The 44,318-nt window shown below is 41.3% G+C and carries 39 protein-coding genes and 1 pseudogene; 20 read left to right on the top strand and 20 right to left on the bottom strand.

Features of this window, described 5'->3' with window-relative positions:
* Positions 1 to 223, top strand: a pseudogene (locus J8L86_RS20415) (hypothetical protein); the annotation flags it as partial.
* A gap of 662 nt (positions 224 to 885) precedes the next feature.
* Here J8L86_RS20415 and fadJ read toward each other — a convergent pair.
* Positions 886 to 3,006 (bottom strand): fatty acid oxidation complex subunit alpha FadJ, encoded by a 2,121-nt coding sequence (gene fadJ / locus J8L86_RS20410; protein WP_211031410.1) that lies wholly within the window; start codon positions 3,004 to 3,006, stop codon positions 886 to 888.
* Positions 3,007 to 3,011: 5 nt separating this feature from the next.
* Positions 3,012 to 4,322: an acetyl-CoA C-acyltransferase FadI gene (gene fadI / locus J8L86_RS20405; RefSeq protein ID WP_065110659.1), complete on the bottom strand. Its 1,311-nt coding sequence runs from the start codon at positions 4,320 to 4,322 to the stop codon at positions 3,012 to 3,014.
* Between the two features lie 396 nt (positions 4,323 to 4,718).
* Here fadI and J8L86_RS20400 point away from each other — a divergent pair, with 396 nt between their 5' ends.
* The 14 genes from J8L86_RS20400 (at position 4,719) to J8L86_RS20335 (ending at position 21,556) form a co-directional block, all read left to right on the top strand.
* Positions 4,719 to 5,675 carry a MoxR family ATPase gene (locus J8L86_RS20400; RefSeq protein ID WP_055026198.1) on the top strand — a complete coding sequence of 319 codons (957 nt, stop codon included), beginning with the start codon at positions 4,719 to 4,721 and terminating at the stop codon, positions 5,673 to 5,675.
* 15 nt (positions 5,676 to 5,690) lie between these two features.
* On the top strand, positions 5,691 to 6,635 hold the full coding sequence (locus J8L86_RS20395; RefSeq protein ID WP_080916166.1) for a DUF58 domain-containing protein: 945 nt from the start codon (positions 5,691 to 5,693) through the stop codon (positions 6,633 to 6,635).
* Entirely contained in the window at positions 6,636 to 7,181 is a 546-nt protein-coding gene (locus J8L86_RS20390; RefSeq protein WP_211031409.1) for a DUF4381 domain-containing protein, read from the top strand.
* The gene (locus J8L86_RS20385) at positions 7,169 to 8,161 is read left to right on the top strand and encodes a VWA domain-containing protein (RefSeq protein WP_055026196.1); all 993 of its coding nucleotides are present in this window, start codon (positions 7,169 to 7,171) and stop codon (positions 8,159 to 8,161) included. Before J8L86_RS20390 ends, J8L86_RS20385 begins: the two co-directional genes overlap by 13 nt.
* On the top strand, positions 8,161 to 10,182 hold the full coding sequence (locus J8L86_RS20380) for a VWA domain-containing protein (protein WP_211031408.1): 2,022 nt from the start codon (positions 8,161 to 8,163) through the stop codon (positions 10,180 to 10,182). Before J8L86_RS20385 ends, J8L86_RS20380 begins: the two co-directional genes overlap by 1 nt.
* Positions 10,176 to 11,810: a BatD family protein gene (locus tag J8L86_RS20375; protein WP_348772665.1), complete on the top strand. Its 1,635-nt coding sequence runs from the start codon at positions 10,176 to 10,178 to the stop codon at positions 11,808 to 11,810. The genes J8L86_RS20380 and J8L86_RS20375 overlap by 7 nt, the downstream gene beginning before the upstream one ends.
* A gap of 72 nt (positions 11,811 to 11,882) precedes the next feature.
* Positions 11,883 to 12,446: a sigma-70 family RNA polymerase sigma factor gene (locus tag J8L86_RS20370; protein ID WP_055026193.1), complete on the top strand. Its 564-nt coding sequence runs from the start codon at positions 11,883 to 11,885 to the stop codon at positions 12,444 to 12,446.
* On the top strand, positions 12,439 to 13,143 hold the full coding sequence (locus J8L86_RS20365; RefSeq protein ID WP_065110663.1) for a DUF3379 domain-containing protein: 705 nt from the start codon (positions 12,439 to 12,441) through the stop codon (positions 13,141 to 13,143). Before J8L86_RS20370 ends, J8L86_RS20365 begins: the two co-directional genes overlap by 8 nt.
* Positions 13,144 to 13,284: 141 nt before the next feature.
* Positions 13,285 to 14,736, top strand: a complete 1,452-nt coding sequence (putP, locus tag J8L86_RS20360) for a sodium/proline symporter PutP (RefSeq protein WP_055026191.1) — start codon at positions 13,285 to 13,287, stop codon at positions 14,734 to 14,736.
* Positions 14,737 to 15,104: 368 nt separating this feature from the next.
* Positions 15,105 to 16,361 (top strand): outer membrane protein transport protein, encoded by a 1,257-nt coding sequence (locus tag J8L86_RS20355; RefSeq protein WP_065110690.1) that lies wholly within the window; start codon positions 15,105 to 15,107, stop codon positions 16,359 to 16,361.
* A 178-nt stretch (positions 16,362 to 16,539) separates the two neighbouring features.
* A complete protein-coding gene (locus tag J8L86_RS20350) occupies positions 16,540 to 17,616 on the top strand; it encodes an efflux RND transporter periplasmic adaptor subunit (protein WP_211031407.1) in 1,077 nt (358 codons plus the stop codon).
* Between the two features lie 14 nt (positions 17,617 to 17,630).
* The gene (locus J8L86_RS20345) at positions 17,631 to 20,936 is read left to right on the top strand and encodes an efflux RND transporter permease subunit (RefSeq protein WP_211031406.1); all 3,306 of its coding nucleotides are present in this window, start codon (positions 17,631 to 17,633) and stop codon (positions 20,934 to 20,936) included.
* A 10-nt stretch (positions 20,937 to 20,946) separates the two neighbouring features.
* Positions 20,947 to 21,165 (top strand): DUF2892 domain-containing protein, encoded by a 219-nt coding sequence (locus J8L86_RS20340; protein ID WP_119969679.1) that lies wholly within the window; start codon positions 20,947 to 20,949, stop codon positions 21,163 to 21,165.
* 10 nt (positions 21,166 to 21,175) lie between these two features.
* Entirely contained in the window at positions 21,176 to 21,556 is a 381-nt protein-coding gene (locus tag J8L86_RS20335; RefSeq protein ID WP_348772664.1) for a rhodanese-like domain-containing protein, read from the top strand.
* A 108-nt stretch (positions 21,557 to 21,664) separates the two neighbouring features.
* On the opposite strand, the gene J8L86_RS20330 is transcribed toward J8L86_RS20335, so the two are convergent.
* The 5 genes from J8L86_RS20330 to J8L86_RS20310 all read right to left on the bottom strand — a co-directional run bounded on the left by J8L86_RS20330 (position 21,665) and on the right by J8L86_RS20310 (position 25,113).
* The gene (locus J8L86_RS20330) at positions 21,665 to 22,129 is read right to left on the bottom strand and encodes a GNAT family N-acetyltransferase (protein ID WP_211031405.1); all 465 of its coding nucleotides are present in this window, start codon (positions 22,127 to 22,129) and stop codon (positions 21,665 to 21,667) included.
* Positions 22,130 to 22,197: 68 nt separating this feature from the next.
* On the bottom strand, positions 22,198 to 22,773 hold the full coding sequence (locus J8L86_RS20325; RefSeq protein WP_065110670.1) for a CBS domain-containing protein: 576 nt from the start codon (positions 22,771 to 22,773) through the stop codon (positions 22,198 to 22,200).
* A 300-nt stretch (positions 22,774 to 23,073) separates the two neighbouring features.
* Positions 23,074 to 23,610 carry a YaeQ family protein gene (locus tag J8L86_RS20320; RefSeq protein WP_065110671.1) on the bottom strand — a complete coding sequence of 179 codons (537 nt, stop codon included), beginning with the start codon at positions 23,608 to 23,610 and terminating at the stop codon, positions 23,074 to 23,076.
* Between the two features lie 142 nt (positions 23,611 to 23,752).
* Positions 23,753 to 24,673, bottom strand: coding sequence for a bifunctional precorrin-2 dehydrogenase/sirohydrochlorin ferrochelatase (locus tag J8L86_RS20315; RefSeq protein ID WP_211031404.1), 921 nt, complete (start codon positions 24,671 to 24,673; stop codon positions 23,753 to 23,755).
* A 122-nt stretch (positions 24,674 to 24,795) separates the two neighbouring features.
* On the bottom strand, positions 24,796 to 25,113 hold the full coding sequence (locus J8L86_RS20310; protein ID WP_055026183.1) for a DUF2007 domain-containing protein: 318 nt from the start codon (positions 25,111 to 25,113) through the stop codon (positions 24,796 to 24,798).
* A gap of 144 nt (positions 25,114 to 25,257) precedes the next feature.
* Here J8L86_RS20310 and J8L86_RS20305 point away from each other — a divergent pair, with 144 nt between their 5' ends.
* A complete protein-coding gene (locus tag J8L86_RS20305; protein WP_065110672.1) occupies positions 25,258 to 25,656 on the top strand; it encodes a DUF3224 domain-containing protein in 399 nt (132 codons plus the stop codon).
* The gene (locus J8L86_RS20300; protein ID WP_065110673.1) at positions 25,653 to 25,889 is read left to right on the top strand and encodes a hypothetical protein; all 237 of its coding nucleotides are present in this window, start codon (positions 25,653 to 25,655) and stop codon (positions 25,887 to 25,889) included. Before J8L86_RS20305 ends, J8L86_RS20300 begins: the two co-directional genes overlap by 4 nt.
* 117 nt (positions 25,890 to 26,006) lie before the next feature.
* Here J8L86_RS20300 and secF read toward each other — a convergent pair whose 3' ends face one another.
* From secF to J8L86_RS20270, 6 genes are all read right to left on the bottom strand, one after another.
* A complete protein-coding gene (gene secF / locus J8L86_RS20295; RefSeq protein ID WP_055026180.1) occupies positions 26,007 to 26,954 on the bottom strand; it encodes a protein translocase subunit SecF in 948 nt (315 codons plus the stop codon).
* A 14-nt stretch (positions 26,955 to 26,968) separates the two neighbouring features.
* Complete coding sequence (gene secD, locus J8L86_RS20290) at positions 26,969 to 28,819, bottom strand: protein translocase subunit SecD (protein WP_065110674.1); 1,851 nt, start codon at positions 28,817 to 28,819, stop codon at positions 26,969 to 26,971.
* Positions 28,820 to 28,836: 17 nt separating this feature from the next.
* Positions 28,837 to 29,169 carry a preprotein translocase subunit YajC gene (gene yajC / locus J8L86_RS20285; protein ID WP_055026178.1) on the bottom strand — a complete coding sequence of 111 codons (333 nt, stop codon included), beginning with the start codon at positions 29,167 to 29,169 and terminating at the stop codon, positions 28,837 to 28,839.
* A gap of 31 nt (positions 29,170 to 29,200) precedes the next feature.
* Positions 29,201 to 30,334 (bottom strand): tRNA guanosine(34) transglycosylase Tgt, encoded by a 1,134-nt coding sequence (gene tgt, locus J8L86_RS20280; protein WP_055026177.1) that lies wholly within the window; start codon positions 30,332 to 30,334, stop codon positions 29,201 to 29,203.
* Positions 30,335 to 30,478: 144 nt separating this feature from the next.
* Positions 30,479 to 31,519, bottom strand: a complete 1,041-nt coding sequence (queA, locus tag J8L86_RS20275) for a tRNA preQ1(34) S-adenosylmethionine ribosyltransferase-isomerase QueA (RefSeq protein ID WP_211031403.1) — start codon at positions 31,517 to 31,519, stop codon at positions 30,479 to 30,481.
* Positions 31,520 to 31,720: 201 nt separating this feature from the next.
* Complete coding sequence (locus J8L86_RS20270; RefSeq protein WP_144430226.1) at positions 31,721 to 31,924, bottom strand: hypothetical protein; 204 nt, start codon at positions 31,922 to 31,924, stop codon at positions 31,721 to 31,723.
* Between the two features lie 184 nt (positions 31,925 to 32,108).
* Here J8L86_RS20270 and J8L86_RS20265 point away from each other — a divergent pair, with 184 nt between their 5' ends.
* Both J8L86_RS20265 and J8L86_RS20260 read left to right on the top strand, forming a co-directional pair.
* A complete protein-coding gene (locus J8L86_RS20265; protein ID WP_065110676.1) occupies positions 32,109 to 32,705 on the top strand; it encodes an ACP phosphodiesterase in 597 nt (198 codons plus the stop codon).
* Between the two features lie 116 nt (positions 32,706 to 32,821).
* A complete protein-coding gene (locus J8L86_RS20260) occupies positions 32,822 to 33,481 on the top strand; it encodes an RluA family pseudouridine synthase (RefSeq protein ID WP_065110677.1) in 660 nt (219 codons plus the stop codon).
* Between the two features lie 99 nt (positions 33,482 to 33,580).
* On the opposite strand, the gene sstT is transcribed toward J8L86_RS20260, so the two are convergent.
* From sstT to J8L86_RS20225, 7 genes are all read right to left on the bottom strand, one after another.
* Positions 33,581 to 34,804 (bottom strand): serine/threonine transporter SstT, encoded by a 1,224-nt coding sequence (gene sstT / locus J8L86_RS20255; RefSeq protein ID WP_055026172.1) that lies wholly within the window; start codon positions 34,802 to 34,804, stop codon positions 33,581 to 33,583.
* A 215-nt stretch (positions 34,805 to 35,019) separates the two neighbouring features.
* A complete protein-coding gene (locus J8L86_RS20250; RefSeq protein WP_055026171.1) occupies positions 35,020 to 35,898 on the bottom strand; it encodes a chemotaxis protein CheV in 879 nt (292 codons plus the stop codon).
* A 192-nt stretch (positions 35,899 to 36,090) separates the two neighbouring features.
* The gene (locus tag J8L86_RS20245; RefSeq protein WP_082972505.1) at positions 36,091 to 37,608 is read right to left on the bottom strand and encodes a phospholipase D family protein; all 1,518 of its coding nucleotides are present in this window, start codon (positions 37,606 to 37,608) and stop codon (positions 36,091 to 36,093) included.
* Between the two features lie 103 nt (positions 37,609 to 37,711).
* On the bottom strand, positions 37,712 to 38,182 hold the full coding sequence (locus tag J8L86_RS20240; protein ID WP_065110680.1) for a dual specificity protein phosphatase family protein: 471 nt from the start codon (positions 38,180 to 38,182) through the stop codon (positions 37,712 to 37,714).
* 96 nt (positions 38,183 to 38,278) lie between these two features.
* Positions 38,279 to 39,598: a DEAD/DEAH box helicase gene (locus tag J8L86_RS20235; protein ID WP_211031402.1), complete on the bottom strand. Its 1,320-nt coding sequence runs from the start codon at positions 39,596 to 39,598 to the stop codon at positions 38,279 to 38,281.
* Between the two features lie 301 nt (positions 39,599 to 39,899).
* Complete coding sequence (locus J8L86_RS20230) at positions 39,900 to 40,424, bottom strand: methylated-DNA--[protein]-cysteine S-methyltransferase (RefSeq protein WP_082972506.1); 525 nt, start codon at positions 40,422 to 40,424, stop codon at positions 39,900 to 39,902.
* Positions 40,414 to 42,003, bottom strand: coding sequence for an Ada metal-binding domain-containing protein (locus J8L86_RS20225; protein WP_247663583.1), 1,590 nt, complete (start codon positions 42,001 to 42,003; stop codon positions 40,414 to 40,416). The genes J8L86_RS20230 and J8L86_RS20225 overlap by 11 nt, the downstream gene beginning before the upstream one ends.
* Before the next feature lie 179 nt (positions 42,004 to 42,182).
* Between J8L86_RS20225 and J8L86_RS20220 the strand changes: the two genes are divergently transcribed.
* A complete protein-coding gene (locus J8L86_RS20220; protein WP_055026168.1) occupies positions 42,183 to 44,012 on the top strand; it encodes an ABC transporter ATP-binding protein in 1,830 nt (609 codons plus the stop codon).
* Positions 44,013 to 44,318: the final 306 nt, after the last annotated feature.

Below are 44,318 nucleotides of genomic sequence, written 5' to 3'. Positions count from 1 at the left end.
TGGTAACCCTTACATTAAGTTCTCAGACACTAACGCACAAGTTGCAGGTAACCCTTATATCAAGTTCTCAGACACTAACGCACAAGTCGCTGGTAACCCTTACATTAAGTTCTCAAACACTAACGCACAGGTAGCTGGCAACCCTTATATCAAGTTCTCAGACACTAACGCACAGGTAGCTGGCAACCCTTACATTAAGTTCAGCAACTCAAGCATCGCTTAGGAGATTCATTATGTTTAATTCTTTAAAGAAAGTACTTGGCATTGCGAAACCACAACGTAAAAGAGTTAAGTTGCCAGAAGGGCTAGAGCACTTAGAAGTGATTCCAGCAAAAGCTTGGTGGAGCTAATACTGCATTTAGCCACTTCATACAGACAATAAAAAAGGGAGCTTACGCTCCCTTTTTTTAGATCTACATCTATTTAAAATGAACGTTTATGTTCATTTTGGTTAGATATCTTCTTGGTTAATAAATACTTATGACTATTGAATAATGGATAAGCAAGCGGCCCCATAAGCATTCCAGCTACAGACCATCTTTTAACAGCCATCCCATTGACAAAAGCTTGATTACCCAGAAAATATCCTGATAAACACGAAATCAACAAGAGTAGAAATATCACTGAAACCTCAATAATTTATTCAGTTAACAACATTCCATTTTTTAATTCTTTATCAGCTATCTCACCCTGCCAATAACGGCGATATTATAACCAAGAACTAAGCTGTTAGCTATAAGAGTAGCAAATAAGACTATTATACTGGAAAGTAAAAAATAGACATATAGACTATTTATTAGGCTAAAACATGCCACTTTAGAATGAAAAAGCGGCAACATGTTGCCGCTTTGTTAATTTTAATCAACCATAAAGTATGACTTACGGCTAATAGAAAGTGCTGCCTGACTCAGCCATGTTGACCAACCTTTCACAAGGTTCGAATCTATCGCCATGTTGTTGTTGATACTGACGTAATTTTGACACTAAGTTAGCGATTCCCATACTGTCCATGTATTTAAATGGACCGCCTAAGAAAGGTGGGAACCCAATCCCGAAGATTGCGCCAATATCACCATCACGAGCACTGGCAATAATACCCTCATCTAAACAGCGAACGGCCTCATTGAGCATTTGGACCACGCAGCGCATGGCAATATCACTACCCGAACCAGTAGATTGATTATTGACACCAAGTACCTGATAAACGGACTCATCAACCAATTTAGCTTTAGACTTCTTATTACCATATTGATAAAAGCCCTTGCCATTTTTACGACCTTTTCGATCGTCTGCTAACAACTTGTCAAACGCATCTGGGGCTTTGAACCTTTCACCTAACTCTTGGGTTAAGATCGGCGCAATTTTAGCTCCAACATCTATTCCGACTTCATCTAATAATGTAATGGGTCCCACAGGGAAACCAAATTTTACGAGGGCTTTATCTAAACTTTCTACTTTTTCGCCAGACAATAAAACTTGAGCGGCTTCATTCATGTATAAAGCAAGAATACGGTTCACATAAAAACCTGCACCGTCTTGAACAACAATCGGGGTTTTGCCTTGCTTACGCGCAAATGCAACCGTAGTTGCAATCGTCTCTGGTGATGTCGTTTTATGGGCAATCACCTCGACCAGCGGCATTTTTTCAACAGGTGAAAAATAATGAAGACCAATCACGTTTTCAGGACGGGAAGCTGCCTCTGCAATCTGTCCAATCGGTAACGAAGACGTATTTGAAGCGAAAATAGTATTTTCATGACATTCACGCTCAACATCTTTTACCATTTGATGCTTAAGAGCTAAATCTTCAAAGACGGCTTCAACGACAATATCGGCATCCTTAACACCTTTATATTCAGTCGTTGTCGTCATCAATGCCATTAAATTATCTCTAACAGCTGGAGTCATATGACGACGCTTAACGCCTTTAGCCAATAATTTATAAGCATAAGCTAACGCGTTACTTAACCCTTTTTCATTAATGTCTTTCACACGTGCAGGGATTTTAGCTTTAGTCGTTGTCACAGAAGCAATACCGCCTCCCATCAAACCACCACCGATAACTAAGGCTTTATTAACCTTACGCGGCTCAGCTCCATCGGCACCTGTTTCTTTTTTCATTTCTGTCGTAGCAAAGAAAATGCTGCGAAGTGCTTCTGACTCTGATGACATGACTAATTCGGCAAAATGACTGGCTTCAACTTCAAGCCCTTTAATCATGCCTTTATTCATGCCTTGTTTAACACAGTCAATAATTTTGGCTGGCGCTGGGTAATTACCTTGGGTCTTTTTAAGGACTTGTTTTGCAGCTTGATCAAAAATGATATCGCGAGTTGCGCTTGTTGATTCAAGCACCTTATTTAATGCGCTTTTCTTAGCGACTTTTGCTGCTGACTTACCTTTTTTGACCATTGCAATAGCAGTTTCTAATAAAATAGACTCAGGTACTACGTCATCAACCAATGCCATTTTAAGTGCTTGTTTAGGGCGAATTTGTTTGCCTGTTAGCATCATATCAAGTGCAGTGGTAATACCGACTTTTCTCGGTAAACGTTGTGTTCCCCCACCACCAGGCAGTAAACCAAGTTGCACTTCCGGCACACCCATGATGGTTTTTTTGTCATCAGTACAAACACGTAAATGACACGCTAACGCTAATTCTAAGCCGCCACCTAGACATGCACCATTGATAGCTGCTACGACAGGAATCGATAAATTTTCAAGCTCATTGAATACAACATGCCCTTGCTGAGACAGCTCTTTAGCAGCTGCAACGCTAGTGCATGCATCTAACATGCTGATATCTGCACCAGCAACAAATGAGTCAGCTTTACCCGAGATAACCACAAGCCCTTTCACACTGGCATCATGTTTGATTTCAGCTAGTATTTCACTGATTTCTGGACCAAATTCTGCTTTTAAGGTGTTCATGGTTTCACCAGGAACATCCATTGTTAACACTGCTATTCCGTCTTCGCGGCGAGATAAATTAAATGTCTTTTCCATCAGAATTACTCCACTTCTACAATCATTGCTGCGCCAAGACCACCAGCAGCACATGCTGTAGCCAAACCAGTACCACCGCCACGACGTTTAAGTTCACGACATACTTGGGTAATTAAACGTGTTCCAGTTGCTGCAAATGGATGTCCATAAGCAAGAGAACCACCTAATACATTAAACTTGCTCATATCAATCTCACCAATGGCGCGATTTCTACCTAGCTTTTCTTCCGCAAATTTCTTAGAACCAAACATTTGCATATTGGCTAATGTTTGTGCTGCAAATGCTTCATGCATTTCAATTAATGTTAAATCTTCTAACTCCATGCCAGCACGCTTTAGTGCTAATGGTGTTGCGTATGAAGGTCCCATCAACATGTCTTGCCACACATCAATTGCAGTAAATGCATAACTTTTAATATAACCGATAGGCTCGTAACCCAATGCTTTAGCACGGCCTTCGCTCATTAGAATAACGGCAGAAGCGCCGTCGGTTAATGGTGTACTGTTTGCAGCTGTTACAGAGCCGTGTTTACGGTCAAAGGCTGGACGTAATTTGGCATAAGACTCTAATACTGAGTTTTCACGAATATTATTATCACGATCAATAAACTGCTTGTAAGGAGGAACATGGGCTGTCATTACCTCATCAGCAAGATTACCTGAATTCCATGTTTCAGTTGCAAGCGTATGAGAACGGTGTGCTAGCGCATCTTGATCAGCTCGGCTAATACCGTATGTTTTTGCCATTTGTTCAGCTGTTTGGCCCATTGATAACCCAGTTGAGTACTCAGCAACCGCCGGAGGTACTGGCATTAAGTCTTTTAAACCGAGTCGACGTGCAATGGCAAACTTTTGTTTAAAGGTACGTGCTTTATTTAAATCAACTAAGGCATGTGCCAGTTTTTTTGAAACGCCAATAGGTAAAACTGACGAGGAGTCTGCACCACCAGCAATACCGATTTCAACATTACCAGTCATAATCGATTCAGCAACATTGACCGCTGATTGAAAACTTGTGGCACAAGCTCTAGTCACACTGTACGCATCTGTTGAGACATCCATACCCGTTCCCAGTACAATCTCACGTGCAATATTTGGCGCTGCAGGCATTTGAACAACCTGACCATATACCAGTTGCTCAATTGTTTTAGGGTCAAGTTCTGAGCGAGACAGCAATTCATTAACCACCATTTTGCCCATATCCAGTGCTGATACACCGTGAAAAGCAGTTGCTTGCTTTGCAAACGGGGTTCGAAGACCCGCCACAATAGCGATACGCTCCCCACGAGCGTTGGTTACTTGTTGTCTATCACTCATTGTTCACCCTCTTTTAATTGTTTAGCCTTATCTGGCTTGTCAGTGAATACTTAAATTATGTCAGACAGATCTGGTCTGACCATAAAAGTGTGATCTGATTCTAACTTTTAATTGCGAAGTTTTAAACATCCGTATGAAAAATAGCAGTAATTATCATCAAAAGCACTGACTGAACCAATAAATAATCATTAATAATCATACGATTAAAATATAGAGCATTAACTTTAAAATATTCCAAGGTTCGCTTTATTTGCTCTTTCCCAATGAATAAATTCACAAAATATCACTCAGAATTAATTAAAAATGAAAATCTGTTAATGCTACTAGCCAAAGGCTAATGAAATTCATTAACATAGGTTTAATTAGATAAATTTCTGAAATTAATTGAGTATCATCATGCCTTTGAGTCGATTTCATTCTTTACGTGCCTATTTAGACAACGTCATTTTGGGACAACCTGTATTAACTGAAAACCTACTGATTGCATTGATTGCAGATGGACACTTATTAGTTGAGGGCCCGCCAGGTCTTGCAAAAACACGAGCTGTGAAAGCGTTATGTGATGGCGTTGAAGGTGATTTCCACCGTATTCAGTTTACTCCGGACTTATTACCTGCAGATTTAACCGGTACCGATATTTACCGTGCGCAAACGGCCACATTTGAATTTGAAGCAGGGCCTATATTCCATAACCTCATTTTGGCTGACGAAATTAACCGTGCGCCAGCAAAAGTGCAATCGGCGTTACTTGAGGCAATGGCAGAAGGCCAAGTTACAGTGGGTAAAAACAGTTACCCCTTACCAAATTTGTTTTTAGTCATGGCAACGCAAAACCCACTTGAAAACGAAGGGACTTACCCACTTCCTGAAGCACAGCTTGATCGCTTCTTGATGCATTTAAATCTGGATTATCCAAGTGCCGATACTGAGCGTGAAATTTTAAGACAATCGCGCAAAGAAGCGATTACTCAAACATTACCGACTATTGAGCCTGTTGCCCAGTCAGATGTATTTGCCGCACGCGATCAAGCCATGGAGCTTTATCTAGCAGAGCCGCTAGAAAGTTACATTGTTGAGATAATTATGGCGACACGCCAACCTGAGCGCTACAGTCCAGAGCTAGCTAAATGGTTAGAATATGGCGTCAGCCCTCGTGCTTCAATATCATTAGAGCGATGTGCTCGAGCTAGAGCGTGGCTACAAGAACGTGATTATGTCTCACCAGAGGATATCCAAGCAGTTGCTCCGAATGTGCTAAGACACCGTTTATTATTAAGTTATCAAGCACAAGCTGAAGGAATTAATGCAGATCATGTCATTAGCCATATTTTAAGCCAAGTGGCTGTACCTTAAATCCGGACTGCAAAGATGCCATTTGAACAAGCACAAGTTTCCCCGTTACCGTTATTCAGTAATGGGGTCAATTTGACCGAGCAAGAGCTATTCAGCTGTCAAAGCACAGCTCGTGCAATGCCCGATAAACGCAGCCGTGCCAAAGCAAGTCAAGCAGGACACAGAAGTAGCTTGATAAAAGGTCGCGGAATGGAGTTTGCTGAAGTTCGTCATTATCAAAATGGCGATGACGTCAGAACCATTGACTGGCGAGTAACGGCAAGGACAGGAAAAGCGCACACAAAACTTTTTGTAGAAGAACGTGAACGCCCTATTATTCTCTTCATTGACCTTAGTCATAGCTTGTTTTTTGGTTCACGGCTATTAATGCAATCAGTACAAGCTGCACATGTCGCAGCAACACTAGGTTGGAATGCGATTAATCATGGCGATCGACTCGGTGCATTCATAGCCAGTGAAACTGAACATCTCGAGCTCAAGCCTCGAAGCCGTCGACAAGGTATATTGCAGTTAACATCAGCCTTAATGAAGGTACATGGTAATCAGTTAAATCATTTTGATGAGCTCCCCCATGATCCTCAACACATACTCCGTGCTTGCCAACGCTTGCAACGTATCGCTAAACCAGGCTCATTGGTATGGATTATTACCGATGGCCAACATTTTACTCAAGAATGTTTAGCCGCATTAACTGAACTCAAACGCCATTGCGATGTCGGAGCATTTGTCATTAGTGATCCATTAAGGCAAGGCACGTTAGCACTTCCAAAGCGCTTTTCATTGCCAGTACGTGATGGAAAGCAGCAACTAACATTAACTCGTCATAGTTATGATACTTGGCTTGAAAACCAACTTAAAAATCAACAACAATTTATTGATTTAATGAAGATGATTAAAGTACCCACACGATTTATTGACGCAGGGAAACGATTAAGTGACCAATTGGAAGTACTACGCTAAATGAATTCAGCTCAAGCAAATCCAGCTTTAATGCAATTAGAAGATATCGTGCTGCCTCAGCAAATTTCTCAATGGCCAATGGCGCCAGGTTATTGGATACTTGCCGCACTCGTCATCGGTATCACCATAGCAATGGTGGTTAAGCTTAAACGAGATAAAAAGTACCATGCTCCAAGAAAAGCGGCTTTAGATGTATTAAACCAATTAGATATTACCAGCCCACAGTATGCAACTGAAGTGAATAGCCTACTTAAACGAACAGCGATGAGTTATTTCCCGCGACAAGATTTTGCCAAACTTGACGGCAACCACTGGTTTGCTTGGCTAGAGCTACGCTTACCAAAACAGCATCACGGTCAAATTGGATTATTGCTCAATAAACGATACCAATCGCAAGGTTTATCCCAAGCAGAAACGAAGCAATTGCAACAGCTTGCTCATGTGTTTCTTGCCAAATCAGCCCGCTTAACAGCCTTTAACCCTAACGAATTAACGTCATCTATGATAGCAAAGCAAAATGACAAGGAGGACTCATGTTCTCAATAACATGGCCTTGGTTGTTATTGCTTTTACCATTACCATTTTTTATTAAATCTAAACAAGTTAGCAAGAATACTGGTGGTCATTTACAACTTCCAGGCATCAGTGAAGCTCAAATATCGGTATCTAGCACGCCTAAAAAACCTAATAGAAAAGCCTATTGGTTCATGTGGTTATGTTTAATTTGCGCATTAATTAGACCACAATGGCTCGGTGAACCAATCGAGCTGCCCTCTGAAGGGCGGGATGTCATGCTGGCAGTGGACTTATCTGGCAGTATGCAAATTGAAGATATGGTGATTAATGGTAAAACAGTCGATCGACTCACCTTAATAAAACATGTTATTGGTGACTTTATTGAACGCCGTAATGGCGATCGACTCGGCCTCATTTTGTTTGCCGATCATGCATACTTACAAGCGCCGCTGACTCAAGATAGACGCTCTGTTGCACAATTCCTCGCTGACAGCGAAATTGGCCTCGTGGGCAAACAAACTGCCATTGGCGAATCAATTGCTTTAGCTGTAAGACGTTTTGATATGGTCAACGATAGTAACCGTGTGTTAATTCTCCTCACCGATGGTTCAAATAATGCTGGCAACATCGAACCTGAAGTCGCAGCAAGAATAGCGGCAAAACGAAACGTTACCATCTATACCGTCGGTGTCGGTGCTGAAGTATTAGAGCGTCGCAGCATTTTTGGCACCGAACGAGTTAATCCTTCACTTGATTTAGATGAAGAACAACTACAAAACTTAGCTGACATGACCAACGGCCACTACTTCCGCGCAAGAAATAGTGAAGAGCTGGCTCAGATTTATCAAAAAATTGATGAACTAGAACCCGTAAGCCGCGATCAACTCACCTATCGCCCTAAAAGTGAATTATTTTATTGGCCATTACTATTCGCTATTTTAATGAGTGTCGTAATAAGTATTCGCAGCCAATTCTCATTTAGCAAAATATCATCACGAGGGGGCAAATAATGGAATTACACTTCATTCGTCCTGAGTGGTTACTATTACTTATCCCATTATTAGTGCTTGGGCTGCTCCTATGGCGTAGCCAAAAACAAAATCTAGCTTGGCAGCAATATATTGCGCCGCATTTGGCCAAAACACTGATTACAGAGGGTACTCAGGTTAAAAAGCAGCCTAAGTGGGGATTAATTATCTGCTGGATAATTGCAGTCGTGGCACTTTCGGGGCCAGCTGTGAACAAACAGAGTTTACCTGTTTATAGTAATGAACAAGGCCGAGTATTAATCATGGATATGTCTTTATCCATGTATGCCACAGATCAAAAACCTAACCGTTTATCTCAAGCCAAATACCGTGCAACGGACTTTATCGGTAGTTTAACTGAAGGTGAAACAGGCTTAATCGCATTTGCTGGCGACGCATTTACCATTAGCCCGTTAACTCGTGATAATGCAACTTTACTCAACCTGCTACCGACACTTTCGCCAGATATCATGCCAGTAAGAGGCTCAGATTTATCTTCTGCACTCGCGCTAGCACAGCAATTGCTAGCCCAGGGTGGGCATATCAGTGGCGATATTATTGTAATGACAGATGGGGTGAATCCTAGGCAATATGCCGATGCAGCTAATGCACTAGAAGGCAGTCGATATCGAGTTTCTGTGATGGCATTTGGTACTGCACAAGGTGCGGCTATTCAATTACCTGATGGTCAACTTTTACGAAATAATAGCGGTGACGTGGTTATCGACAAAACTGACTTTTCATTACTGGAAAAACTCGCTAAACCTACTGGTGGGATTATGATCCCGGCGACTGCAGATGGACGTTCGTTAACTCAGTTGCAAGATTGGTTAGCTAATGACGGCGATGCCAAAGCCACTGAGCTAGAAGGTGAAGCTTGGCAAGATTTAGGGCCTTATATTGCATTATTGTTGCTTATCCCTGTGTTATTAAGCTTTAGGTTTACCCTATTACCCATTATGTCGTTTTTCACATTAGGTATGATGCTGCAACCGGCGCCAGCACAAGCTAATACTTGGGATGATTTATGGAAAACCTCTGATCAACAAGCTAGCGAGCAATTTATGCAAGCGCAATCTGCAGAAGATTTTGCCCAAGCCGCTAAAAAGTTTAATCAGCCTCAATGGCAAGCCAGTGCCCAATATAAAGCTGGGGATTATGAAAACGCCCTCGCAGGGTTTGAGCAAGATAGCACAGCACAGGGGCTATATAATCAAGGCAATAGCCTGATGCAACTCAATCAACTAGATGAAGCTATTAGCCGTTATCAAAAAGCACTAGAACAGCAGGCTGATTTCCCGCAAGCTCAAAAAAACCTTGAGCTTGCTGAACAAATGAAACAGCAGCAAGAACAACAGTCTGGTGATGGCTCAGATCAAAACCAATCTGATCAAAATGATTCAGAGAATGGCGAATCTCAAAACGGTGACTCATCTTCTAGTGACGGCTCTAATCAAAATGAAAATGGTGACCAAAGCGAGAGCAATGACAGTCAATCGCAGGAGCAGTCACAAGATCAGTCTCAATCAGACAATTCAGAACAAGACTCTTCACAACAGGATTCTGAGCAACAAGACTCTTCGCAAAAAAGTTCTGAGCAAGAAAATGAGCAGCAAAGCAGTGAGCAGGCAAATGAACAAGATCAATCTCCTTCTTCACAAAGCCAGTCAACTGAAGAACAACAAACAGAAAACGAAGCCGAGATGCAGGCGGAAGCTGATGCTCAACCGGAAGCAACATCTGAAGAGTCTGCTGAAGGGAAGCAAGCCAACGCCAAAGCTCAGCCAGAACCTACACAAAGTGAAGAGTCTGAGCTGCAGCCTGAATCAACTCAAGCAGTTGCATCGTCAGAATTAGCGGAAGAGCCATTACCTGCAGATTTAGAACGCGCACTTCGCGCCGTGAGCGAAGACCCGCAAGTATTGATCAGAAATAAAATGCTATTAGAATATCAAAAGCGTCGCCAAAGCGGCCAATTGCCTAAGGATACACAACAGTGGTAAACAGAATCGTTTTCGCCCTTCTTACTATTCTTTTTACGGGGCAAGTTTTTGCAGTCAGTCAAATTCAAGCAACAGTTGATAGAAACCCTGTCATGCAGGGCGAATATTTTGTTTTAAATGTCACTGCTGATGCTGATTTAAACGCAGGCTCATTAGATACGTCTGTGTTACTAAAAGACTTTGTTGTCGGCCGAACAAGCGTTGGCCGTAGTACAAAAATGGTTAATTTTGACACAACAAAAGAAACCCGCTGGCAAGTGTTATTGTCGGCTAAAAATGCAGGCACTGTGACCATTCCGCCATTTACAATGGAAGGTGTAACATCTAACCCCATTACGTTAACCGTCGCCAAAGCGGGCAGCCAACCGCAACAAATGCGTAATTTGTTTATTGAAGGCGAATTAAGTACACAAGAAGCCTATGTTGGTCAACTTGTGACATACCAAGTAAAACTATTTTTAGCCGCTGAACTTCAACGAGGCGTCATCAGTTCACCTGAAATATCTGGCGCTGAAATAAAACAAATCGGTGAAGATAAAGATTCAGTTGAAATTGTTGATGGACGTCGATTTCGAGTTATCGAACGTACTTACTCAATCATTGCTGACACACCTGGTACTTTGGCTATAAAAGGAGCTGGGTTTTCAGGAGATATTTTAGTTGAAGCTCCAAGGCGTGGCGGAATGTTTGGTTTTAATGAAAGCCGCCCAATGCAAGCGAGTGCAGAAAACACTCAAATTGTCATTAACCCTATTCCTCAGCAATATCAAGGTGACTGGTTAGTCAGTGATTTATTAATTGCTAAAGAAGTATGGCCAGAAGAAAATGATAATAATGCGTTTGAAATTGGAACTCCAATCACCAGAACCATTAATATTGTCGCCTCTAATGCTGACAGTAACAGCTTACCAGATATAAAAATTACGATGCCTGAAGGCTTGAAAGCCTACCCAGAAAAACCAGTCAGACAAACCGTTGTACGTGAGAATCAAGTCATAGCTCAATACAGTTTAACCACTGCAATAGTGCCAACCCAACCTGGTACTTTTACCTTGCCTGAAATTTCAGTGCCGTGGTGGAATCCACACTTACGTCAGCAGCAGTATGCCACTATCCCCGCAAGAACTGTCACCATCACAGGTTCAGCCCCTATCAACCCAGTTCAACCTACAGTGGTAGAACAGCCACAAGCGACCTCCTCTACGGCAGGATTATGGCCTTGGTTAACCTTGCTATTTGCGACACTATGGCTAATAACCTTGGCACTTTGGTTAACAGCCAGACGTCAAAAGCCGTCCCAAATAGCCGATACCACCTCAGTACAAAGCGCTGTAAAAGCGGCAATTAGTTTACAAGATATAGAAGATGCTTGTGATAATAATGATGTATCGAAAGTGATTGCTTTACTACAGAAATGGTATGGAGCTCAGTTCAATAAACCGATAAATTTATCTGCTATAGCAAAATTATCGCCTGAGTTATCAGCGGCAATTGAACAATTGCAACAAGCCAAATATAGCCAAAATAGTGTCGTGATAGATAAACAGAAACTGATTAATGCGATAAAGCAAACTCAGTTAAATCAAACACAAAGCGATGTTTCACCTTTAAGTAGCTTGAACCCATAGCAGTAAATAAGCTTGCTATTCACAGCCAACCTTTTAAGCTATCGAACATAATATTTAACAATAAGTCATAAAATGTTCGATAGCTTGCGAAATAAAAAGTCCGAACCCACGGTCTTATCTGACATGCTAACTAAACAGCGACGATACGACAGCCTCGTCAGGGCACTTCATACTGATATCTACCGATATGCCTATTGGTTAATCGGCGATAAACATGTAGCTGAAGACGTCACTCAAGAAACGTTTCTACGCGCTTGGCGTGCTTTAGACTCTTTAAAGGATGATAAGGCGGCAAAAGCTTGGCTCATTACGATTTTACGCCGTGAAAATGCTCGCCGCTTTGAACGCAAGCAGTTTGATTACAGTGACGTAGAACAAGAGTTGCTAGAAGATGAAAAGTCTTCCACAACCGAAGAGCAGACCGAACAATATTGGTTACGCAAGCAAATAGGCCAATTAGAAGTCGAGTATCGAGAGCCACTATTACTGCAACTTATCGGTGGATTTAGTGGTGAAGAGATTGCTGATTTATTAGAGCTCAATAGAAACACAGTTATGACGCGATTATTTCGCGCCCGGAATCAATTAAAAGACGCCTTAGAGTCTCCTGAAGTTAGAGGTCAATCAAATGGATGATCTAAAATTTCGTCGCCATGCCTATGGTGACCCAAATAGCCAAGATGAAGAATTTTTGGCCCAGATTGAAGCGTCTGAGTCTGATGCCAAACTCGTCAACGACTTGAAAGCATTAGACAGTAAGCTTACCAGCGCACTGAATATCGATGTGCCTGATGATCTGGCAGAGAAACTGATTTTACGCCAACAATTAGGTAAACATCAGCAACAGAAAAAGCAAACACGTTATTTAATGGCGATGGCAGCATCCGTTGCGCTCGTCATAGGCTTAAGTGTTAGCATGCTTAGATTTACGCCTGTTGCCTTAGCGGAACATGCATTAGAGCATGTATATCATGAGCCTAAAGCATTATCAGTAGATCAAAATGTCGGCTTTGAAGACGTTAATTTTAAACTGGCAGGTATTAGCGGTTTAGAGAATGCGAAATTTATCCAACAACCAGGTAAAGTGTATTACACCTCTTACTGTGACTTCCAAGGCGTTAAAAGCTTACATTTAGTCATGGAAGGCGAACAAGGTAAGGTGACGCTCTTCATCGTCCCCGCTGAAAATCGTATGGTTACGGAAGAATCGTTCGCTGACAAAAACTATCAAGGTTTAGGTTTTCAAACTGCCGGCACCTTCATGTTACTCGTTGGTGAACAGGATGCTGATTTGCAATTTGTGAAAAATGAAATCGAGCAAACTTTCATTTAACATTCACTCTTTTAAGTAACAAAACGGCTAGTGAATTTTCACTAGCCGGTCAATAACTCTTCACACTTCCTTTCAAAATTGTGCACTAGGTCAAACATCTGTTAGCATGTCGCACAATAATCAGAACAATACGGAAGTAGCATGGCAATTGAAGCTCCAATCCTCATTACCTTTATTGGTTATCTCGCCCTTATGATGGGCATAGGCTATTGGGCCTACCGCAAAACAGACACCGTTGACGATTATATTCTGGGCGGCCGAAAAATGGGGCCAGCAGTGACAGCATTAAGTGTCGGTGCATCAGATATGTCAGGCTGGTTGTTATTAGGTTTACCTGGGGCTGTTTATTTAGGTGGCTTAGGTGAAGCCTGGATTGGCATTGGTTTAGTTTTCGGTGCTTGGTTAAATTGGCTATTTGTCGCTCGACGTCTTCGTATCTATACTCAAGCAGCTGATAATGCACTTACCCTACCCGACTTTTTTGAAAAACGCTTTGAAGATAAAAAAGGCATTTTAAAATTAGTCTCTGCGTTTACTATCTTAATATTTTTCACCTTCTATACTTCTTCAGGCATGGTCGGTGGTGCCATTTTATTTGAACAAATATTTGGCCTTGATTACACCATCGCCTTAATGATTGGTTCGATTATTATCGTGGCCTACACGTTTGTTGGTGGTTTTTTTGCTGTAAGTTGGACTGATTTTTTCCAGGGTTGTTTAATGTTACTTGCATTATTAATTGTCCCTGTCGCCATTTTCAGCAAACCAGATACCCAAGTCGCATTAGAAACCTTAGACCCTAAAATGCTGTCGCTGCTTCATAGCAACATGACCACTATAGGTTTAGTGTCATTGCTTGCGTGGGGCTTAGGTTACTTTGGTCAGCCACATATTCTATCACGCTTTATGGCCATTGGTAGCCCTGATGACATTCCTTTGTCACGTCGAATCGCCATGAGTTGGATGCTAGTAGCATTAGTTGGTGCGTTAGCGACTGGTATTGCTGGCACTATCTATTTTGCCGACGCTCCTTTAGCTAATTCAGAAACCGTATTTATCCATTTAGCACAAGTGGCATTCAACCCTTGGATTGGTGGTATTTTAATTGCGGCAATTCTGTCAGCCATTATGAGTACTATCGATTCTCAATTACTTGTATGCTCAAGTGTGATTACAGAAGACTTCTATCGCAAATGGTTACGCCCCGAAGCATCGGATAAGGAGCTCATGTTAGTTGGTCGTTTTGGTGTTCTTGCCATTGCAATAATTGCTATCGTCATCGCCTTAAATCCTGACAGTAAAGTTCTCGATTTAGTCAGTTATGCTTGGGCTGGTTTCGGTGCGGCATTTGGACCGGTCGTATTACTAGCATTATTCTGGAAAGGCTATAGCCGAAATGGCGCAATTGCGACAATCGTAGTCGGTGCGTTAACTGTTGTGATATGGAAGCAACTGTCAGGCGGATTGTTCGATTTATATGAAATTCTACCTGGATTCTTATTTGCTAGCATCGCTGGCTTTGTATTCAGTAAGTTGTCGCCTCCAACCGACAACATTAAGACTCAATTCGATAATTTCAAAGCTTCTCTTTAATCTTCAATAGACCCAATTATTGTGAGTTTTCAATAATTGGGTCTTTCAGCGTACATCTGTACCATTTTTTTAAAAATAATCTTGCTGCCCATTTGTTGCAAAACTTACCAGTTAGCAACATTTTAATTTATCAATAAAATCATAAAACCCATACAGTTCAGGCGTTATAGAGTATTTACTCAAATTCTATAAAATACTCGACCATGCACAATTAACCTAAAGTTAACAATAACTAGCAACTGGTCGGAGTTGCAGGGATGACAACTGTTACCTAATATGCCCGCATTATTAAAGTTGGTGTTAATTGGGGACTTAAACGACAGCGTTTAGGAAATTAATAAACTGACGTACAACGATGAGAAAAAATGATGACTAAATTCAACAAGACCTTGCTTGCGATGGCAGTGACATTAGCTAGCACACAAACCATGGCAGCTGGATTCCAACTTAATAGCCAATCAGCTACAGGTATTGGCCGTGCAATGGCTGGTGATGCAATCATTGCAGATAATGCATCAGTTTTAGCACGTAACCCGGCAGCAATGGCATTGTTTGATGAGAAGACACTTTCAATTGGAGCTTCGTACGCAGACGTTCAAGTTGAAGTGAGTGATGTTCAATATGGCGATAACCATATTGGAAGTATGGACAATGCTGCTGAGGCTAAGTTCATTCCTAACTTCTACTACATTAGCCCTATCAACGATAAATGGGCATACGGTGTTGCAGCCTTCTCAAACTACGGCACAGGTACTGATCTTTCATCACTAAATAGTGGTCACGACTTCAATACACCAATTGATTTATTGGGTAATACTGAAGTGACCACAATTAACTTTAACGCTAGCGTGTCATACCGTATTAATGATTCTTTAAGCTTAGGTTTAGGTCTTGATGCTGTATATGGTTCTGGAACATTAACGCGTAACGGTAATATTGATATCGGTCTTGGTGACATGCCGTTAAACCTTGTTGACGTTGAAGCTGACGGCTGGGCTGTTGGTGGTATTGTTGGATTAGCATATGAGTTTAACGAAAATAACAGAATTGGTTTGAGTTACCGCTATAGCCCACAAATGGATGCTAGTGGTGACATCATGTATAACCCTTCTGTTTTGTTCCCTCAAAACTTTGACAGTATTGAAATTCCAATTGCTGATATCGCACAGCTTGCTGGTTTTCATCAGCTAACTGAAAAGTTTGCTATTCACTACACTGCCCAGTGGACCCAGTGGAGTGCATTTGACAACATCAGTGTTGTAGACGGTGATCTTGGCACTGCGAATGATGTTATCAAGCATTATAACTGGAAAGACTCTTGGTTTTTAAGCCTTGGTGCCACTTACGATATCAATGAAACTTGGACTGTTCGTGCAGGTATTGCAAGTGACCAAGGTGTGGTAGGTGAAGTTTCTTCTTTATCAATACCTGACTCAGACCGCATGTGGTATTCAGCAGGTTTCACTTATAATTTGAGTAATAAATCTAGTATTGATTTCGGCTACACTTTAGTTGCAGGTGAAAAGGTTCATGTTTTAGAGGAGAGTGCACTAGTCGGACAAGTGAGTGCTTATACCGAATCAGGCGCAAACTACTTCTCACTGCAATATAACCACACTTTCTAAATTTAACGATTCAATCGTTAACATGAATGCGATGAAAACGCCTAAGTTTACTTAGGCGTTTTTTTTACGTTTAATTTGTACCATTGACACCTTCCATTAGGTTTTTCTCATAAAGTGATTGCCACAGCATAAAAAGTCCATTAGAATTTTCTTATGGATAATTATTAATGGTGTCATCATGCTTTTAAAATGGGTTTTCTTTATTGGGCTATTTATAGGTAACGCTTCACTGTCCCCAGCGCAAGCGAGCGACGATATCAGTACAAAACACCATCCTAGTCAATCCAGCATGCAGACATTAACAATAAGAACTGTTGAACAGGCTCAGCAGCTCTATTTTGATGGTCAAATTGAAGCGGTAAAAGCCGCAACAGTATCAGCTCAAACGGCAGGACGAATACTTGCGCTTCATTACGATATTAACGATTTAGTGCCTGCGGGTTCACCATTATTAGAAATCACCAGTAAAGAACAAGGCGCGAGTTTTGCTGCTGCTGAAGCTGAATTAGCAAGAGCGGAAGCTAAAAACATTGAAGCACAAGCCCAGTTCACTCGTTATCAGGCCCTTTTCCCCAAAGGAGCCATATCTAAAGGCGCAATGGATGAAGCCACCGCCAATGCTACTGCCAGCTTTCAAGCAGTTTCCGCAGCAAAAGCTCAATTAATTACCGCCAAAGAAACCTTAAATTACACCACTGTGAGCGCGCCATTTAGTGGACGAGTAACACAACGCTTTGTCGAGCAAGGCGAAACCGTTACTGTTGGTCAGCCACTTTATGCAGGTTACGCTATCGACGATATGCGCGCAGTATTTCAGCTTCCGCAGCAATATCAATCATATGTCACAACTGATACTAAGGTTACTATCGAGCTAGCTTCAGGCGTTATCATTCAATCAAGTGATATTATTCCATTCTCATTTTTGCAGTCGCCAAGTCAAACCTACCAGATCAGAGTAAATTTACCTGTTAGAGAAACAGAATACACAGCGGGTGAATGGGTAAAAATCGCGATTTCAGGCAAAAAGCAACCACACATTATCGTTCCAGAATCGGCCATCTTTAGACGCGGTGACTACACTGCAGTCTTTATGAAACAAGCTGACAACTTTGTGCAGACTCAAGTCAGGGTCAGAACGATGGCTAATAGTAGCGATAACCCAAGCGTAATTATTGATGCTGGATTGATGGATGGCGATATTATTCTTGCTCAAGCAAGCCAGTTCATACTCCAGTCTACCAACAACGATAAATAAGCCAGGATTTAGTTATGACCAAATCACAGACTCTTGGTATTTCTGGAAAAATCGCTCAGGCTTTTCAGTCAAGCGCGATGACCCCATTAATTGCATTACTGGCAATATTACTGGGCTTATTCGCTATTGTTGTCACACCAAAAGAAGAAGAACCGCAGATTGATGTGACCTTTGCTGATGTCTACATTCCTTACCAAGGTGCCACTCCAGATGAAGTAGCAAGGCAAGTCACCTTACCGGCTGAAAAAATCATCTCTGAATTAAAAGGCATCGATACCCTTTACTCTTTTTCAATGAATGATGGCGCATTAATTATCGCTGTATTTGATGTCGGAGTACCTAGAGATCACGCTATTGTCAATTTATACAACCAGCTCCAATCAAACCAAGATAAGTTCAATCAAGCGGCAGGAATTGGTTCACCATTGATTAAACCGCGTGGAATCGATGATGTTCCGATTGTCGGATTAACGTTATGGTCGAAAGATGAAAATGTAACACCAGAATCACTTACCATAGTGGCAACTGAGCTTGAAAATGAATTTAAGCGCATTAAAGGCACGCGCGAAATTTACTCAATGGGCCGCCAAGAGCTAGCAGTCAATGTCAGGCTTGATCCCATTAAAATGAATCATTATGGCATTAGCTTTTCCCAGTTAAGGCAAGTTATTACCAGCAATAATTATATTTCATCGCCAAGTGACTTAACCCAAAATAATCAACTTATTAAAGTACAAACGGGGCAGTTTTTACAAAGTGCTGACGATGTTAGAAATTTAGTCATTAAGGTGGCTAATCAAGAAGAGCATCAAAGCCCAGTGTATTTATCTGACATTGCTGAGGTTAACTTAGCAACTGATATTGCAACTCAACATGTCCTGCATCTAGATAAGTCAGGTGTTTACCCTGCTGTAACTATCGCTATCGGTAAACAAAGTGGCGAGAATGCCGTCGATATAACCGCTCAAGTTCTTGAACGTTTGAATAAAGTCGACAACCTGCTGATACCAAATAATGTCGAAGTCACGGTTTCAAGAAATTACGGAGAAACTGCAGGTAATAAAGCCAATACTCTGATACTGAAGTTAGTCTTTGCTACCTTAGCGGTTGTCATATTGGTGCTGATAACAATGGGAAGGCGTGAAGCAATGGTCGTCGGCATTGCTATTATTATCACCTTAGCCATGACCTTATTTGCTTCTTGGGCATGGGGGTTCACCCTCAATCGAATCTCGCTTTTTGCTTTAATTTTTTCTATCGGAATATTGGTCGATGACGCCATTGTCGTTGTTGAAAATATTCACCGTCATATGGCGTTAGGCAATAAAGACTTCAAAAACCTTATCCCTTTAGCTGTCGATGAGGTTGGCGGTCCGACGATTCTAGCAACGTTTACCGTAATAGCGGCACTTATGCCAATGGCGTTTGTTTCTGGCCTTATGGGGCCTTATATGAGCCCTATTCCGATAAATTCCAGTATGGGGATGCTTATTTCGTTAGTCGTTGCATTTGTTGTAACCCCTTGGCTGAGTTTAAAGCTATTAAGGCATGGAGCAAACCATCGCCAAAATCTAAGTGAAAACCTTAGCCCAAATAACAGTCATTCAGAGCCGAATAACCTTATTTCAGAACAGCCTGTGGCGAACAAGTTTGCAGACCAACAGCCGTTATCCACTAAAGGTAGTCAATTACAGCGTCTATTTACCTGGCTGATGACACCGTTTTTAATCGGCGAAAAAGCAAGGTTAGCCCGCTTAGGACTCACTGGTGCCATCATCTTTTTAATTGCTATAGCGGTTGCATTACCTGTTGGACAAGCAGTTATTTTGAAAATGCTACCATTTGATAATAAATCAGAGTTTCAAGTCTTAGTCGATATGCCTGAAGGGACGCCTGTGGAACAAACACAGCGAGTACTAAAAGCATTGGGTGATCACTTGCTCACAGTTGATGAAGTTGACCACCTTCAGCTTTACGCTGGTACGCATGCACCAATTAACTTTAACGGCCTTGTAAGGCATTACTTTATGCGCCAAAGCCAAGAGTTAGGTGATATTCAAGTCAACTTGGTCGATAAAGCTCATCGAACCCGCGATAGCCACCAAATTGCCACAGCCGTTCGCAGCCAATTACAACACATTGGTGCCCCTTACCAAGCCAATATCAAAATTGTTGAAGTCCCTCCAGGTCCACCAGTTTGGTCACCAATACTGGCTGAGGTTTACGCACCCACAACCGCACTGCGTGAACAAACAGCCAACAAGCTTAAACAGCGATTTGAACAAACTGAGCATGTGGTCGATGTGGATATTTACCTTCCTGCTCAAGCATCTCAATGGCGAGTGTATATTGACAGAAGTAAGGCGCAATTAATGGGATTACAGTATCAAGATATTGTAACCACACTTGCGAGTGCAATAGAAGGTGAGCATGTTAGTTACATTCGAAACCAAGACTTTCAGGTGCCCGTTCCCATTAAGCTGCAAGCTTCTGAGCAAGCTAAAATTAATTTACAACAGCTTCTTCAATTAACACTTAACAATAGTCACGGAGAACCTGTTCGCCTTAATGACGTAGTTAAGGTCGAGCACGGTAATATCAATACCCCTATTATCCATAAAAACATGCTGCCAATGATCATGGTCGTGGCTGATATGGCAGGCCCAACAGACAGCCCGCTATATGGCATGTTTTCTATGTATGCCGATATTGAAAAAGACAATCTAAGCGGCGTGAACCCTATCCCTGTACAGCAACATTTGATCAATCAACCAGATGGATTAGACACCGTAGCCATTTTGTGGGATGGCGAGTGGAAGATTACCTATGAAACCTTCAGAGACATGGGAATTGCCTATGCCATTGGCATGATTGCAATCTATTTGCTTGTTGTAGGACATTTTAAATCTTACTTAGTGCCTTTGGTCATCATGGCACCTATTCCACTGACCATCATAGGTGTTATGCCAGGGCATGCGCTGCTTGGCGCTCACTTCACAGCCCCTTCGATGATAGGCATGATTGCACTTGCAGGCATTATTGTCCGTAACTCAATTCTATTAGTGGACTTTATCAAACTAGAAACGGCTAAAGGTGTACCACTTGAGCAAGCGGTTATTCAATCTGGTGCGGTAAGAGCAAAACCGATTATGCTCACCGCTTTTGCTGCGATGATTGGGGCTTTATTCATTATTGATGACCCCATTTTTAATGGATTAGCTATTAGCTTAATTTTTGGCATTTTTATATCCAGTTTGCTCACGCTGATTGTTATTCCGATTTTGTATTACAGCGTAATGAAAAATCGACCATCAAACTAAGGAGATAAGCATGTCTTTGGAACGCATAATTATGGCTTTTGCAGGCTTTATGGTATTGCTATCAATGGCGTTAACGGCTTGGATAAATCATAATTTTATCTGGCTAACGGTATTTGTTGGCGCTAATCTATTACAAAGTGCTTTTACTGGTTTTTGCCCTGCAGCAATATTATTTAAAAAACTCGGCGCTAAGCCTGCTGCAGAGTTGGCAATGACCGACAAACCATAGAGGATTCATTGTGCAACAACACCCTACACGCTTTTTAAATCAAGTCGCTTTACTCCTATTCGCTGGCTTAGCACTGGTGCTGTCGACAGTATCTATTGCTGATGAAATGCCTCCAGCGGTCGCTTGGGATAAAATTAATAATGGCGCCATGATCATTGACGTGCGTACAGAGCAAGAGTTTGCAGCTGGTCATTTAGATGGAGCGATTAACATTCCTTTTGAATTGGTACTAAAGCAATTAACCAAACAAAAGCTTGATAAAGATACGGCGATTGTATTGTATTGCAGAAGTGGAAGAAGAAGCGGTATTGCCAATAACGACCTTGTGGAAGCAGGTTTTACCCAAACCTATAATGGCGGGGGCTTTGAACACCTTATCGCACATCAGTAAAATAATAATATGGCCACAACAAAAAAGCCTCACTAAGAGGCTTTTTTGTTTTGGGTTAATGATGAGTATACAGGCTGCTTCATAAGACTGTTTCATCACAGCGCTTCATCACAAGAGCGCTTTCGTCATAGGAAAGCAAGTTAATTCAATGCCTCTAGGCGAGTAAAAAATAGCCTCTCGCTGTCCTTCAAAACCGCAAGCACGATAAAAGTCGACAGCGTTGAGTGACGCATCCAAAGATAATTTTTTGCATTGTGCTTTGCGTGCTTGTAATTCAAGGTACTGAATCATCTGTTTTCCAAATCCTTGACCAATATACTCTGGCCGCACAAACATAGCATCGACCATACCTGTGGTCAGGTTTATCATCCCCACACCCACAATATTGTCATTCATAATGGATACATAGCCATTAGCGGCAAAGTCTGTCACAAAGTGTGCGGGAAGACTGCCTTCGGTCCACTTTTGCAAAGTCTCATCCTCATAGTGGCCTTTACATTGAGCTAAAATCGCAAGATTACGAATTTCAAATGCAACGGCAGCATCATCCTTGGTCGCTTTTCTAATGTGCATAAATCATTTATTTAGAGGGCTTTATAATACGATATTATTTTTGCTCATTAAAAACAATACGTTGCTGATTAACTGGCAAGTTTAACTTTTTCAATGCTATCGAATATTTCCATAAAGCTTGGGTTTTGATTTACATCGATAGGAAGCTTGAGCTTTCTGACAATGTCATTTGCAGAAATAAGCCCTCTAATCACATTCAACTTATTATCAACCACCAAACAATGTTGATGTTGAGAGCGTTTCAGCGTCTCGATCACATCACTGATCCTCGCATTAAGAAGATCTTCATAATGGATAGCTTTAAGCGCACTTTTGGGCAACATAAAGTCAGAAAGTAATAATTGCTCGCGTGGGAAGCCTTGAGCCACATGTTTTTGCATTTCTTGACTGTGGAGCATTTGTAAACTTACTAAGCCCATAAAGTGCCCTCTTTCATCGATAACAATTTTAAGCCTCACATGGGACTGCTTCATTAAGTGTTCAACATCTACTGCAGCAGTGTTTAACTTAATAACCAATGGTTTGAGTAATTTAAAATCGGTAAATACAGAGGTTGCTGCGGAAAATAAATTAATATGTTCTGAGACTTCTGGTTGGGCAAGAAGATCGATTTTATCGACCCCATGTAATGATAACGTCTTCATCGTCACTTCCTTAATAGACTGAACTAATACAAATTCCAATTCGTTATCGAGTCTTTTAGATTGTTTCAATGTAAGTTGGCCTGAATCAGGTGATATAGATATGGTTGCAATATGCCTTTAATCAGTTAGTTAACGCTATCACAGTTATCATTAAACAATCACTTACTTCGATTGGTAGGCCATCGATTAATAATCCGAACTAACCTAGATTAAGATAAATCTAGGTTATTATTAAATCGGTGCTCGTCGTTTTACAAAGACTTGGTAACCTACAAATTATAGTCCAAATTTGCTGCGATATTATTTAAGCCGTTGTGGCAGTATCATCAGACTATTACTGTCATCAGATAGCCAAATTTCGCCATCACTGATACTGACTTGTAACTTCATATTGCGATTAACAAAAACTGCCATCGCTTTAACGGCTTCTTCGTCAATATTAAACACTGACAGATTTTTATAACGTTGTAATGCTTGCTCATTTTGCTGCCACCAAATCGGTACGCTGCGGCCAGCATAAGTAATTAACTGAACCTGTTTTGAGCGGCCACAAGCTTTACGCAGCCACTTTTCATCAGCCTGGCCAAACTCAATCCACAGGTTAATTTCATCAGATAAACTTTTTTCCCATAACTCAGGTTCATCATCAACACACAAACCTTTACTAAATTGCAGTGAGTCCGACGCATTCATAATGAAAGCCAAAATACGTACCATCATTCTGCTGTCAGTTTCAGAAGGGTGTTGTGCAATCGTCAACTGGTGGTCAGCATAATAATGTCTGTCCATATCAGCAATTTGAAGAGCGGCTTTATAAACGGTAGCTTTGGGCGCCATGGGGATTCCAATAAAATAAAAAAACCGAGTTTATACTGTTTAACTGCAGTATGAAACTCGGCTTGAACTTATCTCTGACTCGATCATCTAGCGTGTTAACATAGTCAGTTATTGTCAGCGCTAAATAATTGGCAAGTTGTGATTAAAGAGCGCCTGGTTGCAGGTGTTTTGCCATAGGAAAATGTGCCTTTAATTTGTTTAACATACTGTCGTCGACCACCAGTAATACTTTATCGCCATGATTATACTGTTCAGCTAATTGGCTTAAACTGGGAATGATTTCTCGACTTGCGTCTCGTCGGACAAGCTCGTTAATTGTATTTGTCGACTCGTCTCGCTCTGCTTCGGTATAAAAAATGTCAATTTTTTGCAGTAATGGCATGGCTGCTATAGGCAGTAAATTGGCATCATCATGTTTATTGAACAGTAAAATTTCACCTTGATGAGATATTTGAGAAAACGCTTCTTGATAGTGACTTTCGGTGACGGTGTCATACCTGTCATTATTTTGCTGAAAAAAACGTTCCCAAAATAAGCGCCTCTCTTTACCTGATGTAATTCGCAGCTGTACTTCTACCCGCTTTGAGGCTACAAAATCAAATAAAGGGTTTAATGATTGTGGCAACATAGTTTCAAGGCGAGAACGAATGGTACGAGCAAATACAGGAGCAGCCCCTGCAGTACTAATAGCAACGACTAATCGGCCTCTGTCGACAATAGATGGGGTGATAAAACGGCAATAGCTTGGATTATCAACAACATTTACCCAAATGCCTTTTTCACGGGCAATAACGGCATAATCCATATTCAGCTGCGCATTAGCTGTTGCCATATAAAGTAAATCATAACCTGTCATATCATCCGTATTGACACTTCGCTGAAATAATGAAATTCGACCTCGCTTTTGATAGGCCTTGACCTCATCAGCAATTTCAGGGGCAATAACGTCAATATGGGCTTCGGTGCGTGAGAGTAAATCTAATTTACGAGTAGCAACTTCACCAGCGCCAACCACTAACACTTTTAATTCTTTTGTATCCACAAACAATGGAAAGTATTGCATTTATCACTCTCAAAGAAATCACAATGACTGAAAACAGTCGTGAACAATATCACTCACTATCCCATTAACTGACTCAGTTGTCCTAGTCAATTTTGCTATCAAGAATAATGATTGATTATAGATTAATTATGAGGAGTACTTTGTGGGGAGCTGCATTGCCAGCATAATTCAAAACTGCCCTCATTCATTTCATGGCATTGTAAGCATTGCCATTGTGGACGTTCCATATCATGGGACTCTAATAAGTTACGGGCTTTTTCAACTTGATGTTGATTCACCCATAAATCGACAGTTTGCATTTCGGTTGGTAACTCACCAACACCGCCGACAAGCGCTTCACCCGTGAGTTCTACCATAATGCCATGGGTCTCGAGTAAGCCTTTCCACGTATGGGCTTGAAGTAAGTTTCCACCGGTGAGTAATACTTTTCTATCTTCCATTATTATTCCTACAGCTATTGCTCTGCTGGCAAATTTTTAATCATCCTACTTGTAAATGGTTCTTAATGTCGAGCATTGATTAAACTTTATACTCAATATATGCTCAACAAGGTACTTAAAGGAGTGCACTCAAAGGAGATTGGTATGACACTTCATATATCAGGCATTTTTCAAATAACCAGTTGGGATGAAACCACTGATATTCAGCACCCAGATGGAGCAAAGCAAACATCAGCCAGTATAACCCAAATGTATTCTGGTGATCTTGAGGGCGTCAGTCAGCCCAAGTACATTATGTGTTATACAACCGATGCCCAAGCGGTATTTTGTGGCTATGAAAATGTCGAAGTCACTATCAACGGCAAGTCTGGTAGTTTCGTATTGCAGCATAACGGTAAGTTTGAACAAGGCGTTGCAATCAGTAGTTTTATCATCGTGCCGAATTCAGGACAAGGAGAGCTAGCGAATATTGACGGCAAAGGCAGCTTTACCTCTGGTGAAAAGGGGCAAGCTAACTACCAAATGGAAATAACCTCATTGTGATACCTTTCAATATCAGTCGATTACACACAGAAGTCGGAATTGTGCAATTAAACGGACATTGGGTGCCAAACCCAGATTACGAACAAAAGACTGCCTTACACATAAATCGTTTGTCGCAACTCTCAACAGACGGTTGGGTAGAACTTGATATCAACCACAATGGCAACATAAAATTCATTCAACAGCTACAGCCATTTGTCGTGCAGCACTTAGTAGCGCAACAGCAGTGCTAATTGAGCGCTAATTGCAGAACATAAATGGCAAACAGCAACACACTTTAGCCATCAAAAAACCTTAATTTATATACAAAAAAGCCACTCAATAGAGTGGCTTTTCTAGATTAATACCGTTTACGGCATCATTGAAGGTTGGTCAGCACCTTCTTTTTCAATCTCAACAGGCATCATGTGCTCACGACAGATACCCAGTTTAATTGCAAGGTAACTTGCCACATAGATTGAAGAATATGTACCAACGAAAATACCGCATAATAATGCTGTCGCAAATCCGTGGATCATACTACCGCCCTTTAGGAACAAGGCGATGACAACAACCAACGTAGTACCTGTTGTGATAATGGTACGGCTCATTGTTTGGGTAATAGACGTATTTACCACTTCATTTGGTCCGCCTTTACGCATCTTAAGGAAGTTCTCACGGATACGGTCATAAACAACAATAGTATCGTTTAATGAGTAACCAACAACGGTCAATAAGCCAGCCAGAACTGTCAAATCAAACTCAAGTTGTAAAATTGAGAAAATACCTAATGTTACGATAACGTCATGGGCAAGTGCGGCTACAGAGCCCATTGCCAAACGCCATTCGAAACGGAAAGACACATAAATAAGAATACAGATTAATGCTACGATAACCGCAAGGCCACCCTGCTCAGCAAGCTCTTTACCCACTTGTGGACCAACAAACTCAACTCGCTTTTGAATAACGCCAGCATCGATAGTTTGTGCGCCATCCATTACAGCTGCAACTTGAACTTCACTTTTCAGATCCTCAAGTACAGGTAAACGGATTAACACATCTCGGCTTGAACCAAAGTTTTGAACCACGGCACCACTTGCGGCATCAGTTTCGTACTGAGCGCGAAGTTCAAGTAGATCAACAGGTTTCGAAAACTCAAGTTCTACGACAGTACCGCCAGTAAAATCAAGTCCCCAGTTAATCCCTTTTACACCTAAAGAGGTTAAAGAGGCGATAACCAAAAACATTGAAAAAATACTGATGACTTTCGCATGCTTTAGGAAGTCGATCATTTTGGTAACTGAAAATATTTGTAACATGGTCAACTCCTCCCTTAGATAGATAGTTTCTTAACGCGTTTACCACCCCATATGAGATTCACAATTACGCGAGTTCCCACAATAGAAGTAAACATAGACGTTGCGATACCAATCATTAGAGTTACAGCGAAACCTTTTACAGCACCCGTACCCACAGCAAACAAAATCAAGGCTGTCATAAAGGTGGTAATGTTCGCATCAGCAATAGTAGAAAATGCGTTACCGTAACCTTCATGAATCGCTTGTTGCACACTACGGCCTGCCAGTAATTCTTCACGAATACGTTCGAAAATAAGGACGTTACCATCAACCGCCATACCGACAGTCAGTACCATACCAGCAATACCAGGAAGCGTTAGTACCGCTCCAGGAATCATTGACATCACACCAACAACCATCACTAAGTTAGCAGTAAGCGCTAAGTTAGCAATAACACCAAATGCACGGTAATAAACCAGCATGAAGATAAGTACGATTGCCATACCCCAAATCATTGCCATTTTACCGTTTTCGATGTTTTCAGCACCTAGACTTGGACCAATTGTACGTTCTTCAACAATCGTCACAGGCGCAATCAAGGCACCGGCACGTAACAATAATGCCAGGCTTTGTGCTTCGGCGTGATCAAGACCATTAATCACAAAGTTACGACCAAGACGCGCCTGAATCGTAGCAACAGAAATGACTTCTTCAATCTTAGTCATTTTTACCGTGCCGTCAGGGTTACGTTGACCGCTATCTTTATATTCAATGAACAACGTTGCCATTGGCTTGCCAATGTTATCTTTGGTCACGTTAGAGAAAATATTACCGCCTTTCGCATCTAAGTTAATAGACACTTGAGGACGACTGTATTCATCAAAAGAAGGTTGTGCACCGGTAATATGATCACCCGTCAACATAACTTCTTTTTTCAATACAGCAATACCGCCAGAGCGACGAGGGTATACTTCAGAAGAGGCTGGTACTCGACCATTTGCAGCTGCTGCTTGATCCGCATTTTCGTCAACCATACGAAATTCAATCGATGCTGTTGCACCAAGAATTTCTTTTGCACGAGCAGTATCTTGAACACCAGGAAGCTGCACAATGATGCGCTCAGCACCTTGACGCTGTACCACGGGCTCAGCTACACCTAGCTCATTAACACGGTTACGGATAGTCGTAATGTTTTGCTGAAGAGCTTCTTCCTTAATTTGCTTAAGGTATACATCACTCATATTTGCGTGAAGCATATAGTTTTCACCAACACTGTTGTCGGTAAATACCATGTCGTTACTTAATGATTTTAAGTAGCGCTCAGCTTTTGCCAAGTTATCAGCATCACGGAACTTAATTTCCAATCCTTTTGCTGTTTTTCTGACACCAGCATAACGAATCTTTTGCTCACGTAATTGACTTCTAAAATCAGCAATTTTGGCTTCTTCCATCTTGCGGATGGCTTCCCCCATGTCCACTTCCATTAAGAAGTGAACACCGCCACGTAAATCTAGACCTAGCTTCATTGGCGTTCCGCCAACAGCTTCAAGCCACTCTGGAGTAGCAGGCGCTAGATTTAACGCAACGGTATATTTATCACCTAAACTTTCAGCAATGGCTTCTCTTGCTAACAATTGCTGTTCAGCATTTTGAACACGGACAATTAATTGCCCGTCTTCGAGCTCAGCGCGCTTAACCGCAATGCCTTTACTCTCAAGTAATCCATTTACTGACGATAGTGTTGAAGCCGTGACTTCCGCGCCACGAGTCGCTACGACTTGTACCGCATGGTCCTCACCAAAAAGGTTTGGAATTGCATAGAAACCACCAATGGTGATGACAAGCAACACCATGATGTTTTTCCACATTGGGTATTTATTTAACACACCTGAGCCCTCTTGGCTTACAACGACTGGATAGAGCCTTTAGGCAATACCGCTGCAACATAATCCTTTTTAATCGTGATTTGGCTAGTTTCATTAATGCTTAATAAAACGTAATCACTGTCGTCACTGATTTTAGCAATCTTGCCTAAAATGCCGCCGCTTGTTAGCACTTCATCACCCTTACTTAATGCTGACATTAGGTTTTTGTGCTCTTTAACGCGCTTAGACTGAGGACGGAAAATCATGAAGTAGAAGATCAAGCCAAAAACTACTAGCATGAAAATCAGTTCCATAGTGCCGCCACCTTGTGGAGTGCCTGCTGCGTTTGCGTATGCATTTGAAATAAACATATTACTCTCTTCTTGTTTTCTAAATTAAAAATCAGTCTTTTAACTCTGGTACAGGTGGAACTTCACGACCTAACTTGGTGTAGAAATCTGTCACGAAGGCGTCTAATGTACCCGTCTGAATAGCACCACGCAAACCTTCCATCAAAATTTGATAGTAACGTAGGTTGTGAATGGTGTTTAAACGAGCACCTAGAATCTCATTACAGCGATCTAAGTGATACAGGTAAGCACGTGAGTAGTTCTTACAAGTATAACAATCACAGCTTTCATCTAATGGCGATGTATCATCACGATGGCGAGCGTTACGAATTTTAATCACGCCTTCTGATGTAAATAAATGGCCATTACGGGCATTACGTGTAGGCATGACACAATCGAACATATCAACGCCACGACGAACACCTTCAACTAAATCTTCAGGTTTACCTACGCCCATTAAATAACGAGGTTTATCTTGTGGTAACTGAGGACATACATGCTCAAGGATGCGGTGCATATCTTCTTTAGGCTCACCAACGGCTAACCCACCAACAGCATAACCATCAAAGCCAATGTCAGTTAGCCCTTTAACGCTTTCATCACGTAAATCTTCGTAAACGCCACCTTGAACGATGCCGAACAGCGAATTAGGATTTTCTAAGCGATTAAACTCGTCACGTGAACGTTGCGCCCAGCGCAAAGACATTTGCATCGATTTACGCGCTTCATCATGTGTTGCAGGGTAAGGAGTACATTCATCAAAAATCATCACTACATCACTGCCTAATGAGTTTTGAATTTGCATCGACTTTTCTGGATCTAAAAAAATCTTCTCACCATTAATTGGTGAACGAAAGTGCACGCCTTCTTCGGTGATTTTACGAATATCACCCAAACTGAATACTTGGAACCCACCCGAGTCGGTTAAAATAGGACGTTGCCAATTCATAAAGTCATGTAAATCACCATGCTTACGCATGATTTCTTCACCAGGACGTAGCCACAAATGGAACGTGTTGCCCAATAGAATATCAGCACCCGTTGCACGGACTTCTTCTGGTGTCATACCCTTTACAGTACCGTAAGTACCAACTGGCATAAATGCTGGGGTTTCAACCGTACCACGTTCAAAAACTAAACGACCGCGACGTGCGCGTCCGTCTGTTGTATCAAGTTCAAAATTCATATTTCACCTTGCCAGATAAACAGTCTGACTCGTTGTTGTTGCATAAGACATGAGGGCATTAGCGATAACTTCAAGGTTAAAGCTAAAATTAACCCAAAAAAATACCCACCTCTGTGGGCGGGTATTTTAGATCAAAATCAAACGTTACGGGGCTTTTTTAGTTAAAAACATGGCATCGCCATAGCTAAAAAAGCGGTATTTTTGTTCGATCGCGTGTTGATAGGCATTCATCACATTGTCAAAACCCGAAAATGCACTAATTAACATAATCAACGTCGACTCGGGTAAATGGAAATTAGTCACCATTGCGTCAATCACTTTAAATTCGTAACCAGGAAAAATGAAAATATCCGTATCGCCTTTGAACGCGGCAAGAGGAGCCTCCCCACTTGCTTTAGCTGCGCTTTCAAGTGAACGAACCGAAGTGGTTCCTACGGCAATCACGCGATTACCCGCAGCTTTGGTTTCAGCGATTAAATCGACAACTTCTTGCGACACTTCAGCCCACTCAGAATGCATCACGTGCTCGTCAATCATATCAACTCGAACAGGTTGAAAGGTGCCAGCACCGACATGCAAAGTAACAAAAGCAATGTTAACCCCTTTATCTTTTAACGCCGCAAGCATGGCATCATCAAAATGCAAGCCTGCAGTTGGCGCTGCGACTGCACCTGGGGTTTGATTATAAACCGTTTGATAGCGCTCTTTGTCTGCATCTTCATCAGGGCGGTCGATGTATGGCGGAAGCGGCATGTGGCCCACTTCTTCTAACACTTCTAAGATTGTTTTATCAGCGTCTAATTCAAGTTCGAATAATGCGTCATGACGCTTGAGCATTGTCATTTCATAACCGCCATCTAAGATAACGATTGAATCAACTTTTGGGGATTTTGAGCAACGCACATGGGCTAAAATACGCTTATCATCCAACATTCTTTCGACAAGTATTTCTAACTTTCCACCTGATGCTTTTTGGCCAAACAAACGTGCAGGAATAACGCGAGTGTTATTAAACACCATTAAATCGCCACGATTAACCTTTGATAATACGTCAGTAAATTGCTGATCCTCTAATGCACCGCTATTTCCATCAAGCGTTAGTAATCTTGATGCATTACGTTCTGCCATTGGGTAACGAGCAATAAGTTCATCAGGTAAATCAAAAGAAAAGTCAGCAACGCGCATATCTATACTCTATTCAAAGGACAATAAAAACGGGCGCTAGTCTAGGACTACCAGCCGTTAATATCAAGTTTATCGCAATAAATAGTGCTTGAAGATTACACAGTAAATCCGATGCCCGAATGTTAATCATCGGCTAGAGTGAAAAGCGAGTAACAGCCAAAGCCGTTAATACAATGAAGTCTACGATCTATGAGTAAATCGTTATTTGGAATTAGGTGATTTAAATTGACTCACATTACTGTCTAAATCAGGGATACCGGAATGGGTTTTAATTGAATCGTTTTCTTCGGCAAGCGCTTGGGGTTCAGGGCGAAAGGATTGCTTTTCAAAGCGGAGATCAATTTCGATTTTTGTGCGTTTACGATTAGGTTGCTGTCCCAATACTGACATTATCCAGTTTTTCATCATCCGTGATCCTTAAACCGATTATTTATTATGTCGCAACGTCCCTCAGAAATAATAGCAATGACATTTGAGTAGAAATCTATATGATTGATTCTAGACTTATAAAAAATGCTAATTGATGGTTAATTTCTGTCTGCGTGGTTTAGCATCATACTGAAAAACTCAAAAATTAAAAGTACAAAATATGAACTTTCTTGCACACCTACATCTAGCCGATATTAGTGATACTCATTTGGCAGCCAATCTCGCTGGTGACTTTGCAAAAGGCGATATAAAACACTTCCCAAAACATCTTCAGCAAGGAATTTGGCTACATAGACAAATTGATAAAATTACCGATAGCCATGAAATAATTGTGGATTTAATTAAATTGTTCCCTAAATCCTCTAAAAGAGTTGCTCCCATCCTTATCGATTTAGCATTTGATCATTACTTGGCTTTTTATTGGGAAGAATACCATCAAGACTCACTTGCCGATTTTACTAAGAAGGCATATCACAGTTTAGACACCACAGAAGAGCTGCCTGAAAAGCTGCAACTTATTGCTCCTAGCATTATCGAACAAGACTGGTTATCCGCCTACCAAACTAAACAAGGAATGAATAAAGCCATCGAAGGGGTTAGCCGACGTATATCAAAGCCAGAACTCTTTAAAACGGCCATCAAAGATGTCGATAAGTTGTATGTTGATATTGAAATCGCATTTAGAACCTTCTACCCGCAGTTAATGGCATACAGCCGTATTTACAGTCGAAAAACACCTGAACAATACCTGCCATAAATACCCACCTCACCTCTAAGTTGCAATTATTACCCACATGCTGTGTGTTTAAGCGTTACTGCACAGCTAAAAGTTTGCTAAAATAGCCGATTATTCTTGTAAACCGATGCCACTTAATGCAAATTTTTGATTACCAACCTCCTAGTATCCCTTGGCTTGATATTCGCTACAAAGACCGCGATATCATTGTGATTAACAAGCCTGCTGGGTTACTTGCTAATCCGGGTAAAGCACTAGTAACCCACGATTGTGCTATCACACGTGTTCAAACGCTGTTTCCCGAGGCTATTTTAGTACACCGCTTAGACTGCGATACTTCAGGCATTATGGTGTTTGCACGTAATAAAAAAGCAGAATCTCATTTAAAAACCCAATTCCAAGACCGTAAAACCAAGAAGGTCTACATCGCTGAGGTGAAAGGACGAATTGAAAATGATTCAGGTACTGTCGATTTAGCATTAGCTGCAGACAAAAGTAATCCGCCATTTCAGGTTGTTTCAGAAACTGGCAAGGCTGCAATTACCCATTACGAAGTCATTGAAAGACATCCAGAACATACCCTAGTTAAATTAATACCGGAAACGGGCCGAACTCACCAGCTGCGTGTTCATATGCTTGCACTCAACCACGTGATCCTTGGTGATGCGTTTTATGCCGATGAACAGACTATCGCACTAAGGGATAGGTTAAGTTTACATGCACAAATGCTAACTATAACCCATCCATATACCCAAAAGCAGCGCACCTTTTTCAGTAAGCACCCTTTTAGCGACTAAGTATATTCTTAGATGTACTAACTAAGCTGTAGAAAAACTGTAAATTCAAAACAAAAAAAACCGCTCATACGAGCGGTTTTTTAATGCTTACAATAAGCTTTAGCTGTTTTCTTTTGCTTCAGCAGCTTCACATGCCGCAGCAGTGAATACCACGTCAGTAGAACTATTAAGCGCGGTTTCAGCTGAGTCTTGAACCACACCAATAATGAAGCCCACTGCAACCACTTGCATTGCAACGTCGTTCGAGATACCGAATAAACCACATGCTAATGGGATCAGTAGTAATGAACCACCTGCAACACCTGAAGCGCCACATGCAGAAACTGCCGCGACTACACTCAATAACACAGCAGTTAGAAAGTCTACTTGAATACCTAAGGTATTTGCAGCAGCTAATGTCAGCACTGTAATCGTGATTGCCGCACCGCCCATGTTAATGGTTGCACCTAACGGAATTGATACTGAATAAGTGTCTTTATGAAGCTTTAACTCTTCACATAAGGCCATGTTGACAGGAATGTTTGCCGCACTTGAACGAGTAAAGAATGCCGTCACACCACTTTCGCGTAAACACTTTAATACTAATGGATAAGGATTACGGCGAATTTTCAGGTACACAATAATTGGGTTAACAACTAATGCAATAAACAACATCGCGCCAACGAGTACGGCTAATAACTGTGCGTAACCTGCTAATGCATCAAATCCCGTTTCTGCGATAGTGCCTGAGACTAAACCAAAAATACCAATTGGGGCAAAACGAATAACAAAGCGAACAATCTTAGTCACACCGTCACTTAAATCCGACACGACTTTTTTAGTTGATTCACTAGCATGATGTAACGTGATCCCCAGACCCACTGCCCATGCCAAAATACCAATGTAGTTGCCTGTTAATAATGCATTGACTGGATTATCAACAATTTTAAATAACAATGTATTTAATACTTCAGCAATGCCTTGTGGCGGGTTAGAACCTTCAACACCGCCAGCCAACAGTAACGTTGTTGGAAATGCAAAACTAAATGCCACTGCCGTTAATGCCGCCGCTAAAGTACCGACTAAATATAAGCCAATAATAGGGCGCATATTAGTTTGGGTATTTTTCTTTTGATTTGCTATCGATGAAGCAACGAGAATAAAGACTAAAATTGGTGCAACCGCTTTCAGTGCTTCAACAAACAAACTTCCTAAAAAAGAAACTTGTGTGGCTGCTGAAGTTGAGAAAGTGGCTAAAATAACACCCAGAATAATACCGGCGAGAATTTGTAGCACTAAGCTACCGCTAGCGACCCGCGCTAACAGAGATGGATTTTGATTCATTGCTTGACCTATGATTATTATATTTATGGCTTTTAGTAAGCTCTAATATTTGTGCGGCTTTTAATAAGCTCTGATAGGTATATATCGGATGAATTGGCTAAAGTCTAGTCTAGAGAAGAAATGATGCGCTAATATTACTCGCTATTACCAAACAAACCACATTTAGCCAACATGTGACTAATTATGATGCAGTGGGTTAAATCATTTAAAAATTGTTATTTCGCCCCTCGTAGCATGGCTTCGATTAATTCATGGGCATCAAATTTGGTTAAGGCTTCGTTGGCGCCAACTTGATGTGCCTGACTCACACTTATCTCACTCGATAATGACGTGTGTAAAATGATATAGGCATCAGCCAAATCAGGATTGTTTTTAACTTCAAATGCCAACTCGTATCCATCAAGTCCCGGCATTTCAATGTCACTAACTAAGATATTAATTGGTTTTTGTTGGTTGGCCGCTTCTTGCATAATGGTCAATGCATCATGACCATCAGCGGTAACGTCATAAGCAATGTTGATTGAATCAAGGGCATCAGATAATTGCTTTCTAGCGACTTTTGAGTCATCGACAAGCAAAATCCGCATTGGCTTTAATCGCTCACGCTGAACATCGGTGAGCATTGCGCGACTTGTTGCTGGATCTTGTGGGAATAGTTTTGCCATAAGCAACTCAACATCCAGCAACTGCACTAGCTTATCATCCACTCGGGTTACCCCAGTTAAAAAAGCGGAATGGCCTAAATTAGCCGCCGGCGCTTCAATATCACGCCAATTACATTCAATGATCTTATCAATGCCACGAACCAGAAAACCAATCACCATACGCTGACAATCAGTAATAATCACATAACACTTTTCTTGTTCAGATTTAGCGATCGGTTTAAACCCAATTGCACCTGCCATATCAATAATGGCAATGGTTTTACCGCGCACAGTTAATGTGCCAAGAATATAAGGATGAGACTGAGGGATTTTCGATAACGCACTAAAAGGCACTATTTCACGAATTTTTAAAGTACCGAGGGCAAACTGCTGCATTTGGGTTAAATGAAAAAGGAGTAACCCTTGTGACTGGCCTGCTTTGCTCTTCATATACCATCCAATAACAACTGTGCTAAGTTTACAGCAACACTAACATGATCATTCGCAGGTAGCTGATATAAAAACGGGTGCTCATGATCAAGTATTCTGCTAAAACAGTAACACTCAGCACCATGTCGAATTGAGTTAATCACAACCTAAATGGCATAGCAAATCACAGCTTAGGTTAATGATTGAGAAAAGTTAAAGTTGTGACTCTATTGGCAACAATGATAAAAAATCTGCCATAAATTTACGCCAAAAACCCGCACCAGGCTCAGCATAAATCACTTTATCATTGAGGTTATCAAGCCAGACTAAGTCACCTTCTTCAATACTGAGTTCGTAAGCTTTTTCATCTGCAGTAATGGCTATCCCATTTAATATATCTTGAGCGAATTGCGCGTTCTCGATAACTAAGCCCATTTCTGTATTAATTAAGGCCGAACGAGGGTCGAAATTAAACGAACCGACAAAAATTATCTCTTCATCTATGACAAAGGTTTTAGCATGTAAGCTGGTTTTACTGCTCCCTTTCCAGCTCGATTTTTTCTCAGTTGCATCACCTCGAACTTCATAAATTTTAACGCCACCTTCTACTAATTTTTGACGATATTGTTGATAACCAGCATGAACAGCAAGGACATCGGTCGCGGCAAGGCTATTGGTGACAATGGTAATTTGTTTACCTTCTTTGACCGCACTAATTAGTCCATTTGTGGCTTCATCACCAGGAACAAAGTAAGGCGATACTATTAACAACTTATGCTGAGTTTGATTAAAAAAGAAAGCTAAATCATCAAGTAAAATGCCATCTTCACGGCCTTGTTCAAGCTTATTTGGCGGATCGAACACCACATGAGCTTCTCCCCAATACCAATCTAACGTTTTATTTTTAAGCCTCTCAATCAAGCTACTGTTTTCAAGGCGTTTGACGTACTCACCTTGGGTTAATGTGGCTTCAAACTCTGCAGCCTTTACCTTTAGCATCTCAAGATCAGAATTAAGCTCATTTGCATCAGCAAGCTGCTGAATACTTTGCACCTGTTCAGAATTCCAATAGGTATCGAACTGATTTGAAACTTCATCGACAGCTTCGCCTACAGCCAGCACATCTAAGTCACCAAACTCAACATTCTCATTGGCGGAAAAGTACTCACCACCAATATTTCGACCACCAACAATGGTGACGAGGTTATCAATGGTCAATGATTTATTATGCATCCGATGGTTCATGCGGCCAAAATCACTTAAGAATGCTAAACCACGATACTGACGTTCGTATGAGGGATTAAATAACCTGATAGAAATATTAGGGTGATTTGCAACAGCCAATAACCCATCGTCATGGTTAGCAGTCGTCAGATCATCAAGAAGGATACGAACTCGAACTCCACGCTCAGCTGCATTATATAAAAACAAGGTAAGTATTTTCCCTGTTTCATCATTTCGATAAATGTAATATTGCAGATCAATACTCTTTTGCGCGCTATCTATCATCGCCAGCCTTGCGATAAAGGCATCAATACCATCTGATAAAGCTTTTATGCCTGTTAAGTTTGGCTTTTTCTGAGAGTTTATATAGTTAGCGAGGGATGTATCGGTTGGCGGGTTAAACTTATACTGCTTTTCAAGGGGGGCAAAATCGACCTTGGAGGCACAGCCCGACACTATAAAAGCAAACACATAGCAAAGCAGTAATATGTATTTATTTTTAAGCATCAAGTTTCCCTTTCTCGATTATTTTATATTCGATTCATAACGCTTCGAATAACAGCAGTTTATTGTTGAGGGCTATATTAACGTCAATTAGCCCTCACTTAATTTAATCTTGCAGCGCGTATAGCACATCAAACACCAGTTGGTCCCAGCCTTCAGCGCTAAATGCAATATCACGAACACTGCGAACTTGGCTGACGGCATGAACTGGCGCTGCGCCATTATCCATTAAATAATATGCCATCATTATCCCAGTTCTGTCTTTACCTGAGCGACAATGGATCATCACGGCGACATTGTCAGCTTCACATTGCCTGATAAACGCTAGCGCTTTTCTCGCTTGGCTAACACAAATCACCACATCTCCCTCTTGTGGAGGAATGTTGCGTGAAAAAGGAGTGCACAAATAGCGTAAACCTTGTTTCTCAATCTCATCAGTATCAACATTATCGCCGTTATTGACCGATAAAACTGCGCCCACTCCGGCGGCTTTTAATTCTGCTAAATCCCATTCATCCTTATTAGGGCCACTACGACCGGCAATCACGCCGTCAACTAACCAAAATAACTGCTTCATATTTAATGGTTGCTCTTATTACATAGGTAGGATGTAAAACCCTGACAGCCTCATTGAACAGATACATCACACATTCTGCCCATTAAGTCGCCAGTATTATTGTTTATCTTTTGCAGCTGAATGCCAAATATCAACATTCACTGGTGCTTTGTTCTTTTTCTTCTTTTTGCCTGTTCCTGCAGGTTTTGCCATAGGCTTAGTAACGTCTTCATCTTCAGGCGCCTCTTCGTCAGGTTCAAATCCAACAAAGGTTTCACGTTCTAAACGAATTTTGTTTTTCTTTTCAATCACACTAAAGTGATGGAAGTCAGCGTGTGCAATTAACGAAATGGCCAAGCCGACTTCTCCAGCACGACCACTTCGACCAATGCGATGCATGTAATCAGCAGGGCTTCGAGGTAAATCAAAATTAATGACCACTGGAAGTTTTTCGATATCGAGTCCACGAGCGGCAATATCGGTGGCAATTAACACTTCAATATCGCCCGCTTTAAACCCATCAAGAACTCGATTACGTGCACCTTGGCCTTTATCCCCATGGAACACTTCTGCAGTAATCCCCCGCTTAGAGAGTTTTTCAGCTAAGTGTTTACAACTGTTTTTAGCATTGACGAAAATCAGTGCTTGGCGCCATTGATTTTGTTTAATCAATTCGGCCAGTAATGCGGTTTTCTTTTCACGGTTTACGGCAAAAACACGCTGAACTAACGTGCTTGCGTCGGCGCTTTGTAATTGAATTTCTACTGGTGTGGTGAGCAAGCTATCTGTAAGGGTGCGCACTTCTTCAGGGAACGTTGCCGAAAACAATAACGTTTGTTTTTTATGAGGCATTAAGGCTAACAGAGCGGCTAACTCTTCAGTAAAGCCTAGACTCAGCATTCTATCTGCTTCATCAAGGACTAAGGTTTCTACTTTATCAAGCTTGATGGCATTACTAGAAATCAAATCTAGCAATCGCCCAGGTGTTGCAACTAATACATCAGTGCCGCCACGCAATGACAGCATTTGAGTATTGGCTGATACGCCACCAAAAACTGCGGTTGATTTAATAGCACCATTAAAATACACAGCATAAGATTTAACGCTATCAGCGACTTGCTTAGCAAGCTCACGAGTAGGAACTAGCACTAATGCAGAAACAAAGTTACCTTTGTCTTTTTTAGCCGTTTGTTGTGCTTGATGAATTTTTTGCAAAATGGGTAATACAAATGTGGCTGTTTTACCTGAGCCAGTGTTGGCACCCGCTAATAAATCTTTTCCTGCAATCACACTTGGAATAGCTTGCGCCTGGATCGGCGTTGGCGTTTTATATTCCATTTCCTTTAGACGGTTGGTAATGGGTGCAATTAGGCCAAGTTCGGCAAAGTTGGCTGCACTGATGTGTGAAGCTTCAGGAGAATGATTAGCTGATGTCATTAAATTAGGGTGCTCAAATATAAATATAAATCGAATAAAACAGTAAGGTTTATTTTAGCTTATTTGAGCCGGTTAAGTTAGCGATATTGCGCAACCTATGAGTAATTAATAACCTTAATCGGTATTAGATACAGGTATTTCCCATCAAAAAGCCAAACACCCAATTTAAACTCATATGCAAACAGTCTTGAGCGATAACAGTGTACTAGTATCATCGGTGGTCAAATAAGCGGTTAAACGGCCACCAGTTCATCTTTCGAAAAGTTTGACTGAATACCAATAGCTTAGCCCTAATTGAGCGCTAACGACTTTCAAGATTTAATAAAAATTGCTTCATCTCAAGTCCATAAGCATAACCAGTTAAGGTACCATTCTTACCGATAACTCGATGACAGGGCACGATAATAGCTATTGGGTTTGCCCCATTTGCAGCGCCAACAGCACGCACCGCTCTAGGGCGCTCAATTTTATTGGCAATATCACCATAACTGCAGACTTTGCCAAATGGTAAATCAACTAGCGCTTGCCAAACCTGTTGTTGAAACTCTGTCCCCTTGGCAGCAAGTGGCACATCAAAGTGAACTCTTTGGCCTGAAAAATACTCTTCGAGCTCGTGAATAGCTTGTTCAATCCATTGTTTAGCTTGGCTAATGTCTGCGCCAGTCGCTGCTTTTATTTCAGAGGATAATGAATAATTTGCGGCATGTGAGTCTTTACCAATCACTTGCAAATGCGTTAAACCTGCCACTGAAGCTTGTAGCTTTAAATCGCCAACAGGACTTTTAAAAATAGATTGATGCAAGGGGGGTAACATATTAATTTTCATTTTGGCTCCACAATTGAAACGTGAGATAACTGCCCCATGGGCTAACTTGCTTAGCGAGGTTGTTAACGAATGTTTGATACAACTTAGGGGTAAACTCACCCTTATTTGCTATCGCAAACGGGTTGTTATCAGGCAAGTCATTTAAGGCAAGCAAGAGGGCTTTAATTCGATTTTTAATTACTAAGTCTCCGCCCAGAAACACATCAGGGTTACTCTCTCCTCGCATTTGAGCATAAGCAATAGTCCAAGGACCTATGCCTTTTATATCTATCCATTTACTGGGGCAAGCAAATGGATTTTTAGCAACAAAGTCACCAAGGCTATTTAGCGCACGTTTTCGAGATTCAGGCATTTTAAATTCATCTAAACTCGCTGCAGCGATGGACTCAGCGCTAGGAAAAAACTGCACTTCCCTACCTCCAACTCGCTTAACGGCACCATAATTTTTAACGAGTATATTGAGAAGTTTACTGGCTTGAATCACACTCACTTGCTGGCCAAGTACCGCGCGACACCCCGCCTCAAATACTGAAGCAGTACCTGGAATTCTCAAGCCTTGTTTAACCTTCATCCCTAAGTTCTGCAGCGGCTCAAATGATTGTTCAATCACGTCCATATCCGCGTCTAAATCTAGTCGCTGCCTGATAAATCGCACGGTTTGATGTAAATACCGGATATGTTCAGTCTGTTCAAATTCAACTGTTAACGCTAATTGATTCTTGCCTTTGACAGGAACAACTTCATAGACACCTGTCACTGTTTGCTCATTGAATGAAAAAGCAAAACTTCTCCCATAAGAAAAAGTTGTTTCATTCAGCCACTCCATACCATCTACTGCACGCAATTGATAAAACGACCAAATATCCTGCCATGAATACGGTGGCCGATAATCCAACAATAACTTAATACCTTGCGAGTTAGTTTCTGCAGACTTGTTTACTTTTTGGGTTTTGCGTAGCTGTGTTGGCGTCAGTAGTAGTTGTGATTTAAACACTTCATTAAAGCGTCTTATGCTATTGAAACCTGCCGCCATCGCGACGTCCGTTATCGATAAGCTGGTTTGATGTAGTAATTGTTTCGCAAACATCAATTGCCTGTATAAGGCATATTTTTTAGGTGAAGTCCCGAGTTGTTGATTAAATAAACGTGACAAATAACGGGAGCTTATCCCTAATCTTGCTGATAATTCCGTTAAAGACTGCGCATTCTCACCAGAAAGGCTACCACCTTCGATTAACGAAATAGCTCGCTGCAAACTAGTGCTTGTACCCTGCCACGCATTAGATTCTGGAGCACTGTCAGGTCGGCAGCGCAAACAAGGCCTCAGCCCAGCTTGAGAAGCCTTTATCGCCGAATCGAAATACACCACATTTTGCTCTTTAGGAGGAGAAGCAGGACAAATTGAACGGCAATAAATTCCTGTCGTTTTTACGCCAATGAAAAAGCGACCATCAAAGCGTGCGTCACGACTTAACCTCGCCTGTCTGCAAACATCATTCGGCAAATAACATGCAATTGAAGGTTCTAGAACCGGTTCGAGCTCGTTATCTGGATGTGGCTGGTTGTGTGTACTAGTCATCATATGTCGATAAGTCAGTGATGGAGATAACGTCACTTTACCCAAAGTTTACCTTCACAACTAGCGGAAAACGGAACTGAATGCTGATTAACTTCGCACAAGGATTGTCACAATCTATTCAACACTTGCATCATAAGTTACGGTATCCTAGCAATAACTAATATTCATTCGAGTTGTTGATGTTTAAATTTTTTGAATCTTTAACGAACCCTTTGCCTCAAGAAGAGCCCACCAAGGCACCTAAAGGCGTGTACGCGTTTTGTCGCCATTACACCCGTGGGTTTGAAAAACACCTGATTATTATGTCGATGTTGACTGCCACACTCGCCATTTTAGAAGTCTCGCTTTTCGGGTTTATGGGTAAGTTAGTCGACTGGTTAGTCACTAAAAACCCTGAAACCCTATGGCAAGATGAAGGTAACACGTTAATTGGCATGTCTATCATTGTGCTGGTAGTGATCCCGCTACTCGTATGGTTACACGCCTCTATCGTGCATCAAACTCTATTAGGCAATTATCCGATGGCAATACGCTGGCAAGCACATCGATATCTGCTTAAGCAAAGTATTTCATTTTACCAAGATGACTTTGCAGGTCGTATTGCCACTAAAGTCATGCAAACTTCTCTCGCAGTTCGTGAAACAGTGATGAAATTACTTGATGTATTGATGTACATCTTGATTTATTTCACCTCTATGCTGGTTATGATAGCCAGTGCTGATGTCCGTTTAATGCTGCCTATGCTTGTATGGTTATTTGCTTACATCGCCATCCAATGGAAGTTAGTACCAAAATTAAAAGCAATTTCAGCCAAGCAAGCTGATGCTCGCTCGACAATGACTGGCCGTATTGTTGACAGCTATACCAACATTTCGACTGTAAAATTATTCTCTCATACGAAACAAGAAGCCGATTATGCTCAAGACAGTATGATGGGCTTTTTGCACACCGTTTATGGTCAAATGCGCCTTGTCACGATTATTAATGTGCTGGTGCAAGGGATTAATTACTTACTGGCGTTTACCATTGCTGCTGTTTCAATTTGGCTTTGGGCTGATGATGCTATTACCGTTGGTGCTATCGCTATTGCGGTAAGTTTAGCATTACGTTTAAACGGGATGTCACAGTGGATCATGTGGGAAATCAGCTCACTTTTTGAAAACATCGGTACTGTCACTGACGGAATGAACACCTTATCTAAGCCTATTGAAATTGAAGATAAGCCTGATGCCAAAGATATTTGTGTCGACAACGGCAAAATTGATTTCAATGATGTTAGCTTTAACTATGGTGAAGACTCTGGGGTGATTAACGATTTAAACCTCAATATCAAAGCGGGTGAAAAAGTCGGCTTAGTTGGCCGTTCCGGTGCCGGTAAGTCAACATTAGTTAACTTACTCATGCGATTTCATGATGTCGAAAAAGGCCATGTTGCCATCGATGACCAAAAAATTACTGATGTTACCCAAGACTCATTACGTTCAATGATAGGGATGGTCACTCAAGACACCTCATTACTCCATCGTTCGATTAGGGAAAATATACTCTACGGCGATCCAACTGCAACTGAAGCACAGCTAGAAGCTGCGATTTCGCAAGCACAGGCTACTGACTTTATTAAGGATTTATCAGATCCATTTGGTAATACAGGCTTAGATGCACAAGTGGGTGAGCGTGGTGTTAAATTGTCTGGTGGTCAGCGTCAACGTATCGCTATAGCCCGTGTTCTACTTAAGAATGCGCCGATTCTTTTACTTGATGAAGCGACATCGGCATTAGATTCTGAGGTTGAAGCTGCGATTCAAGAAAGTTTGTATGAGTTGATGCAAGGTAAAACGGTAATTGCTATTGCTCATCGCTTATCAACTATCGCTGCAATGGACAGATTGATAGTATTAGATAAAGGCAAAATAGTTGAGCAAGGTACGCATCAAGAATTAATCAAATCGGGTGGGATCTACGCACAGCTTTGGGCACATCAAACAGGTGGGTTCTTAGGGATCGATTAAGCTTAAATTGAGTTTATAAAGCACAAAGCCGTTCAATGTAATCACTGAGCGGCTTTTTATGGCTCAGCAACAATATGCAGAGTGAATATAGACTAGCTTTCTCGTTAAATACTCTGGTTTATGAAGATTTGCACATGCTTTGCAAAAAACGAGTGATAGGCTTTGAAAACAAAAAGTGTGAACACAATTAAATTGAAGAGAACATCAAGCAGAAAACAATGAACTGTTGGTGTTTAAATCAAACTTGAGAATTTAATGAGGTAAAGCAGATGAAATGGTGGTCGATACTGGGCTCGAACCAGTGAC

The sequence above is a fragment of the Shewanella sp. MMG014 genome (assembly GCF_018100775.1).
Taxonomy (GTDB): domain Bacteria; phylum Pseudomonadota; class Gammaproteobacteria; order Enterobacterales; family Shewanellaceae; genus Shewanella; species Shewanella japonica.
The sequence above is the reverse complement of the archived record's forward strand: the minus strand, read 5'-3'. Positions and strand labels throughout refer to the sequence as shown.

Bases quoted from the DNA above. Each gene is read 5' to 3' on its own strand.
- fadJ (WP_211031410.1), bottom strand. From the start codon at position 3,006: ATGGAAAAGACATTTAATTTATCTCGCCGCGAAGACGGAATAGCAGTG.
- fadI (WP_065110659.1), bottom strand. From the start codon at position 4,322: ATGAGTGATAGACAACAAGTAACCAACGCTCGTGGGGAGCGTATCGCT.
- J8L86_RS20400 (WP_055026198.1), top strand. From the start codon at position 4,719: ATGCCTTTGAGTCGATTTCATTCTTTACGTGCCTATTTAGACAACGTC.
- J8L86_RS20395 (WP_080916166.1), top strand. From the start codon at position 5,691: ATGCCATTTGAACAAGCACAAGTTTCCCCGTTACCGTTATTCAGTAAT.
- J8L86_RS20390 (WP_211031409.1), top strand. From the start codon at position 6,636: ATGAATTCAGCTCAAGCAAATCCAGCTTTAATGCAATTAGAAGATATC.
- J8L86_RS20385 (WP_055026196.1), top strand. From the start codon at position 7,169: ATGTTCTCAATAACATGGCCTTGGTTGTTATTGCTTTTACCATTACCA.
- J8L86_RS20380 (WP_211031408.1), top strand. From the start codon at position 8,161: ATGGAATTACACTTCATTCGTCCTGAGTGGTTACTATTACTTATCCCA.
- J8L86_RS20370 (WP_055026193.1), top strand. From the start codon at position 11,883: ATGTTCGATAGCTTGCGAAATAAAAAGTCCGAACCCACGGTCTTATCT.
- J8L86_RS20365 (WP_065110663.1), top strand. From the start codon at position 12,439: ATGGATGATCTAAAATTTCGTCGCCATGCCTATGGTGACCCAAATAGC.
- putP (WP_055026191.1), top strand. From the start codon at position 13,285: ATGGCAATTGAAGCTCCAATCCTCATTACCTTTATTGGTTATCTCGCC.
- J8L86_RS20355 (WP_065110690.1), top strand. From the start codon at position 15,105: ATGACTAAATTCAACAAGACCTTGCTTGCGATGGCAGTGACATTAGCT.
- J8L86_RS20350 (WP_211031407.1), top strand. From the start codon at position 16,540: ATGCTTTTAAAATGGGTTTTCTTTATTGGGCTATTTATAGGTAACGCT.
- J8L86_RS20345 (WP_211031406.1), top strand. From the start codon at position 17,631: ATGACCAAATCACAGACTCTTGGTATTTCTGGAAAAATCGCTCAGGCT.
- J8L86_RS20340 (WP_119969679.1), top strand. From the start codon at position 20,947: ATGTCTTTGGAACGCATAATTATGGCTTTTGCAGGCTTTATGGTATTG.
- J8L86_RS20330 (WP_211031405.1), bottom strand. From the start codon at position 22,129: ATGCACATTAGAAAAGCGACCAAGGATGATGCTGCCGTTGCATTTGAA.
- J8L86_RS20325 (WP_065110670.1), bottom strand. From the start codon at position 22,773: ATGAAGACGTTATCATTACATGGGGTCGATAAAATCGATCTTCTTGCC.
- J8L86_RS20320 (WP_065110671.1), bottom strand. From the start codon at position 23,610: ATGGCGCCCAAAGCTACCGTTTATAAAGCCGCTCTTCAAATTGCTGAT.
- J8L86_RS20315 (WP_211031404.1), bottom strand. From the start codon at position 24,673: ATGCAATACTTTCCATTGTTTGTGGATACAAAAGAATTAAAAGTGTTA.
- J8L86_RS20310 (WP_055026183.1), bottom strand. From the start codon at position 25,113: ATGGAAGATAGAAAAGTATTACTCACCGGTGGAAACTTACTTCAAGCC.
- J8L86_RS20305 (WP_065110672.1), top strand. From the start codon at position 25,258: ATGACACTTCATATATCAGGCATTTTTCAAATAACCAGTTGGGATGAA.
- secF (WP_055026180.1), bottom strand. From the start codon at position 26,954: ATGTTACAAATATTTTCAGTTACCAAAATGATCGACTTCCTAAAGCAT.
- yajC (WP_055026178.1), bottom strand. From the start codon at position 29,169: ATGTTTATTTCAAATGCATACGCAAACGCAGCAGGCACTCCACAAGGT.
- tgt (WP_055026177.1), bottom strand. From the start codon at position 30,334: ATGAATTTTGAACTTGATACAACAGACGGACGCGCACGTCGCGGTCGT.
- queA (WP_211031403.1), bottom strand. From the start codon at position 31,519: ATGCGCGTTGCTGACTTTTCTTTTGATTTACCTGATGAACTTATTGCT.
- J8L86_RS20270 (WP_144430226.1), bottom strand. From the start codon at position 31,924: ATGAAAAACTGGATAATGTCAGTATTGGGACAGCAACCTAATCGTAAA.
- J8L86_RS20265 (WP_065110676.1), top strand. From the start codon at position 32,109: ATGAACTTTCTTGCACACCTACATCTAGCCGATATTAGTGATACTCAT.
- J8L86_RS20260 (WP_065110677.1), top strand. From the start codon at position 32,822: ATGCAAATTTTTGATTACCAACCTCCTAGTATCCCTTGGCTTGATATT.
- sstT (WP_055026172.1), bottom strand. From the start codon at position 34,804: ATGAATCAAAATCCATCTCTGTTAGCGCGGGTCGCTAGCGGTAGCTTA.
- J8L86_RS20250 (WP_055026171.1), bottom strand. From the start codon at position 35,898: ATGAAGAGCAAAGCAGGCCAGTCACAAGGGTTACTCCTTTTTCATTTA.
- J8L86_RS20245 (WP_082972505.1), bottom strand. From the start codon at position 37,608: ATGCTTAAAAATAAATACATATTACTGCTTTGCTATGTGTTTGCTTTT.
- J8L86_RS20240 (WP_065110680.1), bottom strand. From the start codon at position 38,182: ATGAAGCAGTTATTTTGGTTAGTTGACGGCGTGATTGCCGGTCGTAGT.
- J8L86_RS20235 (WP_211031402.1), bottom strand. From the start codon at position 39,598: ATGACATCAGCTAATCATTCTCCTGAAGCTTCACACATCAGTGCAGCC.
- J8L86_RS20230 (WP_082972506.1), bottom strand. From the start codon at position 40,424: ATGAAAATTAATATGTTACCCCCCTTGCATCAATCTATTTTTAAAAGT.
- J8L86_RS20225 (WP_247663583.1), bottom strand. From the start codon at position 42,003: ATGACTAGTACACACAACCAGCCACATCCAGATAACGAGCTCGAACCG.
- J8L86_RS20220 (WP_055026168.1), top strand. From the start codon at position 42,183: ATGTTTAAATTTTTTGAATCTTTAACGAACCCTTTGCCTCAAGAAGAG.